The sequence below is a fragment of the Kitasatospora sp. NPDC101183 genome (genome assembly GCF_044767945.1).
In the GTDB taxonomy this organism is placed as follows: Bacteria; Actinomycetota; Actinomycetes; order Streptomycetales; family Streptomycetaceae; genus Kitasatospora.
This window is the reverse complement of record NZ_JBIWOW010000012.1, coordinates 55097-109726: the sequence shown is the minus strand read 5'-3', so window position 1 is coordinate 109726 and position 54630 is coordinate 55097. Positions and strand designations below refer to the sequence as shown.

The 54630-nt window shown below is 72.2% G+C and carries 53 protein-coding genes and 6 tRNA genes (2 of these 59 only partly in view); 30 read left to right on the top strand and 29 right to left on the bottom strand.

Translation table 11 applies throughout. The features are described 5' to 3' along the window. Positions 1-260 carry the 3' portion of an ArsR/SmtB family transcription factor gene (locus ACIRRS_RS18525; protein WP_402971840.1) on the top strand. It extends 79 nt beyond the left edge of the window, so 260 of the gene's 339 nt are visible here — the last part of the coding sequence; the start codon falls outside the window, past its left edge; it ends in the stop codon at positions 258-260. On the opposite strand, the gene ACIRRS_RS18520 is transcribed toward ACIRRS_RS18525, so the two are convergent. The 3 genes from ACIRRS_RS18520 to ACIRRS_RS18510 all read right to left on the bottom strand — a co-directional run bounded on the left by ACIRRS_RS18520 (position 257) and on the right by ACIRRS_RS18510 (position 2563). Continuing rightward, positions 257-982: a hypothetical protein gene (locus ACIRRS_RS18520; protein WP_402971838.1), complete on the bottom strand. Its 726-nt coding sequence runs from the start codon at positions 980-982 to the stop codon at positions 257-259. The genes ACIRRS_RS18525 and ACIRRS_RS18520 overlap by 4 nt on opposite strands. Then, positions 979-1650: an RNA polymerase sigma factor gene (locus ACIRRS_RS18515; protein WP_402971836.1), complete on the bottom strand. Its 672-nt coding sequence runs from the start codon at positions 1648-1650 to the stop codon at positions 979-981. Before ACIRRS_RS18515 ends, ACIRRS_RS18520 begins: the two co-directional genes overlap by 4 nt. Before the next feature lie 145 nt (positions 1651-1795). Then, the gene (locus ACIRRS_RS18510; RefSeq protein ID WP_402971834.1) at positions 1796-2563 is read right to left on the bottom strand and encodes a CDP-alcohol phosphatidyltransferase family protein; all 768 of its coding nucleotides are present in this window, start codon (positions 2561-2563) and stop codon (positions 1796-1798) included. A 289-nt stretch (positions 2564-2852) separates the two neighbouring features. Here ACIRRS_RS18510 and ACIRRS_RS18505 point away from each other — a divergent pair, with 289 nt between their 5' ends. Both ACIRRS_RS18505 and ACIRRS_RS18500 read left to right on the top strand, forming a co-directional pair. After that, positions 2853-3398: an NUDIX domain-containing protein gene (locus ACIRRS_RS18505; RefSeq protein WP_402971832.1), complete on the top strand. Its 546-nt coding sequence runs from the start codon at positions 2853-2855 to the stop codon at positions 3396-3398. Positions 3399-3424: 26 nt separating this feature from the next. Further along, a complete protein-coding gene (locus tag ACIRRS_RS18500; protein WP_402971830.1) occupies positions 3425-4117 on the top strand; it encodes an HAD family hydrolase in 693 nt (230 codons plus the stop codon). Positions 4118-4162: 45 nt separating this feature from the next. On the opposite strand, the gene ACIRRS_RS18495 is transcribed toward ACIRRS_RS18500, so the two are convergent. Both ACIRRS_RS18495 and ACIRRS_RS18490 read right to left on the bottom strand, forming a co-directional pair. Further along, a complete protein-coding gene (locus tag ACIRRS_RS18495; protein WP_402971829.1) occupies positions 4163-4882 on the bottom strand; it encodes a YidC/Oxa1 family membrane protein insertase in 720 nt (239 codons plus the stop codon). Between the two features lie 114 nt (positions 4883-4996). After that, positions 4997-5317, bottom strand: coding sequence for a DUF6412 domain-containing protein (locus ACIRRS_RS18490; RefSeq protein ID WP_402971827.1), 321 nt, complete (start codon positions 5315-5317; stop codon positions 4997-4999). Positions 5318-5444: 127 nt separating this feature from the next. Here ACIRRS_RS18490 and ACIRRS_RS18485 point away from each other — a divergent pair, with 127 nt between their 5' ends. Both ACIRRS_RS18485 and ACIRRS_RS18480 read left to right on the top strand, forming a co-directional pair. Further along, on the top strand, positions 5445-5771 hold the full coding sequence (locus tag ACIRRS_RS18485) for a type II toxin-antitoxin system Phd/YefM family antitoxin (RefSeq protein ID WP_402971825.1): 327 nt from the start codon (positions 5445-5447) through the stop codon (positions 5769-5771). Continuing rightward, a complete protein-coding gene (locus ACIRRS_RS18480) occupies positions 5764-6186 on the top strand; it encodes a type II toxin-antitoxin system VapC family toxin (protein ID WP_402971823.1) in 423 nt (140 codons plus the stop codon). Before ACIRRS_RS18485 ends, ACIRRS_RS18480 begins: the two co-directional genes overlap by 8 nt. On the opposite strand, the gene ACIRRS_RS18475 is transcribed toward ACIRRS_RS18480, so the two are convergent. Both ACIRRS_RS18475 and ACIRRS_RS18470 read right to left on the bottom strand, forming a co-directional pair. Next, a complete protein-coding gene (locus ACIRRS_RS18475; RefSeq protein ID WP_402971821.1) occupies positions 6173-6766 on the bottom strand; it encodes a hypothetical protein in 594 nt (197 codons plus the stop codon). The two genes, ACIRRS_RS18480 and ACIRRS_RS18475, sit on opposite strands and share 14 nt — an antisense overlap. Before the next feature lie 42 nt (positions 6767-6808). Continuing rightward, on the bottom strand, positions 6809-7882 hold the full coding sequence (locus ACIRRS_RS18470) for a Gfo/Idh/MocA family oxidoreductase (RefSeq protein WP_402971820.1): 1074 nt from the start codon (positions 7880-7882) through the stop codon (positions 6809-6811). 183 nt (positions 7883-8065) lie between these two features. Between ACIRRS_RS18470 and ACIRRS_RS18465 the strand changes: the two genes are divergently transcribed. The 4 genes from ACIRRS_RS18465 to ACIRRS_RS18450 all read left to right on the top strand — a co-directional run bounded on the left by ACIRRS_RS18465 (position 8066) and on the right by ACIRRS_RS18450 (position 12074). Further along, entirely contained in the window at positions 8066-8845 is a 780-nt protein-coding gene (locus ACIRRS_RS18465) for an HAD-IIA family hydrolase (protein WP_402971818.1), read from the top strand. A gap of 81 nt (positions 8846-8926) precedes the next feature. Next, entirely contained in the window at positions 8927-10081 is a 1155-nt protein-coding gene (locus tag ACIRRS_RS18460; protein WP_402971816.1) for a low temperature requirement protein A, read from the top strand. A gap of 57 nt (positions 10082-10138) precedes the next feature. Next, positions 10139-10867, top strand: a complete 729-nt coding sequence (locus tag ACIRRS_RS18455; protein WP_402971814.1) for a uracil-DNA glycosylase — start codon at positions 10139-10141, stop codon at positions 10865-10867. 211 nt (positions 10868-11078) lie between these two features. After that, the gene (locus ACIRRS_RS18450) at positions 11079-12074 is read left to right on the top strand and encodes a glycoside hydrolase family 6 protein (protein ID WP_402972075.1); all 996 of its coding nucleotides are present in this window, start codon (positions 11079-11081) and stop codon (positions 12072-12074) included. 18 nt (positions 12075-12092) lie between these two features. Here ACIRRS_RS18450 and ACIRRS_RS18445 read toward each other — a convergent pair whose 3' ends face one another. Together ACIRRS_RS18445 and ACIRRS_RS18440 are read right to left on the bottom strand one after the other, a co-directional pair. Next, positions 12093-14024 carry a galactose oxidase-like domain-containing protein gene (locus ACIRRS_RS18445; protein ID WP_402971812.1) on the bottom strand — a complete coding sequence of 644 codons (1932 nt, stop codon included), beginning with the start codon at positions 14022-14024 and terminating at the stop codon, positions 12093-12095. Further along, complete coding sequence (locus tag ACIRRS_RS18440) at positions 14021-16129, bottom strand: glycosyltransferase family 2 protein (RefSeq protein WP_402971811.1); 2109 nt, start codon at positions 16127-16129, stop codon at positions 14021-14023. The genes ACIRRS_RS18445 and ACIRRS_RS18440 overlap by 4 nt, the downstream gene beginning before the upstream one ends. 275 nt (positions 16130-16404) lie before the next feature. On the opposite strand from ACIRRS_RS18440, the gene ACIRRS_RS18435 reads away from it, so the two are divergent. Continuing rightward, positions 16405-17286 (top strand): alpha/beta hydrolase, encoded by an 882-nt coding sequence (locus ACIRRS_RS18435; protein ID WP_402971809.1) that lies wholly within the window; start codon positions 16405-16407, stop codon positions 17284-17286. A 51-nt stretch (positions 17287-17337) separates the two neighbouring features. On the opposite strand, the gene ACIRRS_RS18430 is transcribed toward ACIRRS_RS18435, so the two are convergent. Together ACIRRS_RS18430 and ACIRRS_RS18425 are read right to left on the bottom strand one after the other, a co-directional pair. After that, positions 17338-18633, bottom strand: coding sequence for a hypothetical protein (locus tag ACIRRS_RS18430; protein ID WP_402971808.1), 1296 nt, complete (start codon positions 18631-18633; stop codon positions 17338-17340). Positions 18634-18984: 351 nt separating this feature from the next. Next, positions 18985-19584 carry a DedA family protein gene (locus ACIRRS_RS18425; RefSeq protein ID WP_402971806.1) on the bottom strand — a complete coding sequence of 200 codons (600 nt, stop codon included), beginning with the start codon at positions 19582-19584 and terminating at the stop codon, positions 18985-18987. A 271-nt stretch (positions 19585-19855) separates the two neighbouring features. Here ACIRRS_RS18425 and ACIRRS_RS18420 point away from each other — a divergent pair, with 271 nt between their 5' ends. Next, positions 19856-20959 carry an LLM class flavin-dependent oxidoreductase gene (locus ACIRRS_RS18420; RefSeq protein WP_402971804.1) on the top strand — a complete coding sequence of 368 codons (1104 nt, stop codon included), beginning with the start codon at positions 19856-19858 and terminating at the stop codon, positions 20957-20959. Positions 20960-20999: 40 nt separating this feature from the next. Here ACIRRS_RS18420 and ACIRRS_RS18415 read toward each other — a convergent pair whose 3' ends face one another. Beyond that, on the bottom strand, positions 21000-22976 hold the full coding sequence (locus ACIRRS_RS18415) for a putative bifunctional diguanylate cyclase/phosphodiesterase (RefSeq protein WP_402971802.1): 1977 nt from the start codon (positions 22974-22976) through the stop codon (positions 21000-21002). Between the two features lie 481 nt (positions 22977-23457). Continuing rightward, on the bottom strand, positions 23458-23883 hold the full coding sequence (locus ACIRRS_RS18410) for an OsmC family protein (RefSeq protein WP_402971801.1): 426 nt from the start codon (positions 23881-23883) through the stop codon (positions 23458-23460). A 225-nt stretch (positions 23884-24108) separates the two neighbouring features. Here ACIRRS_RS18410 and ACIRRS_RS18405 point away from each other — a divergent pair, with 225 nt between their 5' ends. Further along, positions 24109-24444 carry a chorismate mutase gene (locus ACIRRS_RS18405; protein WP_402971799.1) on the top strand — a complete coding sequence of 112 codons (336 nt, stop codon included), beginning with the start codon at positions 24109-24111 and terminating at the stop codon, positions 24442-24444. A gap of 120 nt (positions 24445-24564) precedes the next feature. Continuing rightward, entirely contained in the window at positions 24565-25317 is a 753-nt protein-coding gene (lepB, locus tag ACIRRS_RS18400) for a signal peptidase I (protein WP_402971797.1), read from the top strand. On the opposite strand, the gene ACIRRS_RS18395 is transcribed toward lepB, so the two are convergent. The 4 genes from ACIRRS_RS18395 to ACIRRS_RS18380 all read right to left on the bottom strand — a co-directional run bounded on the left by ACIRRS_RS18395 (position 25284) and on the right by ACIRRS_RS18380 (position 29352). Continuing rightward, positions 25284-26303: an EamA family transporter gene (locus ACIRRS_RS18395; RefSeq protein ID WP_402971795.1), complete on the bottom strand. Its 1020-nt coding sequence runs from the start codon at positions 26301-26303 to the stop codon at positions 25284-25286. The two genes, lepB and ACIRRS_RS18395, sit on opposite strands and share 34 nt — an antisense overlap. Before the next feature lie 103 nt (positions 26304-26406). Next, positions 26407-28827 (bottom strand): transglycosylase domain-containing protein, encoded by a 2421-nt coding sequence (locus tag ACIRRS_RS18390; RefSeq protein ID WP_402971793.1) that lies wholly within the window; start codon positions 28825-28827, stop codon positions 26407-26409. 229 nt (positions 28828-29056) lie between these two features. Continuing rightward, positions 29057-29130 (bottom strand) — tRNA-Lys (locus tag ACIRRS_RS18385). Positions 29131-29278: 148 nt separating this feature from the next. After that, a tRNA-Lys gene (locus tag ACIRRS_RS18380) sits at positions 29279-29352 on the bottom strand. 526 nt (positions 29353-29878) lie between these two features. Here ACIRRS_RS18380 and ACIRRS_RS18375 point away from each other — a divergent pair. Next, positions 29879-31081 carry a low temperature requirement protein A gene (locus ACIRRS_RS18375; RefSeq protein WP_402971791.1) on the top strand — a complete coding sequence of 401 codons (1203 nt, stop codon included), beginning with the start codon at positions 29879-29881 and terminating at the stop codon, positions 31079-31081. On the opposite strand, the gene ACIRRS_RS18370 is transcribed toward ACIRRS_RS18375, so the two are convergent. Next, positions 31078-32100, bottom strand: a complete 1023-nt coding sequence (locus ACIRRS_RS18370; RefSeq protein ID WP_402971789.1) for a LysR family transcriptional regulator — start codon at positions 32098-32100, stop codon at positions 31078-31080. The genes ACIRRS_RS18375 and ACIRRS_RS18370 overlap by 4 nt on opposite strands. A 230-nt stretch (positions 32101-32330) precedes the next feature. Between ACIRRS_RS18370 and snpA (ACIRRS_RS18365) the strand changes: the two genes are divergently transcribed. The 6 genes from snpA (ACIRRS_RS18365) to ACIRRS_RS18340 all read left to right on the top strand — a co-directional run bounded on the left by snpA (ACIRRS_RS18365) (position 32331) and on the right by ACIRRS_RS18340 (position 38760). Continuing rightward, positions 32331-32984 carry a snapalysin gene (gene snpA / locus ACIRRS_RS18365; RefSeq protein ID WP_402971787.1) on the top strand — a complete coding sequence of 218 codons (654 nt, stop codon included), beginning with the start codon at positions 32331-32333 and terminating at the stop codon, positions 32982-32984. A 309-nt stretch (positions 32985-33293) separates the two neighbouring features. Beyond that, complete coding sequence (gene snpA, locus ACIRRS_RS18360; RefSeq protein WP_402971785.1) at positions 33294-33953, top strand: snapalysin; 660 nt, start codon at positions 33294-33296, stop codon at positions 33951-33953. 308 nt (positions 33954-34261) lie between these two features. After that, a complete protein-coding gene (gene snpA / locus ACIRRS_RS18355; RefSeq protein ID WP_402971781.1) occupies positions 34262-34882 on the top strand; it encodes a snapalysin in 621 nt (206 codons plus the stop codon). A 117-nt stretch (positions 34883-34999) separates the two neighbouring features. Continuing rightward, positions 35000-35659, top strand: coding sequence for a pentapeptide repeat-containing protein (locus tag ACIRRS_RS18350; protein WP_402971779.1), 660 nt, complete (start codon positions 35000-35002; stop codon positions 35657-35659). A gap of 186 nt (positions 35660-35845) precedes the next feature. Further along, complete coding sequence (locus tag ACIRRS_RS18345; protein WP_402972073.1) at positions 35846-37921, top strand: phosphocholine-specific phospholipase C; 2076 nt, start codon at positions 35846-35848, stop codon at positions 37919-37921. A 62-nt stretch (positions 37922-37983) separates the two neighbouring features. Continuing rightward, positions 37984-38760, top strand: a complete 777-nt coding sequence (locus ACIRRS_RS18340; RefSeq protein ID WP_402971777.1) for a phosphotransferase — start codon at positions 37984-37986, stop codon at positions 38758-38760. On the opposite strand, the gene ACIRRS_RS18335 is transcribed toward ACIRRS_RS18340, so the two are convergent. Continuing rightward, entirely contained in the window at positions 38720-39169 is a 450-nt protein-coding gene (locus ACIRRS_RS18335; RefSeq protein ID WP_402971775.1) for a carboxymuconolactone decarboxylase family protein, read from the bottom strand. The genes ACIRRS_RS18340 and ACIRRS_RS18335 overlap by 41 nt on opposite strands. Before the next feature lie 82 nt (positions 39170-39251). On the opposite strand from ACIRRS_RS18335, the gene ACIRRS_RS18330 reads away from it, so the two are divergent. Continuing rightward, positions 39252-40130 carry a sigma-70 family RNA polymerase sigma factor gene (locus ACIRRS_RS18330; protein ID WP_402971773.1) on the top strand — a complete coding sequence of 293 codons (879 nt, stop codon included), beginning with the start codon at positions 39252-39254 and terminating at the stop codon, positions 40128-40130. 408 nt (positions 40131-40538) lie between these two features. Here the strand turns inward: ACIRRS_RS18330 and ACIRRS_RS18325 are convergent, their stop codons facing one another. The 3 genes from ACIRRS_RS18325 to ACIRRS_RS18315 all read right to left on the bottom strand — a co-directional run bounded on the left by ACIRRS_RS18325 (position 40539) and on the right by ACIRRS_RS18315 (position 43672). Next, entirely contained in the window at positions 40539-41384 is an 846-nt protein-coding gene (locus ACIRRS_RS18325) for a hypothetical protein (protein WP_402971771.1), read from the bottom strand. A gap of 143 nt (positions 41385-41527) precedes the next feature. Beyond that, complete coding sequence (locus tag ACIRRS_RS18320; protein WP_402971769.1) at positions 41528-42211, bottom strand: RibD family protein; 684 nt, start codon at positions 42209-42211, stop codon at positions 41528-41530. A 45-nt stretch (positions 42212-42256) separates the two neighbouring features. Then, positions 42257-43672 (bottom strand): helix-turn-helix transcriptional regulator, encoded by a 1416-nt coding sequence (locus ACIRRS_RS18315; RefSeq protein ID WP_402971767.1) that lies wholly within the window; start codon positions 43670-43672, stop codon positions 42257-42259. 416 nt (positions 43673-44088) lie between these two features. Between ACIRRS_RS18315 and ACIRRS_RS18310 the strand changes: the two genes are divergently transcribed. The 3 genes from ACIRRS_RS18310 to ACIRRS_RS18300 are packed head-to-tail and all read left to right on the top strand — an operon-like array spanning position 44089 to position 47007. Next, entirely contained in the window at positions 44089-45279 is a 1191-nt protein-coding gene (locus ACIRRS_RS18310) for a cupin domain-containing protein (RefSeq protein WP_402971765.1), read from the top strand. Beyond that, positions 45276-46175, top strand: a complete 900-nt coding sequence (locus ACIRRS_RS18305; RefSeq protein WP_402971763.1) for an aldo/keto reductase — start codon at positions 45276-45278, stop codon at positions 46173-46175. The genes ACIRRS_RS18310 and ACIRRS_RS18305 overlap by 4 nt, the downstream gene beginning before the upstream one ends. Beyond that, entirely contained in the window at positions 46156-47007 is an 852-nt protein-coding gene (locus ACIRRS_RS18300; protein ID WP_402971761.1) for a hypothetical protein, read from the top strand. Before ACIRRS_RS18305 ends, ACIRRS_RS18300 begins: the two co-directional genes overlap by 20 nt. Positions 47008-47272: 265 nt before the next feature. On the opposite strand, the gene ACIRRS_RS18295 is transcribed toward ACIRRS_RS18300, so the two are convergent. Beyond that, entirely contained in the window at positions 47273-47785 is a 513-nt protein-coding gene (locus ACIRRS_RS18295; RefSeq protein ID WP_402971759.1) for a DUF6879 family protein, read from the bottom strand. A gap of 221 nt (positions 47786-48006) precedes the next feature. Then, positions 48007-49191 carry a cytochrome P450 gene (locus ACIRRS_RS18290; protein ID WP_402971757.1) on the bottom strand — a complete coding sequence of 395 codons (1185 nt, stop codon included), beginning with the start codon at positions 49189-49191 and terminating at the stop codon, positions 48007-48009. Between the two features lie 123 nt (positions 49192-49314). On the opposite strand from ACIRRS_RS18290, the gene ACIRRS_RS18285 reads away from it, so the two are divergent. Then, complete coding sequence (locus ACIRRS_RS18285) at positions 49315-50007, top strand: TetR/AcrR family transcriptional regulator (RefSeq protein ID WP_402971755.1); 693 nt, start codon at positions 49315-49317, stop codon at positions 50005-50007. Here the strand turns inward: ACIRRS_RS18285 and ACIRRS_RS18280 are convergent. Genes ACIRRS_RS18280 through ACIRRS_RS18270 form a run of 3 tightly spaced genes read right to left on the bottom strand, consistent with a single transcriptional unit; the run spans position 50004 to position 51778 of the window. After that, the gene (locus ACIRRS_RS18280) at positions 50004-50816 is read right to left on the bottom strand and encodes a transporter substrate-binding domain-containing protein (protein WP_402971753.1); all 813 of its coding nucleotides are present in this window, start codon (positions 50814-50816) and stop codon (positions 50004-50006) included. The genes ACIRRS_RS18285 and ACIRRS_RS18280 overlap by 4 nt on opposite strands. A 59-nt stretch (positions 50817-50875) precedes the next feature. Further along, positions 50876-51391, bottom strand: coding sequence for a hypothetical protein (locus ACIRRS_RS18275; RefSeq protein WP_402971751.1), 516 nt, complete (start codon positions 51389-51391; stop codon positions 50876-50878). A 27-nt stretch (positions 51392-51418) separates the two neighbouring features. Beyond that, the gene (locus ACIRRS_RS18270) at positions 51419-51778 is read right to left on the bottom strand and encodes a hypothetical protein (protein ID WP_402971749.1); all 360 of its coding nucleotides are present in this window, start codon (positions 51776-51778) and stop codon (positions 51419-51421) included. Between the two features lie 183 nt (positions 51779-51961). Between ACIRRS_RS18270 and ACIRRS_RS18265 the strand changes: the two genes are divergently transcribed. The 5 genes from ACIRRS_RS18265 (at position 51962) to ACIRRS_RS18245 (ending at position 53247) form a co-directional block, all read left to right on the top strand. Beyond that, complete coding sequence (locus tag ACIRRS_RS18265; RefSeq protein ID WP_402971747.1) at positions 51962-52591, top strand: hypothetical protein; 630 nt, start codon at positions 51962-51964, stop codon at positions 52589-52591. Positions 52592-52869: 278 nt separating this feature from the next. Continuing rightward, positions 52870-52942, top strand: a tRNA-Gln gene (locus ACIRRS_RS18260). A gap of 11 nt (positions 52943-52953) precedes the next feature. Beyond that, a tRNA-Ser gene (locus tag ACIRRS_RS18255) sits at positions 52954-53038 on the top strand. A 30-nt stretch (positions 53039-53068) separates the two neighbouring features. Continuing rightward, positions 53069-53160, top strand: a tRNA-Ser gene (locus ACIRRS_RS18250). A 4-nt stretch (positions 53161-53164) separates the two neighbouring features. Further along, positions 53165-53247, top strand: a tRNA-Tyr gene (locus tag ACIRRS_RS18245). Between the two features lie 176 nt (positions 53248-53423). Here ACIRRS_RS18245 and ACIRRS_RS18240 read toward each other — a convergent pair. Further along, the gene (locus ACIRRS_RS18240; protein ID WP_402971745.1) at positions 53424-54035 is read right to left on the bottom strand and encodes an RICIN domain-containing protein; all 612 of its coding nucleotides are present in this window, start codon (positions 54033-54035) and stop codon (positions 53424-53426) included. A 37-nt stretch (positions 54036-54072) separates the two neighbouring features. Next, positions 54073-54630, bottom strand: the 3' portion of a protein-coding gene (locus ACIRRS_RS18235; RefSeq protein WP_402971743.1) for a hypothetical protein. 126 nt of this gene lie beyond the right edge of the window; 558 of the gene's 684 nt are visible here — the last part of the coding sequence; its start codon lies off the right edge, out of view — the gene reads right to left on this strand; it ends in the stop codon at positions 54073-54075.

Below are 54630 nucleotides of genomic sequence, written 5' to 3'. Positions count from 1 at the left end.
CGCTCTCCGACCCCACCCGGATGACCATCGTGCGCATCCTGCGCGCCGAGGCCGAGCGCCCCTGCGGCACCTTCCCGGTGGACGTCGCGCCCTCCACCCTCAGCCACCACTTCAAGGTGCTGCGGGAGTCCGGGCTGATCACCCAGCGCGAGGACGCCAACCGGCGGATCTCCGCGCTGCGCGCCGTCGACCTGGAGCACCGCTTCCCCGGGCTGGTCGACAGCATCCTCGCCGCCCACGCCCGGGGCGCCGACAGCTAAAGCGCCGACAGCTGAGGCGTCGGCAACAGGCTCGCCAGCGGGTTGACGTACTCCCTGGACGGCATGCAGGCCGGGCCCGGGCTCTTCATCAGCCCGGACTCCAGCTCCCGCGAGCCGTTCTCCGGGGAGGTCCTGGCCAGCGGCAGGTAGACGAACAACTGCTCGCCGGCCGGTATCGCGGCCGGGCGGGCGGTGAGGACCATCCGGTTCCCGGCCATCTCCATGTGCCAGCCGTCGTCGCTGTCGTGCTGGGCGATCTCCGGCGCCTTGGCCTTGCAGCCCGGCTCTCCGGCGTAGACGCGGGCACGGATGCCGAACGTGTCCAGGTCGCGCTGGAGTTGGCCGGTGTCCACCGGCCTGTACGCCTCCAGGATGGTGAGCCTGACGACGTCCGCCGTGCTCTCCAGGGTGTACGCGGCGTTGCTGACGCTGCCCAGGGTGCGGGGCCCGGCGGCGGGGGCCGGGGCGGTGGAGTCGTCCCCGCCCGCGACCAGGACCCCGGCGACGGCGGCCGCGAGGGCGACGGGCAGGGCGATGCGCAGGGCCAGGCCGCGACGGCGGCGCTGAGGCGCGGCGGTGGTGGTGATGCTGTCCATCAGGTGCTCCTTGAGGAGGAGTTGACGGCTCGCGGGGAGGTCCGGGGTGGCCGGGGCCGGCAGCAGCCGGGCCAGTTCCTCCCGTACGGCCGAGTCCTCGGCCTCGGGGCGGGGGGTGGCGTTCATCGGACCGTCTCCTCGTTCGGCCGGACCGCGAGGACGCGGTCACCCGTTACCTGTCCGCCGCTGTCACGGCGTTGCACCGTCGCTTCCGAAGCCGCCGCCGAGGACGGCCTGACGGACCGCGCCCCGGCCAGCTCCTCGGCCGTCAGCTCGCGCAGCCGGGCGCGGGCGCGCGAGAGCCGGGAGCGGATCGTCCCGACCGGCCGCCCCAGCGCCTCCGCGACGGCGGCGTGGTCCAGGCCCTCCCACACGCACAGCGCGAACACCTCCCGGTCCGCCGGGCGTAGCCGCTCCAGCGCGGCCTTGGCGGCGGCGAGTTCCTCCGCGTCCGCGATCCGCGAGGTCAGCTCTCCCGCGAAGTCCGGCACCTCCTCGCGCGGCGGCAGCGCGGCCAGCGCCCGGTGGTGGCGCCGCGCGGCGCGGCGGGTGTTGCGGATGACGTTCCCGGCGATGCCCAGGAGCCAGGGCAGCAGGCTGTCACCGTCGGGGTCGATCCGGGAGCGCAGCCGCCAGCCCTCCAGGAAGGTCAGCGAGACCACGTCCTCGGCGGCTGTGCTGTCCCCGGTCATCCTCAGGGCGTGCCGGTGGACGGCCCGGGCGTGCTCCTCGAAGAGGGCCCCGAAGGCGTCCGCGTCGCCGGCGCGGATGCGCGCGCGTATCGATGTCTCCACACCCTGTCCTGTCCGCCCGCGCCGGGTCGTTGCGGTGACGCGCGTCACGTCGGCCCTGCCCGACGGGCTCGGACGCGCTCCGGTGGACGCCGACGACCCCGACCGTTCCGCACGGTCGGGGTCGTCACGGCGGGGGAGGAGGAGGTCAGCGCAGCCGGGAGGAGGACAGGATCGACGCCAGGTGCGCCACCACCATCCCCCAGGTGATCACCGCGATCCCGGCCAGCGTCCACCGCGTCACGTCCAGGTTGTGCAGCGCCGCGTCCGCGACGGCCGCCGCCAGGAGGACCAGCGAGGCCTCGATGCCGTTGGTCACCCGGTGGATCTTGAAGATCGAGGCGAGCCGGCGGGCCGTCGCGATGCCCTGCGACCGAGGCTGCGTGGACTCCTCGTCCGCCGGGGCCTGCCCGCTGCGGGCGCGGGCCACGTCCACCAGGTCCGTCGAGGCCTTGAGCAGCACCACGCCCAGCGCGGCCGCCAGGCCCGCCGACACCCACAGCTCCGAGCCGCCGCGCGCCGCCCGTACGCCCGCGCCGATCATCAGCGCGGCGTCCGCGAGGTAGGCGCCCAGCCGGTCCACGTACACCCCGGCCATGCTGAACTGGCGCTTCCAGCGCGCCACTTCGCCGTCCACGCAGTCGAACAGCAGGAACAGCTGGAACAGCACCGCCGCCAGCACCGCGCCCGTCAGGCCCGGGATCAGCAGCGCCGCGCCGCCGCCGACCCCGCACACCACCATCACCCAGGTCAGAGTGTTGGGCGACACCGAGGTGCGCACCAGCTGGCGGGTGGTGCGCAGCGAGATCGCGCGCATGTACAGCCGGCCCGCCCAGTGCTCACCGTTGCGGCTCTGCAACTTGGCCTGCGGCTGGCACACCTCGCGCAGCTCGGCGAGCGCCGGAGCAGCCACCATGACGAACTTCCCTCCACCTGTCCCCGGGCACCCGGGCCCGGACACGCGTCCCCGAACGCGGAACGACCACCGCGATCACCACAGAGGCTACGGCCTCCCGGAGCCCGCCCCGACCAGCGGTCCCGGCCACCCGCGCGGGTGAAAACCGCTGGGCGGCCCGTACGGCGGAAGCTAGGCTGCGCGGGTTCGCCCGTGCCCGATCCACCGGCCCGGCCGACCCGCCCGATCCGTTGGCCCGACCACCCCGCCCGGCCGATGCGGCCCGTGGCGGAACGAGGAGCAACCCGCCGTGCAGAGCCCCCCGTTGGCCCGACTCCTGGACGACCACCGGCCGCAGGGCCCCGTCGAGACCGCCGACCACGCCAGGGCCCTGCCCCTGGTCGGCGCCCCCGACGCCTGGGACCGCGCCACCCCGCTGCACTTCACCGCCTCCGCGCTGATCGTCCACCCGCCGACCCGCCGCGTCCTGCTGCGCTGGCACGTGCGCCAGCAGGCCTGGCTGCAGGTCGGCGGCCACGGCGACCCGGGGGAGAGCCTGCCGCTGGAGATCGCGCTGCGCGAGGGCCGCGAGGAGACCCACCTCACCGACCTGCGGCCGTGGCCCGGGGACGAGCTCGTCCACGTCGTCGTGGTGCCGGTGCCGGCCAACGCCGTCGAACCCGCCCACGAGCACGCCGACCTGCGCTTCCTCCTCGCCACCGACACCCCCGACGAGGCCCGCCCGGAGAACCCGGACGCCCCGCTGGAGTGGCTGACCCTGGAGGAGGCCCGGGAGCGCACCACCGAGGAGAACCTCCGCGAGACCCTCGACCGGGCCGCCCGCCTCCTCGCCTGACTGACCGCCACGACCAAGGACGTTCGATGCACACCGACCAGATCCTCATCTTCGACGCCGACGACACCCTCTGGGAGAACAACGTCCTCTTCGAGCGGGTCACCGACGGCTTCCTGAACTGGGTCGCCACCCCCGACGAGCGCGCCGGCGTCGAGGCCCTGCTCGGCCGGATCGAGGCCGAGAACTCCGCCGCCCACGGCTACGGCACCCCCGTCTTCCGGCAGAGCCTCGCCGACTGCCTGCGCCAACTCCGCGGCGCCGGAGCCGTGGTGACGCAGGCCGAGCTGGCCCGGATCGACGAGCTGCTCACCCCGCTCACCGACCGCGGCGCGATCGAGCTGATCGCCGGAGTCGCCGACACCCTGGACGCCCTCGCCGGGCGGCACCACCTGCTGATCCTCACCAAGGGCGACCAGGAGGAGCAGCAGGCCAAGGTGACGGCGTCGACGATCGACCACCACTTCCGGGGCGTCCACATCGTCGCCGAGAAGTCCGTGGACACCTACCTCCAGCTGACCGCCGAGCTCGACCTCGACCCCGCGCGGACGTGGATGATCGGCAACTCGCCCAAGTCCGACATCGCCCCCGCCCGCAAGGCAGGCCTGCGTACGGTCTTCATCCCGCACGAGCACACCTGGGTGCTGGAGCACGTCGAACTGGGCCCGGACGAGGCGACGCTGCAGCTCGGGGCGTTCCCCGAACTGCTGCGCCACTTCTGACGGTTCGACCCGCCCGACGGGTATCGGACGGGTATCAGACGGGCTTCAGACGGCGAGAGCGGTCGCCGGCACCGGGGCACCCCGGTACAGCCACGCCCGCTCCGCCGTCGACCAGACGCTCGTCGTCAGCAGGTACAGCGCGGCGGCCACCGGCACCAGCAGCGCGAACACCACCGAGCCGAACGACAGGTACGGCATCACCCGGGCGAGCCCCGCCCCCGGCTGCGGCGCCGCCTTCGGGTCCGCGGCGGCGGCAGCGGCCGCCGCCGAGCGCCGGGCCCGGCGGAAGTTGACGAACCCGACCGCCGCCAGCCCCGCCTCCAGCGCGACGAACACCGCGACCTGCCCGGCGCCGTGCGCGCCGCCGGCGTGCAGGCCCAGCGGAACGCCGAACAGGGTGTGGTCCAGCAGGTCGTTCGGGGTGGTGAACAGCCGGTACATCACCGAGAAGAACGGGATCTGCACCAGCATCGGCAGGCACCCGGCCGCAGGGGACACCTGCTCCTTCCGGTACAGCTCGGCCAGCGCCTCCCGGTGCTTCTCCGGGCGGTCCTTGTGCCGGCGGCCCAGCTCGGCGACCTTCGGCGCGAGGGCCGCCCGCGCCTTCTCCCCGCGCGCCGCCGCCCGGGCGAGCGGGTGCAGCGCCAGGCGTACGGCGACGGTGAACAGGACGATCGCGAGCGCGGTCGGCAGGACGTGGGCGAGGGCGTCGACGGCCGCGTGGGCGACGGCGACGGCGGGGTCGAGCACGGCGAGAACGGACATGGTGGAGCGAGCCCTCCGGGGTCTCAGGACGCGAAGACATGACGCGTAGACATGACGCGAAGACATGAGTGGTCGGCGGAGGACGGCCGCGAAGTGGCCTGGGGGAACGGGGGGTTACGCGGCCGCCGGGGCCGCTCCCGGGGCCCTGGGGCGTCGCCGGCCCCGGGCGTCCGGATCGCGCTGGGGGAGGAAGGCCGTACGGAAGGCCCGGCGCCGCAGCACGCCGCTGCGCACCGCCGCGGGTGCCCGCGCGCCCGCGAGCCGGGCACCGGCCAGGGCGGCGGCGGCCGTACCGGCCAGCAGCACGAAGGCGGCCACGGCGGCGACGGAGGCGAGCGCGCCGCCGTCGGCCATCGAGCCGAGAGGGCCGAGCGAGCCGAGGGAGTCCCCCGTGAGGACCCGGAGCAGCCCCAGCAGCATCGCGACGACGCCCATGGCCTGCCCCCTTCCCGTGCCGCGCGGACCCCTGTCGCCCAGCAGGACGATCCTGGGGCCCGCCGGGTTCCCACCCGGTGGTGCGGGGGTGTAGCCACCGGTGCTACACGGGGCTACCTTGAAAACCATGAAGACGATTACCCAGCGGGAGTTCCGGAACAACTCCGCCGCGGTGATGGACCAGGTCGAGGCCGGGGAGACCTTCCACATCACCAGGAACGGGGTCGAGGTCGCGGAGCTGCGGCCGGTGTCCGGGCGGCGCCGGCTCACGGCCGAGGAACTGGTGGCGCGGCACGTGAAGCTGCCGCGCGTGGACTACCAGGAGATGCGCAAGGAGGCCGAGGAGTACTTCGGCCCCGAGGAGCTGGTGGGCGACGAGGGCGACGACCCCTTCGAGCGTCCCCGGCCCGGCCACGCAGGGCAGCCGCGCCCGGACGAGCTGCCGCGTGGCTGAGCGCAGAAGGGCACCCCGACGCCGACCGGCCGGGGTGCTGGACACCTGCGTCTACATCGACCTGGCGCTGCTGCGCCCCTCCGACCTGCCGGCCGTCCCCGAGCTGACCGCGATCACCTTCGCCGAGCTCCAGCAGGGCGTCTCCATGGCCCGCGACCCGGTCAGCCGGGCCGCCCGGCTGGAGGTGCTGGGCGCCGCCATGGCCGACTTCGAGCCGCTGCCCTTCGACGCGGCCGCCGCCGCGCGCTACGGCACGCTGGTCACGCTGACCATCGCCGCGGGGCGCCAGCCCCGGCCGCGCCGGATCGACCTGATGATCGCCGCCGTCGCCTCCGCGCACGGGCTGCCGCTCTACACCCGCAACGTGGGGGACTTCCGGGGCCTGTCCTCGGCGGTGGAGATCATCGGGGTGTGAGGGGTGTGAGGAGCGCGAGCCTGCCCGTACGCTCCACCTCCCCGGCCAGCGCCGCCGCCCGCCGCAGGGCCGTGTCCCGCCGCCGGGTGCGCAGCACCACGACGTTGCCGCGCCCCTTGCCCCGGTCGTCCCCCGCGGCCGCCGCGACGGCCCAGCAGGGGCGGCCGATCAGCCGCAGGAAGGACCAGCGGATCCCGAAGTTCAGGCCCAGGAACGCGGCGATCGGGAGGAGCAGCAGGACCCCCTCGCCGTCCGGCATCACGCCGTCCAGCGGGTCGTAGACCTTCAGCGGCCTGCGGGCGGCCCGGAACCGGCCGAGCCAGATCACCGCGATCCGCACCTGCTCGCCGTCCGGCGTGGCGACCTCCAGGTAACGCAGGCGGCTGCCGCGCTTTCCCGTCGCCCACGCCTGCCGCTCCTGGGCGTTGAGGCTGACCAGGGCCTCCTCGGCCACTTCGGCCCGGCGCTGCTCCATCGCCGCGTCGAAGGCCCGCTCGCGTTCCTTCTGCGCGATGGACCAGGCCCGCTCGCGCTCCTGCCGCTCCTCGGCGCCGACCTGCCGCCCCCCGGGTGTGCTCATGCGGTCATCGTAGCCCGCAACGTAAAGGCAGGGTAAAGAACGTCAGGTCAGCCGTACCGTCGTCCCCGTCGCCGCCGAGGCGCGGGCGGCCTCCAGGACGGTCAGCGCGGCCACGGCGTCGTACGGGTCCACGGGCGCAGGGGTGCCCGGGACGGTGAGGGCGGCGGCGATCCCGGCGTAGAAGGCCGGGTAGTCGCCCGGGTCGGTGGGCAGGGAGATCGCCGACTCGTCCGTCCCCAGCGTCCCGTACCGCTCCGGCCGGTCCGCGCCCCACGGGCGGCCGCCGCCGGGGCGCAGGCCCGACCGCAGGTCGGCCTCCTGCGGGTCCATGCCCGACTTGACGTACCCGGCGGTGTCGCCGAGCACCCGCAGCCGGGGGCCGGCCAGCGGCGTGAGGGCGCTGGTCCACAGGTGGGAGCGGGTGCCCGAGGCGTGGGTGAGGGCGAGGAAGGCGTCGTCGTCGACCACCGCGCCGTCGCGGCGCACGTCGATCTCGGCGTACACCGTCTCGACCGGCCCGAACAGGGTCAGCGTCTGGTCGACGAGGTGGCTGCCCAGGTCGTACAGGGTGCCCCCGGCCTCCGCCGGGTCGGCCAGCTCCCGCCAGCCCGGCTTGGGCTTGGGGCGGAACCGCTCGAACCGGGACTCGAACCGGTGCACCCGGCCCAGCGCGCCGCCGCGCACCAGGCGGCTCGCGGTGAGGAAGTCCCCGTCCCAACGCCGGTTCTGGAACACGGACAGCAGCACGCCGCGCGAGTCCGCCAGCCGGCACAGCTCCAGCGCCTCGGCGGCCGTCCCCGCCAGCGGCTTGTCCACCACGGTGGCCAGCCCGGCCCGCAGCGCCGCCCCCGCCAGCGGCGCGTGGGTGCGGTTCGGCGAGGCGACGACCACCAGGTCCAGCGCCTCCGGATCGGCCAGCAGCCGCTCGGGCGTGTCCACCGCCCGCGCGCCGGGGTGCTCCCGGGCCAACTGCTCCCGCCGCTGCGGGTTGGCGGTGACCACGGCCTCCAGCCGCATCCCCGGCGTGCCCGCGATCAGCGGCGCGTGGAAGGCGGACCCGGCCAGGCCGTACCCGATCAGACCGACCCGCAGCGCCCGCGAGGATTCATCGCTCATGCCGCCCACCCAACCACACCGCGCGCGGCCGCACCCCGCCCGGTTGCTCCCGCTTTGGCCCCCGTCCGTTGAGCCCGGCGTCCGCCGGGCGATACGTCCTGTCCTCGTCGGAGTGCGCCGATTAGGCTGGGCCGCGTCAGGGCCCCCCACGCAAGACGCTGCAACACTTCGGGAGACACGCACGTGGCAGACCGCAAGCCCATCGAGTCCTGGCTGACCGACATGGACGGGGTCCTCATCCACGAGGGCACGCCGATTCCCGGGGCGGAGGAGTTCCTGCGCAGGCTGCGGGAGTCCGGCAAGCCGTTCCTGGTGCTCACCAACAACTCCATCTACACCCCGCGCGACCTCAGCGCCCGCCTGGCCGGCATGGGCCTGGAGGTGCCGGAGGAGTGCATCTGGACCTCCGCCCTGGCCACCGCGAAGTTCCTCAAGGGCCAGCGCCCCGGCGGCACCGCGTACGTCATCGGCGAGGCCGGCCTCACCACCGCGCTGTACCAGGCCGGTTACGTGCTGACCGACAACAACCCCGACTACGTCGTGCTCGGCGAGACCCGGACGTACTCGTTCGAGGCGCTCACCAAGGCGATCCGCCTGATCAACCAGGGCGCCCGGTTCATCTGCACCAACCCGGACGAGACCGGCCCCTCCACCGAGGGTGTGCTGCCGGCCACCGGCTCCGTCGCGGCGCTGATCACCAAGGCGACGGGCGTCGAGCCGTACTTCGTCGGCAAGCCCAACCCGCTGATGATGCGCGAGGCGCTGAACTCCGCCGGGGCCCACTCCGAGTCCGCCGTGATGATCGGCGACCGGATGGACACCGACATCGTCGCGGGCATGGAGGCCGGGATGGAGACCATCCTGGTGCTCACCGGCCTGACCGCCGCCGAGGACGTCGAGCGGTTCCCGTACCGGCCGACCCGGGTGGTCGCGTCGATCGCGGACCTGGTCGAGCTGATCTAGGTGCTTTTTGTGGGCCCCGTCCCGGCCGTGGAGCCGGGGCGGGGCCCTTCGCGGGTCCATGGACGGGGGAGGAACGGGCGGATGGGCACGACGGGGGAAGAGGCGCGGGAGAAGCGGGTCACCTGGGCCGAGCTGTACTTCGACCTGGTCTTCGTCTTCGCGATCACGCAGGTCTCCGCGCTGCTGCACCACCACCACGACGCGCTCGGGCTGGCGCGGGCCCTGGTGGTCTTCGTCCCCGTGTACTGGTGCTGGGTCGGCACCACCGTGCAGGCCAACATCCGCGACGTGGACAACCTGCGGGACCGCCTGGGCATCCTGCTCGTCGGCCTGGCCGGCCTGTTCATGGCCCTGGCCGTCCCCGGCGCCTGGGCCGGGCGCGGCCTGCTGCTCGGCCTCGCGTACTGGCTGGCGCGGGTGGTGCTGCTGCTCCTGCTGGTCCGCGTCCCGGGCGTGTGGCAGGGGCCGTACGGGGCCGGGGTGCTGGTCAGCGGGCCGCTGCTGGTCATCGGCGGGCTGCTGCCGGACGGCCCGCGGCTGGCGCTGTGGGCGGCGGCCGCACTGTGCGACCTCTCGGCGCCGCTGGTGTTCCGGCGCAGGCTCGCCGCGGTGGCCTACCACCCGACGCACATGCCGGAGCGGTTCGCGCTGTTCCTGCTGGTGGCGATCGGGGAGTCCATCGTCGGCATCGGTGGCACGGCGGCCGAATCCCGGCTGGACGCGGCCGAACTCGCCGCCGTGGCCGCCGCGTTCACCATCTCGGCCGGGCTCTGGTGGCAGTACTTCGTCTACGCCTCCGACGCGATGCGCCACGCCGTCGAGGTCGCCGACTCGCGCCGGGACGTCATCCGGCGGATCTTCCAGTACGGCCACCTGGCGCTGGCCGCCGGGGTGATCGGGGTGGCCGTCGGCTTCGGCGAGACCGTCGCCGAGCCCTGGCACGAGCTCGGGCCCGGCGCGGTGGCGCTGCTGTACGGGGGCTGCGCGCTCTACCTGCTGACCTTCGGCTACACGCGCTGGATGATGTTCCGCAAGGTCGCCACGACCAGGCTGGGCACGGCCGCCGTGGTGCTGGCCCTCGCGCCCGCGATGGTGCGGCTGCCCGCCCTGGTGGTGCTGACCACGCTCGCGGTGGTGCTGGTGGGGCTCAACGTGCTGGAGCACCTTCGGGTTTCGCGTGCGGCGCCCGAGGAGAACTCCAGGACTCCGGAGCGGGCTGTCGGTGGGTCTGTGTAGCGTTCGGGGTGCAAGAGGGCGTGCGGCGCAACAGCCGCGGTGTGGAAGGTGGATGTCGTGACGGAGACGGTCCAGGCGAGCGCGGTCGAGGCCGGCGAGGGCGGCGGGCTGGAACTGCCCGAGTCCTGGCGCGAGGTGCTGGGCGAGGAGACGGCGAAGCCGTACTTCGCCGAGCTGGCGGCCTTCGTGGCCGCCCAGCGCGCGGAGCACCAGGTGTTCCCGCCGAGCGGCCAGGAGTTCAGCGCGCTGGAGGCCACGCCGTACGAGAAGGTGCGGGTGCTCGTCCTCGGCCAGGACCCGTACCACGACGACGGCCAGGCCCACGGCATGAGCTTCTCGGTGCTCCCCGGCACCAAGACGCCGCCCTCGCTGCGCAACATCTTCAAGGAGCTGGACGCCGACCTCGGCATCCCGGCCCCCGACAACGGGTACCTGATGCACTGGGCCGAGCAGGGCGTGCTGCTGCTCAACGCGGTGCTCACCGTCCGCGCGCACGAGGCCAACTCGCACAAGGCCAAGGGCTGGGAGAAGTTCACCGACGCGGTGATCAAGGCCGTGAGCGCCCGCGAGGAGCCGGTGGTCTTCGTGCTGTGGGGCAACTACGCCAAGAAGAAGCTCCCGCTGATCGACACCGAGAAGCACGTGGTCGTGCAGGGCGCGCACCCGTCGCCGCTGTCCGCGAAGCTGTTCTTCGGCAGCCGCCCGTTCTCGCAGATCAACACGGCGCTGGACGGCTTCGGTGCCGAGGCGATCGACTGGCGGATCCCGGACGTCAAGCAGGGCTGAGCCGGCACGACGGCCGTGGGGGGGCGGAGCGTTCCGCCCCCCCACGGCCACGCGCCGTTCACCGGTCGGGCCGTGCGGCCGTCGGCGCGTGTGCTTAGCTGGTCCCCGGCCGGCGGGCGGTACCGCCGGTCCTGGGGAGGGGCAACACGTGCGCCGGGTGGGAACGTTGCGGTGGTCTGCGGGGCCGGTCCTGACGGGGCTTCTCGCGGGGCTGCTCGTGGGATGCGACTCCGGAGGCGGCCCCAAGGGGGCCCCGGCCGTCGAGGCCGTGCCCCCGGTGGCGGGGACGGGGTCCGCCGCACCGGCCGGGGGCCTGCCCCAACTGCCGGGCCAGACCTTCTTCGTGTCCGACCGCACCAACGCCGCCCGCCAGATGGGCGCGCTGCGCACCCAGGGCCGTGCGGCGGAGGCCGACGAGCTGGCCAGGATCGCCGCCCAGCCCTCCTCGCAGTGGCTCGGAGAGCGGGGCGCCGCGCAGATCGCCGAGCAGGTCGGCCGCAGCGCCACGGAGGCGAACCGGACGGCCGTCTTCGTCGCGTACAACATCCCGCACCGCGACTGCGGCCTCTACTCCGCCGGCGGGGCCGCCGACGCGGCCGCCTACCGGGCCTGGATCACCGAGGTTGCGCAGGCCCTGGGGGACCGCCGGGCCTGGGTGGTGCTGGAGCCGGACGCCGTCGCCCACACCCTGGACGGCTGCGGGGTCAAGGGAGACGTGGCCGCCGAGCGCTACGGCCTCCTCGCCTTCGCCGTCCAGGAGTTGAAGAAGCGTCCGAACGTCCGGGTCTACCTGGACGCGGGCAACCCCGGCTGGGTGCAGGACCCGGGCGAGCTGGCCGGCGCCCTGCGCAAGTCCGGCATCGCCTTGGCGGACGGCTTCGCCGTGAACGTCTCCAACTTCTACGACACCGACCGCGACGCCGCCTACGGCGCCCGGCTCTCCGCCGCCCTGGACGGCAAGCACTTCGTCGTCGACACCAGCCGCAACGGCAACGGCTCGGGGGGCTCCGACGCCTGGTGCAACCCGCCCGGGCGGGCGCTGGGCGCCGCGCCGACCGCCGACACCGGGCGGCCCGGGGTCGACGCCTACCTGTGGATCAAGAACCCGGGGGAGTCCGACGGCGAGTGCGGCCGGGGCGAGCCCGGGGCGGGCGAGTTCTGGCTGCCGTACGCCCTCGGGCTCGTCCGAGCGGCGCGGCAGGGCTAGGCGTGGGCTAGGCGTGGGCTAGGCGGTCACTTCCACCCAGCGGGCCACCGACGGCGTCCCGGCGCCGTCCGCGAGGAAGAGCATGTACCAGCCGGGCGGCAGCAGGTTGGGGTTCTTCGGCAGCGCGAGCGAGACGCTGCCCGGGCCGCGCCCGGTGACGTCCAGCGCCACCGAGCGCTGCTCGACGTCGGTGACGTGGGTGACCGAACTCGGCCGGATCAGCTTGGCGGTGGCCACCGCGCCCGGCCGGGAGGTGGCGACCTCGATCGTGGAGCCGAGCTTCGCCGCCTCCGGGGCGGCTCCGATCTCGGGCCGGTCCCCGCGGTACAGGTACGGCGGGGTGTAGATCTCGATGCGCTGCTCGAAGCCGCCCGGCTGGGTCTCGGCCTTGTCGGCGAACAGCGGGTTGGAGCCGAGCACCGCGACCCGGCCGTCCGGCAGCAGCAGCGCCTCGGAGTGGTAGTCGCGGCCCACGGTCGGCTCGGCGGCCTTGGTGAAGGTGCCGGAGTCGGGGTGGTACACCTGCGCCCTGAGCAGGTCGCTGTCCCCCCGGCCCCGGTAGCCGCTGGAGCCGCCGGTGGTGAACACGGTGTCGTCCGGCAGGATCACGCTGTTGAGGTAGCGGGTGCCGCCGGCCGGGAGGTCCGGGCCGGGTACGAAGGCGGGCTTCGGCGCGGTGAGGTCGACGATGTCGGTGCGGGCGGTGGACTGCGGGGACTCCCCGACGCCCCCGCCGCCGAGCACCATCACCTTCTGCGCCTGCGCGGGCGGCAGCAGCACCGAGGCGGAGGTCTCGGTCAGCCCGGGGTCGCGCAGGCCGGGGACGCGCTGGAAGCCGTTGGTGGCCAGGTCCCACACGCCCGGGTCGCGGCCCTTGTCGGCGGGGCCGTAGCCCGCGTTGGAGCCGGAGTAGAAGAGCTTGCCGCTCGCCGTCAGGAAGATCGCCGGGTAGGTCGGGAAGTAGCGGTCGGGGCCCTTGGACCAGGACTTGGACTTCGGGTCGTAGACCTCGTTGTCGTTGCCGTTGAGGATCTCCCCGGTGTCGTCCAGGCCCGAGACGGTGACGACGCGGCCGTCGCCGAGCCCGGTGAGCGTCGGGTACCAGCGGGCGTGCGCCATGTCGGTGACCTGCTCGTACAGCTCCGTGTCCGGGTTGAACTCGAAGGCCGCGCGGATGCCCTGGTAGTCCTGCTTGTCCAGGGTCAGCTTGGCGCTCTGCCCGTAGAGGTTGTGGGCGTCGGCGCCGTTCAGACCCTTGATCCGGTACTGCGCGGGGGAGGTGGAGACCCAGTCGCGGCCCTCGCCGGAGGCCTCGACGAAGACGTGCTGCTCCCCGGCGGTGACCACGGTCTGCTTCCCCGCGCCGGCCTTGGTGGCGGCGGGGACGGTCACCGGGGCGGTGGAGACGTACTCGCGCCCGTTCGGGGCGACGAAGACGGTGCCCTTGTCGAAGGTCCGGGCGGCGTCGGGGCTCTCGTTGCGGACCCGCATCACGCCGCCGGCCCTCTTCACCGCGCCGTCCAGCTTCTCGTACCGGGCGGTGCCGCCGGCGACCAGCACCCGGCCGTCCGGGAGGGAGGCGTGGCCGCCGCAGAACATGTCGGCGGGGGTGGGGATCAGCTTGTACGTGTTCTTCGCCGGGTCCCAGAGCAGGCTCTTGAAGGTGCCCGCGTCGAACTGCTTCTCGTCGTTGCCCGAACCGGCGACGATCAGCACCTTGCCGGTGTGCAGCAGCGTCGCGTGGACGGCGTTGACCCGGAACTTCGCGGGCAGCGAGAGGGTCTGCCAGTGCCCGAACTCCGCCTTGTACTCGGGGCGGTTGATCACGTACTGGTGGTACCGCTCGTTCGCGAAGCCGAGCACGGCCGGGGCGTTCATCCCGGCGACGGTCAGGGCGACGGTGCTGCCGAGGGCGAAGCGCCTCGTCCGTCCGGCTTTGTGGATCTTCACGTGGTGGAGTCCCCTCGGGAGACGAGCTCGGCGGACGGGTGGGCTGACGGGTCGCCGGACGGGTCGCCGGACGGGTCGCCGGACGGGTCGCCGTCCTCGGCGCGGACGAGCCGCAGCGGCACGGTCGGCGAGTCGAGCGCCTCGTGCGCCGGCGCCCGCCCCTGCGGCGGTACGGCGTGCCGGGGCCCGCGCTTCTCCAGCAGGACGCGCGGCGCCTCCGGGCCGCTGGTGAACGCGAGGTTCGAGGTCGGCCGGGTGCGGCGGCGCCGGACGGCGTCGGCGGCCGTCACCAGCACGGGCAGGACGGTCAGCGCGAGGGCGATGCAGGCCCAGGTGCGCATCGCGACGTGGTCGTAGCCGGTGAAGAAGGAGGCGGTGAAGGCCCCGCCGAACACCAGCGCCCAGAACAGGTGGTAGCGGAAGGCGCCCGGCCGGTCGGCGCTGGCCGAGCGGCCCTTGGGCGTCACCACGAACCCGCCGCGCCGGCGCACCAGGGCCTGGAGCAGCGAGGCCGCGTAGACGGGCCCGCACAGCGCCGACATCGCCATGCCCGCCACCCCGGAGGAGCCGGCCGGCTCGTGCGGGCTGACGTTGTGCTTGCGGTTCCAGGTGTAGAGCAGCAGCTGGAGCACGGCGGCATCGCTGTAGAGCATCATCCAGATCTCCGAGGAGACGTGGACGCCGGAGGCTCCGAAGCCCAGGTAGAGCACGCTGGAGACGCCGCCGAGCAGCCAGGTGAGCGCGGCCATCGGGTAGAAGCCCACCATCAGCGAGTAGTTGAGCAGCCGGCCCGGCGAGAGCCGCCACATCACCCGCCAGTAGCGGGTCAGCAGGGTCTCGTAGGTGCCGCGGCTCCAGCGCAGCTGCTGGGAGAAGAAGTCCGTCCAGGAGGACGGGCCCTCGCCGACGGCGAGCACGTCCGGGGTGTACACCGACTTCCAGCGCTCGCCCGTCTCCGCGTTGCGGCTGCGGTGGAACTCCAGGCCGGTGGCCATGTCCTCGGTGATGGAGTCGGACAGGCCGCCGATCGCCTGGAGGGCGCTGATCCGGACGGCGTTGTTGGTGCCGACGAACATCGGTGCGCCGTAGCGGTTCCCGGCGCGCTGGACGAGCGCGTGGAAGAGGTACTGCTGGCTCTCGGAGAACTTGGTGACGGCCGAGCCGGAGCTGCTGTAGTTCCCGTACACCTGGGGGCCGACCACGAAGGCCACGTCGGGGTCGCGGAAGTAGCCGAGCATGCGCTCGCAGAAGTCCGGCAGCGGCACGTGGTCGGTGTCCACGGAGACCCAGAAGTCGTAGTCGTCGCCGTGCGCCTGGAGCCAGGCGTTGTAGTTGCCGTGCTTGGTCCTCGCCCGGAAGCGGCCCTTGGGCAGGTTCCAGTGCGGGCGGTCGGCGCGGGTGAAGTGGCGCACGCCCAGGTCGGCGCAGAGGGAGCGCATTGCAGGATCGTTTCCCTCGTCCAACAGCCAGACGTCGTACGGTCCTTCGTGGCGTACCGCCCGGGCGGCGGCCAGGGTGGCCCGGACCATCTCCGGGGGCTCCTTGCCGGGCACGCAGGTGGTGAGGAAGGCGACCCGGGTGCCGCGCTCGGGCGTCACCGGGATCGGGTCGCGGGCGGCGAGGGTGGCGTGGACGTTGGAGACGACGTTGACCAGGCGGAACACCTCGACCAGGGCGATGATCCCGATCATCACCTTGTCGCCCAGCAGGACGAGGGAGTTGCTCTCGTCGGGGCGCACCGGCCAGTGCTCCGGCAGCATCAGCCAGACCAGCAGGACGGTCTCCACCAGGGGCGCGGCCAGCAGCAGCAGGGCGGCGCGCAGGCGGTGCGGCTCGTGGCGCAGCAGGCTGCGGTAGCGCACCCGGTAGGGCTCGGCCGGGCGGACGGCCGTGTGTGCTCCCGGGTCCGGCCGGTAGACGCCTCCGCCGAGGCCGTCGTGGTCGTCCGGCTCGTCGGGATCGTGCGCGGGGCCGGCGAGGCGGCTGAAGTGGGCGTAGTCGTACGGGGCTTCGGGCTCGGTGGCCAGGTCCTCGTCGTACGTCCTTCCGGTGTTCCCCTCGTGGGCCGTTCCGACGTCCCCTCGTCGTGAGAACGGCAAGGTCATGGTTGCTCCCCCCGGAGTCGGCGGCTTCAACTCTCATGGAACACAAGGGCGATCGCAAGCATGAGGAGGAATGATCACCACTCGAGCGTGAAGATACTATGATTCTTGGCCAGGGTGGCGAGCTCGGGTGATACCGGCGCGAATACGCCGGGCGGCATATCGCCGGGCTCTATATTCCCTTGGGCTGTTATGTAGTTCGGACACATGTCGCAGCTTCCACCGCACACCTACGGTTCCGGCATTCCCGCCGAAAGACCCACCGGAGGTACCCCCGCGTGAGCCCGCACCCCGAGGAGTTCACCGTCCCCGTCCCCGGCGGCGACCTCGCCGCCCTGCGCTGGCCCGCCGCCGCCGAGGGGGCGCCGGTCGTGGTGGCGGTGCACGGCATCACCGCCAACGGCCTGTCCTGGTTCGAGGTCGCCCGCCGCCTCGCCGGGCGGGTCACCCTGGTCGCCCCCGACCTGCGCGGCCGCGCCGCCAGCCGTACGGTCCCCGGGCCCTACGGCCTGGCGCGGCACGCCGAGGACGTGGCCGCGCTGATCACCGCCCTCGGCGCCGGGCCCGTCACCGTCGTCGGCCACTCCATGGGCGCCTGGGTCACGGCGCTGGCGGCCGTGCGCCACCCCGCGCTCGTACGCCGGGTGCTGCTGGTGGACGGTGCGCTGTCCTTCCCGCTGCCCGAGGGAGTCGGCGAGGAGGACGCCCTGGCCGCCGTGCTCGGCCCCGCCCTGGCCCGGCTGTCGACCACCTTCCCCGACCGTGCCGCGTACCGGGAGTTCTGGCTCCGCCACCCGGCCTTCGGCCCGGCGTGGACGGAGGAGATCGACGCCTACACCCAGCGCGATCTCGTCGGCGAGGAACCGGAGTTGCGCTCCTCCTGCGTGCCGGAGGCCGTCCGGGTGGACGGCGCCCAGGTCCTGCTCGACGCGGAGGCGGCCGCCGCCGTCCACCGGCTGCCCTGCCCGGCCGAACTCCTCTGGGCGGAACGCGGACTGCTCGACGAGCCGCAGGGCCTGTACGACCCCGGGCGGATCGCCCTCGCCGGGCTGGACACGGCCCGGGTGCCCGCCTCGCCGGTCGCGGGCAGCAACCACTACTCGATCCTGTGGGGCGAGGCCGGCGCCGACCGGATCGTGTGCGGGCTGCTGGCCGGGTGAACGAACGGGCCCCGAACGGCAACTGCCGTCCGGGGCCCGGGAGTCCGCAGGTCAGCTCGTGGGCGTGGCCGCCGCGCCCGCCGAGCCGAGGAAGGCGTCCCAGCCCCCGCCCGGCGCCTGGCCGACGTTGAGCGAGCGGAGCTTGCGCAGGGTGGACTGGTCCTGCACCTCCAGCCACTCGACCAGCTGCTTGAAGGAGACCAGCCGGACCTCGGGCTTGCCCGCGATCTGCTTGAGCGCCTCCTCGACGGCGTCCATGTAGATGCCGCCGTTCCACTGCTCGAAGTGGTTGCCGACGAAGAACGGCGCCCGGTTGCTGTTGTACGCCCGCTCGAAGCCCGCCACGTACGCGTTGGTGGCCTCGGTGCGCCAGGCGCCGTACGAGTTCGGGTCGCCCTTGGTGCTGCCCTTGGACTGGTTGGCGAGGATGTTGTAGTCCATCGACAGCACCTGGAAGGCGTGCCCGGGGAACGGGATGGACTGCAGCGGGAAGTCCCAGACCTTGCCGTCCTGCACCTTCTGCGGCCATATCTGGAGACCGCCCGGCGAGCTCGCGTCGTACTTCCAGCCCAGCTTGGCGATGGTCGGCAGCAGCGCCTTCTGCCCCTCCAGGCAGGGGGTGCGGCCGCCGATCAGCTCCTTCTTGTAGTCGAAGGGCAGCGGATCGACGTCGGTGAAGCCCGTGTTGGTCTTCCACTGGGTGACGAAGCCGATGGCCTGGTCGATCTCGCTCTGCCAGTCCTCCGGCGTCCACATGTTGACGCCGTTGTGGTCCGAACGCGTCGAGCAGAAGTGCCCGTTGAAGTGCGTGCCGATCTCGTGCCCGGCCACCCAGGCCTGGCTGATCAGCTTCAGGGTGCTCTTGACCGCGCCGTCCGAGAGGTACGGGATGTCGGAGGCGCCGACGGAGTGCTTCGGCGGGTGGTAGAGCTCGGACTTGCCCTTCGGCAGCGCGTAGATGCCGGAGAGGAAGAAGGTCATCGTGGCCTTGTGCTCCTCCGCGAGCTTGAGGAAGCGCGGGAACTGGCCGTCGTCGGTGCCGCCCGCGCCGTCCCACGAGAAGACCACGAACTGCGGTGGGCGCTCGCCCGGCTTGAGCTTCTCGGGCTTGGGCTGGTTCGGCTGCGGACCGGTGTCCGCGGTGGACCCGTCACCGATCGGGGTGCCCTTGGGCACGACCGCCTTGGTCGGGTCGCCGGTGGTGTTCTGCGCGGTGCCGCCGTCGCCGCCCGCGCCGGGGGTGGAGCCCTTGGAACCCGACCCGCCGCTGGAGCAGGCCGTGACCGCGCCGAGGGCGGCGGTCGCGGCGGTCGCACTGAGCACCGTCCTGCGCGAGATGCTGGTCATGGTCTCCCCTGGAGCCCGACGCCGGTGGTGAGGGTGGCCGAGGGCCGTACCGGTCAAATCGGGCAATTGATGAATTTTCCGCCGTAAGCATGTCATGCGGCCGCAGCCGCGACCAAGGCCGTCGGCTCCGACAACAGTCACCACGTGCGGCGGGCCCGGTCCGGCTGCGGGAACCGTCGCTCTGTTGCGGTGCTGTGACGCTTCGCTCGCCGGGCCGTCAGGGCAGTACCGTACCGCCGGTCGGAACGAATCGGTCGGAGTTCGTCAGCGCCCGGTATCCTCCGTCGCCCGTCCGGGCAGCGGAGTTGCCCGCACGGGCAGGCGTCGGTGAGGGCGTGGGTGCGGGGGCGCTCAGAGCGCGGCGAGCCGCCGGTTGCGCCGGATGATGCGCGCGATCGCCGTGCTGACGGCCGTCGCCGCCGCGCAGGACACGCCCAGGCTCAGCCAGGCCGTGTTGAACCAGTGGCTGTTCAGCCAGCCCAGCGTCACGATGTACGCGGCCCAGACCAGCGCCGCCAGCGCCGACCAGTGCAGGAACCGGTGCGGGTGGTGGGTCGTGGAGTGGCCGATCGCCACGTCCAGCACCGTCCGCCCCGCCGGGACGAACCGCGCGACCACGACCATCGCGGCCGCCGCGCCGTGCGGCCGGTCCACCAGGGCCCGCTGCACCCGCGCCACGCTGTCCGCCAGCTTCGGCCGCCGGGCCAGTCTTCGCTGCAGGACGGGCGCGCCCCTGCGGGCGAGGTGGAGCAGCAGCAGGTCGCCCAGGAACGACGCCACCGCCACACCCAGGCCGAGCAGTATCGGGGCGCCCTCGATCGGGGCCGTCTTGAGCACGGCCAGGATCACCAGGGTCCCGCTCGGGATGAACGGGAGCAGGGCGTCCCCGAGCACCGCGCACAGGGCCAGGGCGCAGATCCACGAGGAGCCGATCGCCGTCAGGAATTCCAAGGCCGGCCTCCCTTCACGTCGCCCGGGGAGCAGAAGGCTCCAAGGTCCACGCTAGCGCTTCGACTTTTCATGCCATGAAGCACCCCGGGTTCCCGGGGCCCGAACCGGCCCTCCTCCGCCCGCTCCCGAGCCGCTCCCGAGCCGTGCCCGGGCGGATTCCGAGCCTCCGGGGGCGGGGCGCGGGAACAGCGGGCCCGCGGCCGTGGTTGACCCCCGCGGCGAGGAGGGGCAGGCGACCGGCCGCCCCGAGCACAGCCGGAAGGACGACGGCATGACGGACGGAACGACCACCGGGGACCAGCAGCGGCAGCCGAGCACGCCGGAGCCCGCGGCGGCGGTCAGAGGGACCGCCCGGGGCACGGCCCCCGCCCCGCTCTCGATCCTCGACCTCGCCACCGTCGGCGTCGGCCTCACCCCCGCCGAGGCCCTGGCCGCCACCACCGAACTGGCCCGGCGGGCCGAGGCCTGGGGCTACCACCGCTTCTGGGTGGCCGAACACCACGGCATGCCCGGCGTGGCCAGCTCCAACCCGGCCGTCCTGCTCGCCCACCTCGGCGCCCACACCTCGACCATCCGGCTCGGCTCGGGCGGCGTCATGCTGCCCAACCACGCCCCGCTGACCATCGCCGAGCAGTTCGGCCTGCTGGAGGCCCTCCACCCCGGCCGGATCGACCTCGGGCTCGGCCGCGCCCCCGGCACCGACCCGGCCACCGCCCGGGCACTGCGCCGGGGCCTCGGCGAGGGCGCGGACGACTTCCCGAGGCTGCTCGCGGAGCTGACCCACTTCCTCGACGGGGACTTCCCCGACGGCCACCCGTACGCCCGGCTCACCGCCGTCCCCCGGGGCGAGGGCCGCCCGCCGGTCTGGCTGCTCGGCTCCTCCGGCTTCAGCGCCCAGCTGGCCGGGCGCCTCGGCCTGCCCTTCGCCTTCGCCCACCACTTCAGCAGCGCCAACACCCTCCCCGCGCTGGACCTCTACCGCTCCTCGTTCCGCCCCTCCGAGGTGCTCTCCGAGCCGTACGCGCTGATCGGCGTGACGGCCGTCGCCTCCGACGACGAGGCCGCGGCCCGCCGCCTCGCCCGCTCCGCCGCCCTCGGGATGCTCCGCCTCCGCCGCGGCAACCCCGGCCCCATCCCCACCCCGCAGGAGGCCGAGGACTACCCGTACAGCCCGGCCGAGGCGGAGTTCATCGACAGCTGGCTGGAGAACGTCGTCCTCGGCTCAGCAGGCGAGGTCGCCGACGGCCTGGAGGCCCTCCGCAAGCGCACCGGCGTCGACGAGCTGATGGTCACCTCCCACATCCACGGCCACGAGGCCCGCCTCCGCTCCTACGGCCTCATCGCCGAGGCCTACGGCCTCCCGACCACCGCCTGACGGCCGCAGCCCGGGCCCGGGCCGGCGCCGTCGGCCCGGGCTACGGGGCGGTCGGGGCGGCGGGGGCGGTGGGGCGGGATTCGCGGAGTATGGCGGCGACGTGCTCGGCCTCGCCGGGGCGGGCGAAGTACCAGCCCTGGGCGGTGTCGCAGCCGGTGAGGCGGAGGCGTTCGGCCTGGGCGGCGCTCTCGATGCCCTCGGCGGTGACGGTCAGGCCGAGGGTGTGGGCCAGCTGCACCATGGCGCCGACGATCTGCTCGTCGGCGTCGCTGCGCCGGGTTCCGGACTCGGGGCGGGGCGCCGGGGCGGGGTCGCGGAAGCCCTGGATGAAGGTGCCGTCGAGCTTGAGCACGTGCACCGGCAACCGGGAGAGGTACGCCAGGTTGGAGTAGCCGGTGCCGAAGTCGTCGATGGCGATCCGCACGCCCATGTCCGCGAGCGCCTGGAGGGCCTGCGAGGGCCGCCCGCCGGGGCCGAGCAGGGCGCTCTCGGTGATCTCCAGCTGGAGCAGCCGGGCCGGCAGGCCGGTGCTCTCCAGCGCCCGGGCGACGTCGGCGACCACGTCGGAGTCCCAGATCTGCCGCGCGGCCAGGTTGACGCTGACGAAGGTCTCGGTGTCGGGGAACTCGCTGAGCCACTGCCGCGCCTGGCGGCAGGACTCCTCCAGGACCCACTTCCCGAGCGGGACGATCGCGCCGGACTCCTCCGCGAGCGGGATGAAGCGGTCGGGGGAGAGCGTTCCGTAGCGGGGGTGGCGCCAGCGGACGAGGGCCTCGGCGCCGTGCACCGTCCCGTCCGCGAGGCCGACCAGCGGCTGGTACTCGATGGTGAACTCGCCGCGCTCCAGGGCCGGGCGCAGGGCGGTGGCCAGGCGCTGGCGGGTCAGCTGGTGGGCGCCGCGGTCGGGGTCGTACAGCGTCCAGCGGGCGCGGCCGTCGGCCTTGGACCAGTACAGGGTGGCGTCGGCGTCCTTGACCAGGTCGGTCGGGGTGGTCTCGTGGACGGACCGCTCGACCACGCCCACGCTGGCGGTGATCACCAGCCGGTGCCCGGCGACGTCGAAGGGGCGCTCCAGCGCCTCCAGGATGCGGGCGGCCAGTGCGGTGAGCTGCTCGCTGCCCGCGCTGTCGGCGACGAGGACGGCGAACTCGTCGCCGCCCATCCGGGCGACCAGGTGGGCGCCGGGCCCGGAGAGGCCGTGCTGGAGCCGGGCGGCGACGGCGATCAGCAACTGGTCGCCGATGTGGTGGCCGAGGGTCTCGTTGATCGCGGCGAAGCCGTCGAGGTCGAGGTAGCAGACGCCGACGCGGCGCCCGTCCTCCTCCGCCGGGGCGAGCCCGTCGGCGGTGAGGCAGGCGGCGTCGAGGCGTTCGAAGAAGGAGGTGCGGTTGGGCAGCCGGGTCAGCGGGTCGTGCAGGGCCTGGTACTCCAGGCGGTCGCCGAGGCGGCGCTGCTCGGTGATGTCCTCGACCAGGGCGAGGGTGTAGAGCGGCTCGCCCTCGCCGTCGCGGATGAGGGAGACGGTGACCTTGCTCCAGATGAGGTGGCCCTCGCGGTGCCGGAGCTGCTTCTCCACGCGGAACCGTTCCCGCCCGCCGTCGGCGAGTTCGGCGAAGAGCCGGTTCGGCAGGCCCTCGGGGTCGATGATCCGGTGGAGGTGGGTGCCGACGAGGTCGGCGACGCTGCGGCCGATGAGGGCGGCGAGCGCCGGGTTGACCTCGATGATCCGGTCGTCGGGCCCGATCAGGGCCATCCCGATGCCGGCGTTGCAGAAGGCGGTGCGGAACCGGGACTCGCTGGCCCGCAGGGCGTCCAGCGGCCGGCCGGCGCCGGTCAGCGGGGCGGAGCAGGTGGGGCAGAGCGGCTGCTCCTGGTCGTCCAGGGTGCCGCAGGCCGTGCCCGCTGGGTGGGCGGCGGGGGGTTCCAGGACCGGCGCGCCGAGGTGGCGGCGGTGCGGCGACTCCTCGTGCCGCACGCCCGGGTGGTGTGCGTCGGCCCCCTCGTTCTGGCCCGGCACGGCATGCTCCCGTCCGCTGCTGACGCTTGACGCTGGTCAGTCCGGCGGACGGGGACCCCGGCGGCCGGCTCCGCGCCCTGTCGCGGTCCTCGGGGTCGGTCCGGTGCGGGGCGCCCGTCGTGGGGCGCTGTCGCGCGGGGGAGCCGTGTGAGGAACAGGGCACTGCGGCCGATCATAGGCCGCGACGGCAACGCGCGGTGACCGCCGCCAGGGTGATTCGACCGCCTTGGGATCATGTGTCCCGATACGTTCGGACGCCCCCGGTGCACATCACATGACGTGCGCCGGGGGCGCGTGCGCCGATCCCGCGCCCCCGGGGCGCTGGTCGTGCGCCGGGAACGATCTGAAAGGGACGCCAAATGCGCCCCCAACGGTCCGTGCTCAGTCGGAATCTGACGCGAATGAACCGGAATCGATCAGGAACGGTCGTGAGTGGCCGTGCGGCGGCACGCCCGACCGGCCCCGACCGCTCTCCGGCCGGTCAGGCCAGGCTGGCCGTCAGCGTGATCGTGGTACCGGTCAGGGCCTGGCTGACCGGGCAGTTGGCCTTGGCGTCCTCGGCGGCCTTGACGAACCCGGCCTCGTCGAGCCCGGGCACCTGGCCGATGACGGTCAGGTGGATGCCCGTGATGCCCGTGCCGGGCTGGAAGGTCACGTCGGCCCGGGTGTTGAGCTTGGTGGGCGGGGAGCCGGCGCCCGTCAGGCCGTGGGAGAGGGCCATCGAGAAGCAGGCGGAGTGCGCGGCGGCGATGAGCTCCTCCGGGCTGGTCCTGCCGTTCGGCTGCTCGGCGCGGGCGGGCCAGGAGACGGGGTACTCGCCGATCCCGGACGAGTCGAAGGTGACCAGCCCGTTGCCGTGGAGCAGGTCGCCTTCCCAGTCGGTGTGGGCGGTGCGGGTGGTTGCCACGATCGGTACCTCCAGGACTGAGGGACTGCAGAGTCGTCACTTCCGGTCAAACGCGCCCAGCCTACGGGCCGGGACCCCAACGGCGGCGGTCCGCAGGCGTGTCCGGATGGTGGACGGATTCCGCGACGGCCGGGGCCCGGCGCGGGCGCCCTGTTAGATTGGCGCGGGCCCGAGCCCGGCCGCCGTACGGCCGGGCGCCCACCCCAGACACCGGGAGCCTCCCCGATGACGGACCACTCCACGACCCCCGCCACCGGCGCGACCGAGGGGATCGACGACGCCGTTCGGGCGGAGCTGACCAGCCTGCGCGAGAGCATCGACAACATCGACGCCGCGGTGGTCCACATGCTCGCCGAGCGCTTCAAGGCGACCCAGCGGGTGGGCCGGCTCAAGGCCGAGCACAAGCTGCCGCCGGCCGACCCGGCGCGCGAGCGGGACCAGATCAAGCGGCTGCGGGAGCTGGCGGCCGGGGCGAAGCTGGACCCGGTCTTCGCCGAGAAGTTCCTGAACTTCATCATCGCCGAGGTGATCCGCCACCACGAGGCCATCGCCCGGGCCTGAGAACCGGCAGGGCGCGTGACCGGGCCCGGAGTGTCGGGCCCGGGTAAACGCCCGATTTCGTGACGCTCCGGGGTTGGCGTAGCGTGCAGTCTTCCCGGCCGGAGAGGTGGAGCAGCGACGATGGCGGTGAACCTGCCCGAGGCGACCGGCGAGTCCGAGCGCGAGCCCGCCCCCGGCGGACGGGCCGAGGCCCGCCGCCGCGGCCGCGGGAAGGCCCGCCGGGCCGGGCGCAAGCAGCGTCCGTGGTGGATCGAGCTGCCGGTGATGGTGGTGGTCGGTCTCGCGGTCGCGCTGGTGATCAAGACCTGCCTGTTCCAGGTGTTCACCATCCCGTCCGGCTCGATGGAGAACACCCTGCGCGTGGGCGACCGCGTGGGCGTGAACAAGCTGGCCCCGCTGACCGGCTGGGAGCCGGAGCCGGGGCAGCCGGTGGTGTTCAAGGACCCGGGCGGCTGGCTGCCGCCGCAGCCGGCCGACTCCAACCCCGTCACCGGCGCCGCGACCTCGGTGCTGAGCTTCGTCGGGCTGGTGCCGCCGAAGGACGACAACTACCTGGTCAAGCGGGTCATCGCGACCGGCGGCCACACCGTGCAGTGCACCGGCACCACGCTGACCGTGGACGGGAAGAAGGTCGACGAGCCGTACCTGCACCCCGGGGACGACTCCTGCGCGGGCCTGGACTTCGGGCCGGTGACGGTGCCCGCCGGGTACATCTGGGTCGAGGGCGACCACCGCAGCGACTCCGCCGACTCCCGCTACCACCGGCAGGGCCCGGGCGGCGGGGCCGTTCCGGTGGACAACGTGGTCGGGCCGGTGTCGGCCGTGGTGTGGCCGATCGGTCACTTCGACTGGTTCGGATGGGTCGGCCGCTGACCGTCGGCCCCGGCGGCCGCCCTCTCCAGGGGTTCCACGGGAGCGATCTCCTGCGCCGGCTTGCTCGCCTGCGCCGCGACGGCCCCGGCGAGGACGAGCAGGCCGCCCGCGATCTGCGGCGGCCCGAGGTGCTCACCCAGCAGGACCCAGGCCAGGACGGTGGCGACCACGGCCTCCAGGTTGGCCACCACCCCGGCGACCGGCGGTGAGAGGTACCCGACGGAGACCACGCCGGTCAGATAGGCGAGCACCGTCGCGATCAGCACCATCCAGGCCGCCGGGATCAGCGCGGGCAGGGAGTGCCCGTTCATCACCACCGAGCCGCCGAGCGGGCTCCAGTCGGCCTGCCAGGGCCGGGTGAAGGCGGTGAGCACCACCGCGCCGATCAGCAGCCCGAAGGCGCTGACGGCCAGCGGGTCGACCGGGCGCTCGCCCCGGCGGCCGGCGTCGGCGAGCACGAAGTAGCCGACCTGGCAGCAGGCCGCGCCCAGGGCGAAGAGCACGCCGATCGCGTCGAAGCCCAGGCCGTTCCACACCTCGACCACGCAGGCCAGGCCGGTCACGGCCACGCCCGCGCCGACGGCGGCGCCCCGGCTGATCGGGCGGCGCTGGACGAACTTGACGTAGCCGATGAGCAGCGGCGGCCCGAGGTACTCGATGAGCAGGGCGACGCCGACGGGGATGCGGGAGATCGCCGCGAAGTAGCAGGCCTGGACGCCGGCCACCGCGAGCAGCCCGAAGCCGAGCAGCAGGCCGGGGCGGCGCAGGACGGCGTCCCGGTGCCGGTAGGCGACGGGCAGCAGCGCCACGGCGGCGCCGGTGACCCGCAGCCACACCACGTGCAGGGGGGAGAGCCCGGCCTCGATCAGGGGTTTGGCGGCGGTGCCGGAGCCGCCGAAGGCGACGGCGGAGACCAGGGCGAGGCCGAGTCCGAGGGTCCGGCCGGAGGGGCGGCGGGAGGGTGAGGAGGCCGTTGAGCTGTGCACCGACGCATTCTGACAGTCGTACCGGTACGTCGGTAAGGTGCCATTCCGGTATTCGGTCCTGCTGCGGACTGTCCGCAGTGGAGTGCTCACCCGCCCGCCGGGATCACCCGCCCGCGACCGTCCCGGCTCCCGCTCCGGCGCCCGTACCGGCACCGGCTCCCGTTCCGGAACCGGTGCCCGAGCCGCCGCCCGTGCCCGTACCCGTGCCGGCGTCGGTCCCGCCCGTGGACGGGCTGGTCGGCTTGGGCACCGGCTGGTCGGTCGACGGCGCGGACGGGGACGGCTTGGTCGGCCTCGTCGGGCGGGTCGGCTGCGTGGTGGGCTGGGTGCTCTGGCCCGAGGAGGCGCCGCCGCCGGAGGAGGTGCCCGAGGAGTCGCCCGGGGTCGCGCCGCCCGTCGTGCCGGGGGTGCCGGTGGACGGGGCGCTGCTCGGGGTGCTCGGCGCCGTCGGCTGGTCGGTGGCGCCCGCGTCGCCGGCGCTGCTCGCCGGGGTCGGGAAGTCGCTCACCGGCTGGCCCTTGAGCGCCGCCTTCATGTAGCTCGTCCAGATCTGCGCCGGGAACTGGCCGCCCGCCGCGCCGTCGATCCCGCCGATGCCGCTGAGCGAGACCTGGGCGCCGGTGGCCGGGTCCTGGCCGAACAGGGCGACGGAGGTGACCAGCTCGGGGGTGTAGCCGACGAACCAGACGGACTTCTGGTCGTCGGTGGTGCCGGTCTTGCCCGCCACCGGGCGGCCCAGCGCCTTCGCGCGCCAGCCGGTGCCGCCCGGGTCGCTCACCACGCCCTGGAGCATCGAGGTGACCTGGTTCGCGGTGTCCGCGCTGATCGCCTGGGTGGTCTTGCGCGCGGGCAGCTGCACGGCCTCGCCCTCGCGGTCCACCGAGGCGACCAGCCACGGCGTGACCTGCTTGCCGCCGTTGTCCAGCGTGGCGTACACGCCGGCCACGTCGAGCACGCTCGGGGTGGCCGCGCCCAGCGGGATGGACGGCACAGGGTCGAGGCCCGGGGTGTTGGAGGGCAGGCCCAGCGCGATGCCGGTGTCCTTGACCTTCTGCAGCCCGGTGTCCTGCGCGAGCTGGGCGAAGGCCGAGTTGACCGACCAGTCGGTGGCCTGCTGGAGGCTGATCTGGCCGTAGCTCTTGTCGCCCTCGTTCGGCGGCGCGTACGGGGTGCCCTTGCCGCCGCGGACCTTGCGGCCGCTGGTGCCGTCGTAGACCGTGCGCGGGGTGATCGTGCGGCCGTCCTGGGTCTGGGCGTTGTTCTCGAAGGCGGCGGCCAGGGCGATCGCCTTGAAGGTCGAGCCGGCCTGGTAGTCGCGCCGGGTCGCGTTGTCCACGTAGTGCTTGACGTAGTCGACGCCGCCGTACAGGGCGACGACCGCGCCGGTCTTCGGGTCGACGGAGACGGCGCCGGCCTGGGCGGCCGCGTCCTTCTTGCGCTTGTCCGGGTTCAGGGTGTCGTGCAGCTGCGCCTGGACGGAGTCCTGGAGGGCCTGCTGGCGGTTCGGGTCGATGCTCAGCTTGATCGTGTAGCCGCCCTTGGCGAGCTCGGTCTCGTTGATGACCCCGCTCGCGGTGAGGTACTGGGTGGCCGCGTCGACCAGGTAGCCGGCCTGGCCGGACAGGCCCGGGTTGGGCTGCGGGTCCTTGACCTCGGGGAAGACGGTCCTGGCGCGCTCGTCGGCGGGCAGCCAGCCCTCCTTGACCATGCCGTCCATCACGTAGTTCCAGCGGTTGACGGCGTTCTGCTTGCCCGCCGGGGTGGCGGTGGCGACGTCGTAGGCGCTGGGGGCGTTCAGCAGGGTGGCCAAGTAGGCGCCCTGGGCGGCGTTGAGGGCGGAGGCGTCCACGCCGAAGTACGCCTGAGAGGCGGCCTGGATGCCGTACGCGCCGCGGCCGTAGTACGAGGTGTTGAGGTACCCGGCGAGGATCTCGTCCTTGCTCTCGGTGGCGTCCACCTTGATCGCGATGAACAGCTCCTTCACCTTGCGGGTGACGGACTGCTTCTGGTTGAGGTACGTGTTCTTCACGTACTGCTGGGTGATCGTGGAGCCGCCCTGGGTGCCCTCGCCCTTGGCGGTGTTGAGGGCCGCGCGGGCCAGGCCCTGGAGGTTGACGGCGCCCTCGTTGTAGAAGTTGCGGTCCTCGGCGGCCAGGGCGGCGTGCTGGGCGGCGGGGGAGACCTTGTCCAGGCCGACGTTCTGCCGGTTGGTCTGGCCGGTGCGGGTGATCACCGAACCGTCCGAGTAGAGCCAGGTGTTGCTCTGGGCGACGGCGGTGGCGTGCGCGTCCGGGACCTTGACCAGGGCGACGCCCAGCGCGAACAGGCCGACGCCGAGCAGGATCGACGCGGCGAAGCCGAGCAGGGTCATCCGCCAGGTGGGGATCAGCCGACGCCAGCCGGTGCGCTTCGGGCGGCGCGGCTTCTTGCCGCCGCCGGCGGGCGCCGACGGCCGCTTGAGCCGCTTGACGGGCCTGAGGTTCAGCGACGGCGTGCGACGGCCGCCCTCGGCGTTTCGTGACAAAGCGCGGCCTTTCCTGCGGGCGGACCTGGCCGGCCTGCACGGGCGGGGGGAATGGATGGGGACCTTTGTCCCGGTTCCGGTGTACTGCCCAGGACGACCGAAGGGGGCCGGTCGGCTCCGTCGAAACGGGAATCGAGACCGACATCACACGCAATCGCACGCAAATCGGGCGTCGGAGGGCAAAAAATCAGGGAGCCTCTCGCTGTGCGAGAGACTCCCCAACTGTCTGTGCGCCGCCAGGGACTCGAACCCCGGACCCGCTGATTAAGAGTCAGCTGCTCTAACCAACTGAGCTAGCGGCGCCTGCTGACCCGGAGAACAATACACGGTCCCCGGAGGTGTTTCGAATCGGGGTGCTCCTGACCTGCGGGAGTGCCCCGCGTGCGGGGCGCGGGCGGGCCCGGAAACGCCTCAGGCCGCCCACCGGAGTGGACGGCCTGAGAACTGTCTGTGCGCCGCCAGGGACTCGAACCCCGGACCCGCTGATTAAGAGTCAGCTGCTCTAACCAACTGAGCTAGCGGCGCTTGCTGACGTCGGAGACTCTACAGGTCGCCCGGCCGATCCGCCGAATCGTATTCGGGCGGGCACACAGGGTGAGGCGCTGGCGAGCAGCGCGGTGATCACGAGGCCGATGGGGTGGGCACGGGAAGGTCGGCTCCGCCGCCCCCGCTGTACCGCCACCAGCCTTGACCTTCCGCGTTGCCCGCAGGCCGCCCGTCTCGTGGGGCCCCGCAGGGCCCGCGTCCGCTTCCAACCGGGGACGAATGTAGCGGGGCGTCCGCGCCGCTCGCGCGGCAGCACGCGGGGCGCGCCCGGAAACCCGCCGTGGTGTCACCCGGTTCGCGCACCGGGGCGTCAACTACGGCTGACGGCAAGGGAGAAAAGGGGCATACGTGACCATCTATGTCTGGAATGACCGGAATTGACCGTGCTCGGTCGGGCGCGCGCGGGCGTACCGCGCCGGTGCGTGCGCCGGGCCCGCGCCGCTGCCAGGATGCGTCCCGTCCGCATCCCCTGCGCATCCCCTCCGAACCCCGTGGAGCAGCACCGATGGCCAGCGAACCCGCCGCCGAGGCACCGCACCCGCACCACGTCGACCCGCGCCCGGTGCGCCGGATGGCCCCGCGCGACCGGGCCGAGCCGCACCGGGTGTCCACCCCGCTGGAACTGTTCTTCGACCTCTGCTTCGTGGTCGCCGTCGGCCAGGCCGGGCGCGAGCTCGCCCACTCCCTCGCGGCCGGGCACTACGGGGAGGGCCTGCGCGGTTTCGTCCTGGCCTTCTTCGCGATCTGGTGGGCCTGGATGAACTTCACCTGGTTCGCCTCCGCGTACGACGTCGACGACGTGCCGTACCGGATCACCACGCTGGTGCAGATCGCGGGCGCGCTGATCCTGGCCGCCGGGGTGCCGCGGCTGTTCGCCACCCAGGACCTGGTGCTGGCGATCACCGGGTACGTGGTGATGCGCCTGGCGATGGTGACCCAGTGGCTGCGCGCGGCGGCGAGCGAGCGGGGCGAGGCGCGGCGGGTCGCGCTGCGGTACGCGGTCGGGATCGCCGTGTGCCAGGTCGGCTGGGTGGTGGTGCTGCTGCTACCCGACGGCGCCCGGCCGTACGTCATCCCGGTCGGGGTGCTGTGCGAGGTGGCCGTGCCGGTGGTCGCCGAGCTGCGCATGCAGACGGCCTGGCACCCGCACCACATCGCCGAGCGGTACGGGCTGTTCACGCTGATCGTCCTCGGCGAGACGGTGGCCGCGGCGACGGTGGCGGTGCAGTCGGCGGTGGACGAGCACGAGGAGGTCGGCCGGCTGGTGCCGGTGGCGGTCGGCGGGCTGCTGATCTGCTTCGCGGCCTGGTGGATCTACTTCGCCCGGCCCGTCCACGCGCACCTGCGCTCCAACCGGCAGGCGTTCGCCTGGGGGTACGGCCACTACGTGGTGTTCGGCGCGGCGGCGGCGATCGGCACCGGGCTGGAGGTGGCCGTCGAGTCGGCCGTGCACAAGGCGGGGATCTCCGAGCGGGCCGCCGCCGCGACCGTCACCGTGCCCACCGCGGTGTACCTGCTCACGGTCTGGTTCCTGCACTCCCGGCACACCAAGACCGGGGTGCTCGCGCAGTCGATCGCGCCCGCCGGGGCCGTCCTGGTGCTGGCCTGTACGGCGCTGGGCGGCTCGGCGGTGCTGGCGGCGGGGCTGGTCTGCGCGCTGATGGTCACGGCGGGGCTGGTGGTGCACAGCCGGGAGGCGGCTGCCTAAGCGGGCGCGCGCTCCAGCAGCACCGGTTCGTGCCGCGCCAGCCAGGCGAGGTACGCCGGGTTGACCTTGGCCAGGTCCAGGTAGGCGGCGCGCAGGTCGCAGTAGAGCGCCTCCAGGGCGGTGGCGCTCAGGGCGCGGGGCCGCCAGGTGAACAGCAGCCGGACGGCCAGCGGGTCCCCGTGGACGGGGCGGACGACGGTGCCCGGGCCGGGCAGGGAGGTCGGCTGGCAGGGGCGGACGGCCTCACCGGAGGCGACCAGCTCGGCGGCGGTGGCGTTGTCCCGCACCTGCACCACCCGGGGGTTGAGGCCGGCCTCGCTGAAGACCCGGCGCATCGCCGCGTACTCGTGGTCGGCGGTCGGGTCCACCATCCAGGTGTCCTCGGCGAGGTCGGCGAGGTGCACGACGGGGCGCGCGGCGGCCGGGTGCCCGGCGGCGAGCGCGACGAACTGCGGCTCGCGGGCCATCAGCACGCGGTGCTCGGCGTCCGGCGGCACGCGCAGCGGGAAACCCTCGCTCTCGTAGACGAAGGCCACGTCCAGCTGGTCGGCGGCGACCATCCGCAGCAGCGCGCTCGCGGAGACGTCCACGTGGATGGTGGTGTCGGTGTCGGGCAGCCGGTCGTGCACCCGGCGCAGCCAGGCCGCGACCGCGCGGCTGCCGACGCTGCCGATGCGCAGCCGTCGCTGGCGCCCGGGGCCCGTGGCCTCCCGGGCCTCCTGGCGGGCGGCGGCCACCAGCGCCGCCATCTCGGCGATCACCGGGCGGGCCCGGGAGAGCACGGAGTGGCCGAGCGCGGTGGGGCGGCTCCCGGTCTGCTCGCGGGTGAACAGCGTTCCGCCGATGGCCCGTTCGATGCGGTGGAGCTGGGTGGTGAGGGAGGGCTGGGTCATGCCGAGCTGGAGCGCGGCCTTGCGGAGGCTGCCGGTGTCGGCGATCGCGCACAGCACCCGGAGGTGTCTCACGTCGAGCTCCACGCCCGGAGCATAGACTCCACCGACCCGCCTCGCCAAGGACATGACAGCCAATCAACGCAGCGCGACTTCGCTGCACGGCGGATTCCCACCGGTATGCGGCCGGGCTATCGCCGGTTGGCATCATCCGCGACGGCCCCCGACGGGCGGAAGCTCTGGGGCAACCAACCGTCCCGGCGCCGCCGGGGCGGCCCCCACCGCGCGCCGCCGCCCGGGCCCCGGCCCCCACCGGCACCGGGCCGGCAGGCGCGCCGCGAACTACGGAGCCCCCCAGGATGAAGCGATCCGTGCTGTCCGCAACCCTCGGCCTGACCCTCGCCGGCGCGCTCGTCGCCCTGCCGGTCGCGGCCGCCTCCGCCGCTCCCACGGCCTCGTCCGGCTACGCAGCAGACGCCAACTCCGGTGCGACGTACGCCGGTTCCGCCGAGGAGGCGGCGAACAACCAGGCGTTCTACCAGGCGGTGATGGCCTCCGCGAAGGCCAAGCAGGCCGCCGATCCGGGCCTGGCCACCGTGACCGTCACCTACGACACCAGCGGCGCCCCCTCCTTCACCAGTCAGATCGCCCAGGCCGCGCAGATATGGAACGGCTCGGTGCACAACGTCCAGCTCCAGGAGGCCGTCGGCGGCACCGGGGACTTCTCGTACACCGAGGGGGACGACAGCCGCGGCTCGTACGCCAGCACCGACGGGCACGGGCACGGCTACATCTTCATCGACCACCAGCAGGCCCAGGAGTACTACTCGCTGCGGATCGTCGCCCATGAGACGGGCCACGTGCTCGGCCTGCCCGACGACTACTCCGGCCCGTGCAGCGAACTGATGTCGGGACACGGCCCGGGGACGTCCTGCACCAACGCGTACCCGGACGCCAACGAGAGCGGCCAGGTCGACTACCTGTGGGCCAACGGCGTGGACCAGGTCAACTAGCAAGGGAGGCGGGCCGCGTGGCGGGCCGGCCGGCCGGAAACGGTCGGCCCGCCACGCGGTTACTTCCCCGCCGGGGAGCCTAGCCGCCGCCCGAACGGAATACCAGGGGCACGGTTGGGTCAAGGCTCCTTAAAGCTGGCCGGAATCCCGCTGGACGCGCGGGTATTGAGCCGCCTTATCGCGACTTGGCATCATCCGCCCGCCCGCCGGCCTGCCCGAAGCTCTGGGAGCACCCACCCACTCACCCGGCGCCACCCCACCGGCCCACCCCCAACTGGCCGAGGCGCCACAGGAATTCGGAGCCCCCACATGAAGCGATCAGTGCTGTCCGCAGCCCTCGGTCTCGCCCTCGCCGCCGGTCTGGCGGCCCTGCCCGCCGGCGCCGCCTCGGCCGCGCCCGCCGCATCCGCCCAGGGCTACACGCCCTCGGTCAACTCGGCGACCGCGTACGCCGGTTCGTCCGCCGAGGCGGCGAACAACCAGGCCTTCTTCCAGGCCGTGATGGCCTCCGCGAAGGCCCACCAGGCCGCGAACCCGTGGCTGCTGACCGTCACCGTCACCTACGACACCAGCGGCGCCCCGTCCTTCACCGGGCAGATCGCCAACGCCGCGCAGATCTGGAACAGCTCGGTGCGCAACGTCCAGCTCCAGGAGTCCAGCGGCACCGGCGACTTCTCCTACACCGAGGGCAACGACAGCCGCGGCTCGTACGCCAGCACCGACGGCCACGGGCACGGCTACGTCTTCCTCGACTACCAGCAGAACCAGCAGTACGACTCGCTGCGCGTCACCGCGCACGAGACCGGCCACGTCCTCGGCCTGCCCGACGACTACTCCGGCCCGTGCAGCGAGCTGATGTCCGGCGGCGGCCCCGGCCCGTCCTGCACCAACCCGTACCCCGACAGCAACGAGCGCAGCCAGGTCGACTACCTGTGGGCCAACGGCGTGGACGAGACCAACCAGCGCTGACAGCAGGGGAGTTCCAGCGCAGCGGGCCGGCCGGCCGGAATCGGCCGGCCCGCCGCTCGGTTACTTCCCCGCCGGGGAGCCTAGCCGCCGCCCGAACGGAATGCCAGGGGCACGGTTGGGTCAAGGCCGATTAAAGACGAATCAAATCGCAGGGCGGGCAAGGGTATTGGCCGGGGCTATCGCGACTTGCCATCATCCGCTCGCCCGCCGGCCTGCCCCACGCTCTGGGGACACCCCCCGTTCGCCAGGCGCCACCCCAACCGGCCGACCCCAACAGGCCGAGGCGCCACAGGAATCGGAGCCCCCACATGAAGCGATCCATGCTGTCCGCCACCCTCGGCCTGGCCCTCGCCGCCGGAATGGCGATCCTGCCCGCAGGCACCGCCGCGGCCGCCGCACCCGCCCCCTCTGCCGGCTACACCGCGACGACGTACGCGGGCTCGGCCGCCGAGACGGCCGACAACCAGGCGTTCTTCCAGGCCGTGATGGCCTCCGCCAAGGCCAAGCAGGCCGCCAACCCGGGCCTGGCCACCGTCACCGTCACGTACGACGCCAGCTCGGCGCCCACCTTCCGCAACCAGATCGCCCAGGCCGCGCAGATCTGGAACGGCTCGGTGGCCAACGTCCGCCTCCAGTCCGGCTCGGCCGCCGACTTCCGCTACTACGAGGGCAACGACAGCCGCGGCTCGTACGCCAGCACCGACGGCCACGGGCGCGGCTACATCTTCCTCGACTACCAGCAGAACCGGCAGTACAACTCCGTCCGGGTCACCGCGCACGAGACCGGCCACGTCCTCGGCCTGCCGGACCACTACTCCGGCCCGTGCAGCGAGCTGATGTCCGGCGGCGGCCCCGGCACCTCCTGCACCAACCCGTACCCGAACAGCGCGGAGCGCAGCCGGGTGAACTCCCTCTGGGCGCGCGGCTGAGCCGAGCCCGAGTGATCCCGACAGCGCCCCGGAGCAACGCCGCTCCGGGGCGTTGTCGGCGGCACGTGCGAGCATGCGGACGACAGGACCGTCCGCCCCCGAACGCAAGGTGCCGCCATGTCCCGCCCCGTCCCCGAGCAGCTCGCCGACCTGCCGTACGCCGACCTCCTGCAGCCCCACACCGGGCCGCTGCGCAGCGACGCGCGCTACGACACCGTGCACTTCGAGGGCGGTGAGCACACCGACGAGTCGGGCGCCGGCGCGGCCTTCCTGGAGTGCGCCTTCACCGGCGTCGCGTTCAGCGGCGTCAAGCTGCGCCAGGCCCGGTTCAACGAGGTCTGGGTGCAGGCCGGCCGCTGGGTCGCCTGCGACCTGAGCGACAGCGAGTGGCAGGACGGCGCCTTCCTCGGCGGCGTGCTGGCCGGGATCTCCGCGTACGGGTCGGCGGTGCGCCGGGTGGTGTTCCGCGGCTGCAAGCTGGAGGCCGTCAACCTGCGCGCGGCCGTCCTGCGGGACGTCGTGTTCGAGGACTGCCTGCTGCGCGACGTGGACTTCGGCGAGGCCAAGCTGACCGGGGTGTCCTTCCCCGGCTCGACGCTGGAGGAGGTCCGGCTGCGCGGGGCCCAGCTCAGCAAGGTCGACCTGCGCGGCGCCGCCCGCCTCGGCCTGGCCGACGGCCACCAGGGGCTGCGCGGGGCGGTCATCAGCTCCACCCAACTCCTGGAGCTGGCACCGCAGTTCGCCCACGCCCTCGGCATCGAGGTCAAGGACCGCTGACCCCGTCCTTCTGCTCCCCCTCCGCTCCGTGTTCAGCCCGGCGTCGCTCGGTGACGGCCGGGCGAACAGTCCGCCAACCCTGCCGCGGGCATCTGGTGGCCCGCGGAGGCCGCGGTGGAGACTGCTGCGCGATCCAAGCCCCGACTTGTGTACACAACATCGCCAGTGAAGGGACGGACTGGGCTGATGGCCGAGTTGAGTCGTAGGAAGTTCGTCACGCTGTCCGGCGCCGCCGCGGCAGGCCTCGCGATCGCCGGAACCGGCGCCGCGGGGGCCGCCCCCGGCGCCGCCGCGACCGCCTCCACCACCGCGCTCACCACCACCGGGACCATCACCGACGTGCAGCACGTGGTGATCCTGATGCAGGAGAACCGCAGCTTCGACCACTACTTCGGCACCCTGAGCGGCGTGCGCGGCTTCGCCGACCGCAGCGCCATCCAGATCGCCGGCGGCTACAGCGTCTTCAACCAGCCCAACGGCCTGCTGGCCCGCCAGTACCCGTGGCAGTTCAGCCAGACCAAGCCCGCCGGCGGCGCCGACCCCGAGCGCCTCGCCCAGTGCAACGGCGACCTCTCCCACGGCTGGAGCGACCAGCACAAGGCGTGGAACGGCGGCAAGATGGACTCCTGGGTCGCCGCCAAGGGCAACGTGCGCACCCTCGGCTTCCTCACCCGCCAGGACATCCCGTTCCACTACGCGCTCGCCGAGAACTGGACGATCTGCGACGCGTACCACTGCTCGGTGCTCAGCGCGACCGGCCCCAACCGCACCTACCACTGGTCCGGCCAGATCGACCCGGCCGGCACGGCGGGCGGCCCCGCGTACGACGGCGGCGACGAGAAGGGCCTGCGCTGGCAGACGTACGCCGAGGCGCTGGAGACGGCGGGCGTGAGCTGGAAGGTCTACCAGAACGCCTCCGACAACTACGGCGACAACGCGCTCGCCTACTTCAGCCAGTTCGCGAACGCCCCGGCGGGCAGCGCGCTCGCCGTCAAGGGCATGGGCTCCGTCCCGAAGGTCACCGGCCGCACCCCGGACGACATCGTCGCCGCCATCAAGGCCGACGTCCTCGCCGGCACCCTGCCGCAGGTCTCCTGGATCGTCCCCGACCAGGGCTCCTCCGAGCACCCGTACGCCACCCCGCAGGACGGCGCGCACTTCGTCCACAACGTGGTCGACGCGCTCAACGCGGACCCGAACGTCTTCAACTCCTCGGTGCTGTTCATCAACTACGACGAGAACGACGGCTTCTTCGACCACGTCCCGCCGCCGGCGGCCCCGGCCGGGACGCCCGGCGAGTTCGTCAACGGCACCAACATCGGCCTCGGCTTCCGCGTCCCGATGATCGCCGTCTCGCCCTGGACGCGCGGCGGCTGGGTCAACTCCGAGACGCACGACCACACCTCGGTGCTGCGGTTCCTGGAGACCTGGACGGCCGCCCTCGGCACGCCGGCCGCCTGCACGAACATCAGCGACTGGCGGCGGCGCGTCTGCGGCGACCTCACCGGCATGTTCGACTTCGCCAACCCGGTCTACGGGCTGCCCGCCCTCCCCGACACCTCGCAGACCATCGGCCTCTCCGCCTGCGGCCCGCTGCCCAACCCGGCGCCCGTCAACAACCAGCTCCCCGTGCAGGAGTCCGGCACCCGGCCCGCCCGTGCGGTGCCGTACCAGCCGAACGCCAACCTGGACCACCTGGAGTTCGGCTCGGCCGGGGTGATGAAGGTCTGGATCGCGATGGACAACGGCGGCGCGGCGGCCGCCAAGTCCGCCCACTTCGCCGCCTACGCCAACGCCTACCGCAGCGGCGGGCCCTGGCAGTACACGGTGGACCCGGGCGGCAGCACCAGCGACTTCTTCAACTGCGGCACCGGCTTCGGCGGCGGCCCGTACGACCTCACCGTGGTCGGCCCCAACCGCTTCCTGCGCCGCTTCAAGGGCGACGCGACGAAGTCGGGCAAGAACGCCTCGGTGACGGCGACGTACGCCGTCGAGCCGGGCACCGGCAAGCTCGCGGTCTACTTCAAGCTCGCCAACTCCGGCACGTCGGCGGTGACGTTCACCATCGCCTCCAACAACTACCGTACGGACGGCCCCTGGACGTACCAGGTCCCGGCCGGCGGCAGCGCCGGCGACTTCTTCAACGCCGTCGCCTACACCAACGGCTGGTACGACTTCACCGTCACGGTGAGCGGCGACACCAGCTGGTCCCAGCGCTTCACCGGCCACCTGGAAACGGGCACGGCCAGCATCACCGGCTGAGTGTTCCTCCGGGCCCGGTCACTCGCTCGCCAGGGCGGGTGACCGGGCCTTTAATTTCCTTCATGAGCAACGGAATCGAGATCGTCGTCGCCCACCACGAGCGCGCGACCCTGCGCGTCGGCGACCTGTTCCTGAAGGTGGACACCGACCGGGAGCGGGCCGGGGTCGAGGCCGGGGCGCTGGTACTGGCGCCCGTGCCGACGCCCCGGGTGGTGTGGCACGAGCCGCCCGTGCTCGCCGTCGCCGCCGTACCGGGGGTGGCGCTCGGCAACTACGGCGAGCCGTCCGCCGGTTCGGCCGCCGACTGGGCTGCGGCCGGTGCCGCCGTACGGCGCCTGCACGAGGCGCCGCTGCCGCCCTGGCCCGGGCGCGGGCCGGAGGAGCTGGCGGCGCGGCTGGAGGAGGAGTGCGCCTGGCTCCTCGCGAACGGCGTCCTGCCCGCCGACCTGGTGACGGTCAACCGCCGGGCGGCCGAGACCGTACTCAGGCCCTGGACCCCGGTGTTCGCGCACGGGGACCTGCAGCCCGCGCACGTGTTCGTCGACGGCGGCGAGGTCACCGGCGTCATCGACTGGTCGGAGGCGGGCCGGGGCCCCGGGCTGTACGACCTCGCCGTCCTCACCCTCGGGCACCCGGAGCACCTCGGGGACGTCCTGGCCGGGTACGGGGCCGGCGTGGACGTCGAGGCCGTCCGGGGGTGGTGGTCCTACCGCGCCCTGATCGCCGTCCGCTGGCTGGTCGAGCACGGCTACGACCCGGCCGCGCCCGGCTGCGAGCTCGACGTCCTGCGGGCCCGCCTCACCAGGTCTTGCCGGCCTGCTCCCGGGTCGTGTGGTTGATCCGGTTGAACATGTTCGTCAGCCCGATCTCCAGGACGATCGCGCTCAGCTGCGCCTCGGTGAAGTGGTCCGCGGCCGCGTCCCAGACCGGGTCGGTCACCCCGGGGGCGTTGTCCTGGATGCGGGTCGCGGCCTCCGCCAGCGCGAACGCGGCCCGCTCCTCGTCCGTGAAGAACGGTGTCTCGCGCCACGTGGCGACGCTGTGCAGCCGCTCGTCCGTCTCGCCGGCCTTCTTCGCGGACGCGATCGCGGAGTAGGCGCACGGGGCGCAGCTGTTGATCTGGCTGACGCGCAGGTGGATCATCGAGAGCAGTCGCGGGTCGACGCCGCCCGCCTGAACTGCCTTGAGCAGCTGCCCGATTCCGGCGAACACCTCGGGGCTGCCGACGCTCTTCATACGCGGTTCCATTGGTCTGCTCCTCCGTCGGTTACGTGAACCCGCTCGGGTTCGTCATCACCCATGACGGAGCAGCCCCGAGGAAGGTAACACCATGCGCGAGAACAGCCCCGCGGACCCGACGGCCGAGGCGTTCGAGGCCCAGCGCGACCGGTTGCGCGCGGTCGCCTTCCGCATGCTCGGCTCGCACGCCGACGCCGAGGACGCCGTCCAGGAGGCGTGGCTGCGGCTCTCCCGCCAGGACGCGGAGGGCATCGACAACCTCGCCGGCTGGCTGACCACGGTCGTCGGCCGGATCAGCCTCGACGTGCTGCGCTCGCGCCAGTCCCGTCCCGAGGCCTCCCTCGACACCGGCCTGTCCGAGCTGGTGGTGACCCTCGACGACGGCCCGGCGCCGGAGGAGGACGCGGTGCTCGCCGACTCCGTCGGGCTGGCGCTGCTGGTCGTCCTCGACTCGCTGCGGCCGGGCGAGCGGCTGGCGTTCGTGCTGCACGACCTGTTCGCGGTGCCCTTCGACGAGATCGGCACGATCCTCGGCAAGTCCGCCGACGCCACCAAGATGCTCGCCAGCCGCGCCCGTAAGAAGGTGCGGGGCACAGAGCGGCCGACCGCCGTCTCCCGGGAGCAGCGCGAGGTCGTCCAGGCGTTCCTGGCCGCTGCCCGGGGCGGAGACTTCGAGGGGCTGCTCCGCGTGCTCGACCCGGACGTGAAGCTGACCGCCGACACCCCGGGCGGCGTGACCGTCACCCTCGGCGCCACCAAGGTCGCCACCGGCGCCAAGCTGGGCGCCGCCGCGGCCGGGGTGGGCCTCCCGGTGATCGTCAACGGCCTGCCCGGCATCGTCTCCTGGAACGAGGACGGCACCCCGCGCTCCGTCATCGCCTTCACCGTCACGGGCGGCCGCATCACCGCCATCACCGCCGTCGTCGACCCGGCCAAGCTCGCCCTGGCCGACCTTCCCGACCCGGCCTGACCCCCTGCCGCGCAGGAAGTCGGCGAGGCCGACTTCCTGCGCGGGGGACGGTTCGGTGCATGGCCGTTGAGCTGGTAATCTTCTCTTCGTCGCGAGGGACATGAACCCTCGTCAGGCGTCAGCGGTGCTACCAGAGCACGTCCTACTTTCAGTAGGAAGAGTCCGTGCAACCCGGGCCTGGCGCTCCACGTACGGATGAGGTCCGGTGCCCCTCGGGGCGCCGGGCCTCATCCGCGTTCCCGGGCTGAACACCCGCGCATCATCCGCTGCGTTGATCAGTTCTACCGCCGTTCCCCACCATCCACCCCCCACCCGCCTACCGGCGGGTGCCCGCCCCGCCCTCACCGCGCGCCGCCGGGCCAGGCGGCGCGCGGCTTGCGGAGCAGGCCGGTGTGGCGGGGGTGTGCTTCAGGCAGTGAGATGTGTGGGTCGGCTGCCGGTGAGCGCGGTGCGCAGGGCGGTTCGGGCTCGGGCGGCTCCTGTGGTTGTGACGTCTGCCCGTTGGCCGGTGGTGGGGGTTCGGGGTGTCAGGCCGGCGCAGGGGCGGCAGATGCCCGGGCGAGGCACGGGGTCGTGGCACTTGGCGCACTCGGAGTAGGCCGCTGACACCGGTGCGTCCTGGGCAGGAGGCATTTTGTGCTGCAGGCGGTGGCGGAGCACGGCAGCCGCCGAGTGCATGGGGACGGGCAGGCCCGGCAGCAGCGCGTGGGCGAGGTCGGCGGAGGTGCTGCCGAGTGCCAGCCACTGGGCGACCAGGGGTGCCAACTTCCGTGCCTCGGCCTCGCCGAGGCGCAGTCGGGGTTCGGGCCGGATCACCCGGAGCAGGGTGGCCACCGCTTCGCGCTCGGACTGCGAAGGCGGGGGGAGGGTGGGTTCTTGCTCCCGGTTCTTTACCCCAGACCCGACAGCACCACCGGCAGCCCCTCCACCGGAGGCCGGAGGGGTGACACCCGGTGGCCCGAGCTGCGGGGTGTCGTAGACGTGGGTCTCGGTGACGATCCTGCCGTCCGGGAGTCGGACCTTCTCCACGCGGTAGTACCCGGCCTCGGTCAGCTCCTTGAGCGCCTTGCGGATCGCCCCGCGCCCCTGCGGGCTGGTGTCGGCCATGTGTCGTCCGTCCTCGCGCCAGCCGTCGGGGCGGGAGAGGAGGTCGGCGAGCAGGCCGCGGGCGGTGTAGGACAGCCGCCGGAACTGGAGCATGCAGTTGGGCAGCACGGTGAAGTCGCGCACGCGGGCGCTACGATGGACACGCATGGGGAGTTGATCGCTCCTGGTGCCGGACCCCGGAGCGTTGCTGCGCTGCCGGGGTCGCCTTTTAGTGGTTCGATTGCGGAACGTACCACCAAGATTGACACGTCGTCAGGCGCTCTCGCGACGATGCCCCGTAAGAGTGAAGATCAGGCCGAGGCCTCCTTGGGCGCGTAGCGCAGCAGCACCACATCGCCCACCGTCTCCGCCCCCAGCAGCTGCATCCGACGGGTGCTGCCGCCGGGGAACTCGGCGGGGTGGACGAAGCGCGGTGCACCGGCTTCGCCCACCAGCAGCGGCGCCACGGCCAAGTGGATCTCGTCAGCCAGCCCTTGCGCGAGGAACTGGGTGTGGATCTGCCCGCCGCCCTCGACCATCAGACGCTTCACGCCTCGCGTGGCCAGGTCCTCGAGCATGACGCCGAAGTCGGCCGTGTCCCCGGTGCTGACGACGTCGGCCAGGCCGTCGAGGCGGTCGCGCAGCTTCAGCGCGCCAGCGTCGGTCGTGTAGACGACCTTCCTGTCGCCGAAGTGCCAGAACTTGAGGTCGCGATCCAGATCGCCGCTACCGGTGACGGTGACCTTCAACGGGTACTCCGGCTTCCCCGCCGCCACCCGGTCGGCCCGCCGCTTGTCGCTGTTGACCAGCAGCCGAGGGTTGTCGCTCCGCAGCGTGTTGCCCCCGATCAGGATGGCGTCCGACTCGGCCCGCACCTGGTCCACCCGGTCGAAGTCGGCCGCGTTCGATAGCAGCAGCCGCTGGGACGAGGTGTCGTCGATGTACCCGTCGATGGACGTGGCAACGCTCAGCAGGACGTAGGGGCGTTCGGCCATGATGGTTCCGTTCTTTGCGGGAGCGGTGTCGTGCTTCTGAGGAGATCACACTTCATGGAGCATGACGCTGTCGAGCGCCTGGCGAAACTGCCTGACCTCGGCCACGGCGGCCCATCGCTGCAACTGGCCGTCAAGCATCGCCAGTTCGCCGAAGATTCGGCCTGAGCCAGTGGCCACCGCCACTGACAGAGCTTCAGTTGCCGTGGTGGCGGCCTTCTCAGGGCCGATGGCACGCAGTTGGGCTCCGGCCGATCGGGCGAGGTAGACGCCGCGGTCACGACGGAACGAGGCCGGCAAGGCTCGGATGGACTGGTCGAACCCGCTCACCGCCGCCTCGTACTGGCCGAGGACCGACAACGAGCGCGCCCGCTGCGCTTCGACGTAGGCGGCTTCCAGCCAGCGGCCACGGGTGACCGGTGCGTCCTTGGCGTCGGCTACCAATTCCAGTGCCTTGTCGTACGCCCGCTGGCAGGTCAACTCGTCACCCCTGAGCGCGTAACCGTGGGCCTCGTAGACCAAGGCCAGGGCGATCAGCCGACTCCCCGGTGCGGCGATCCGTCTGGCGGACTCAGCCAGGTCGACAGCGTCGAGTGACTTCTTCATGTCGCCCGCCAGCTGTGCTTTGCGGGCGGTGATGTAGACGGTCAGGTCGTGGTCACCGGCGGCGTTGGACCAATCGAGTGCCTGGTCGGCCCAGGACAGCGCCGCCCTCTGGTCACCGCTGTCCTGGTACAGCCAGCTGCAGAACTCCGCGTACTCGGCCTGGACCTTCATGAGGTCGAGCCGGTCACGACCGAGGGCGTCATGGCACAACTGCTGGATCAGGCGCAGGTGGTCCTGGGCGCTGGCAATGACGTCGCGCGGTCCCAGCACGTTGTCGCATTCGACCAGGGACCTGCGCATCCGGCGCAGGTTCTCGACCGGGTGCAGGTCGGGCGACAGCAGCGGCTTGCTCGTGGACACGCCCGCTGTCCCCGTGATCAGCGTCGTGCCGGCCGCGGCGGCGGCCGAGCGGAGTAGGGTGCGGCGCGGCATGGTCACGAAGATGATCCTCCCGTCAGATGTGCGGCAGCCAACTCTGATCTCGCCGCCCATCAGGGCCATGGACGAGCCGGCTGCGGAAGCTTCCTGTCCCAGATAGCCAGGGCCGGGCTGCTTGATGGCAGCGTCTCCGAGAGCGGGCAACCGTGTTGGGAGACTCGGTTCTTCCTCTCCTGAAATCGGTGTCGATGCGGTGGCGGCTGCCGGGGCATCTGACGTGGAGAAGAGCATCCTCAGCTCGGTGGTGCTGATCTTCAGGAGCCGGGCCAGCTTCACCCACATCCACGGCTGCGGCTCACCCTGGCCGCGCTCCCACCGCACCACCGTGGAGCGGTGGACTCCCAGTGCTTCGGCCAGGGTCTCCTGGGTGTGTCCGGCATCCTTGCGCCGCCGAGCGAGTCGTTCCCGCTTGACCGCCATCGGCTCCCGCCTTCTGCTGCGCCATCTTGTCCGCCCTGACAACGCGCCAGGTCGCATCCCGGTATGCGTCTTGGATGCGACATCGATGCGCCAATTCTGCTCTGGTGACCGCTCGGTGGAGGCGGTTCCGTAGACATCTGCCGGACCGAGACGGTCCGGCGGTGAGTGCTGGACGGACGTCCTGTCCGTCCCAGGCCAGTACCTCGCCACCCAAGCCCTCCCACCGGAGTTCCGGTGGGAGCGTCCAAACAGAAGGGAAGGATCATGGACCACAACAGCACCTCAGAGGGTCCGGCCGCTGAGAGCGGCCTCCTCGTTGCGGCGCGGAGGATCGCCGCTGCGCGGGCTCGTACCGAGCAGCCGTCCGATGTCAGCGGCGGCCGTTCCGACGGCAACGACTGATCCGGCCGCCCACGATGCGTGATGCTGCTTCGTGGGCGGCGCGTCTGGGCGGGGACTCGTTCCTCGCCCAGACGTTCAACCGCTCCTACGCCGTCATCCCCGGACAGGCCACCGATGTCGCCGGCCTGCTCTCCTGGGACGACCTCAACACCATCCTCAGCACGCAGCGGCTGGAGCCCCCGCGGCTGCGACTGTCGCTGGACGGCGAGATGGTGCCGCCGCACAGGTACGCGCTGCCGGTGACCACCCGCCGCTCGATGACGTGGCACCGCGTCCAGCCGGCCGAGCTCCATGCCCGCTTGGCGGAAGGCGCTTCGCTCGTTCTGGACTCCATCGACGAGATTCACCCAGCTGTCGGGGTGGCGGCCGAGGAACTGGAGCGCTTCCTCGGAACGCCGGTTCAGGTCAACGCCTACGCCTCGTGGACCGCGAAGGAAGGCTTCGGCATCCACTGGGACGATCACGACGTGGTGGTCGTGCAGATCCACGGAGCCAAGCGCTGGCAGCTCTACGGCCCCACCCGTGAAGCTCCGACGTTCCGAGACGTCGAAAGCCCGGACGCCCCCGAGGGCGAACCGATCGCAGACATCGTGCTGAAGACCGGCGACGTGCTCTACCTGCCGCGCGGCTGGTGGCATGCGGTTTCGGCCGACCAGGGGTCGGAATCGCTGCACCTCACCTTCGGCCTGGTTGCCAACACCGGAGCCGATCTCCTGACCTGGGTGGTCGACCAACTGCGGTCCCGTACCGCCCTGCGCCTGGACGTGCCGCGGTTCGCCTCGCCGCAGGAGCAGGCCACCTATGTGGAGAACCTGCGAGGCGAGGTGCTGTCGGAGCTGACCGAACCCGACCTGGTCAGCAGGTGGGCCGAGTCGATGGGCACGACGCACCACGGTCGTGCGGTCACGTCGTTGCCGTACATCGCGGGCCTCCCACCCAGGGCCGAGGTGGCAGTGCGCCTGACCACGCCCCGGGCGAAGCTGACGGAGAACGAGCCCAAGGGCATCGTGACCCTGGCGGCGGCGGGGACGGAGTGGGACTTCGCCGGCCAGGCCACCCCACTGCTCCGGATGCTGCTCACCGGGGAGTCGGCCACGCTGGGGGTACTGGCCGATGTCGCCGGCTTGGAGGTCAAGGACGCGGCCGCCCTGGTGTCGGTACTGGTCGAGGGCCAAGCGGCTGCCGTCACCAGGACTGTACTGTGACGGCCGTGTTGGGCCTGGGGACGTACCGGGTGCGCGTCGTTGCTCAAGCGGCGCGCACCGCCCTCAGGGCGGGCGCTGTCTGGGTCGATACCGCCCCGAACTACGCAGATGGCTTCGCTCACCAGCAACTGGCCCAGGTGGTAGGGGATTTCGCAGGCGCTGGCATCTCCACGAAGACCGGTTTCCATACGGCGGCTCAGGGGCGAGCCGCCGTTGCCGCCGGCGTCCTGACCGCCGACGAGGCGACGTGTGGCCACAGCCTCGCGCCGACCTTCGTCCGGTGGCAGACGGAGCGCACGCTGCGGGAGCTGGGCCGAGCGGACCTGATGTTCGTCCACAATCCCGAGCAGGTCAGCCGAGACCACGCCCAAGTGCACTCCGAACTACGGGAAGCCTTCGCGGTTCTGGAGGAGTTCGCCCAGGCCGGCCGGATCGGCGGGTACGGCGTAGCCACGTGGTCGGGCCTGGCCTCGGGTGCGTTCACGGTGCCCGGTCTGCTCGGCCTCGCCCGGGAGGCGGCCGGCTCGGTCTCGCACCACTTCAGGGGCCTCCAGTTGCCGGTCAGCCTGGTCATGGCCGACGCCATCGATGGGGCACTCGGTGGGGGCGGGCCTCTCGTCCAGGCACAAGACGCCGGTGTCGTCACCTTCGCCTCCGCGCCGTTGCACGGCGGCGAGTTGCCCGGCTTGATGACTCCCGAACTGGTCGAGCTGATTCGTCCTGGCCTGTCGGCCCCGGCGGCTGCGCTCCTGGCGGCTGCGTCGTGTCCTGGCTTGGATGTGGTCCTCGTGTCGGCCAGCACTCCGGAACACTGGGACGATGCGGCCCAAGCCGTGTCGGTCCCCCTCGCACCTGATCGCTTGAGGAGCGTCCTTGATGAACTCGCCGCCGGATGAGGTGACCAGGACCCGCATCGAGGCCGCTCACCGCACCGCAGCCCTGCGCCTGGGGCTGGTCTGTACCGGCCCCGCAGCCTGGGGTTTCCAGGGCCGAACGATGGGGCGACGAGCTGGAGACCTGTGGCTGCGGGTGAACCTCACGACCAGGGCCAACGCGCAGCGTAGGCCGGGCGAGGGTACTGTCGGCGCGTCCACCCTGGTTCCGGAGGACGTCCCCCGACCGCGGCTGCACGACCTGCTCGACTGGCGGGAGGACGAGCACGTCTACCAGGCCGAGGTCACCGACTACGTGCCCCACCCGGTCATCTCGCCGGATCGGGCCGACCTCGCCCACGACCCCGACTTACCGGATGAATGGTGGAGCCACCTACGCCAGGCACTGAGTCGGCTCGGCCAGGCACAAGGCGTCCGAACCACTATCCGGCCCGAGTGGATCGAGCGGGCGTTCCCACAGTTCCTCGGCATTCCCGCGCCGGAGAAGGTCGAGAGAGCTACCGGTCATGCCGACCTGCACTGGGGCAACCTGACGGCGCCGCTCACCTTGCTCGACTGGGAGCGCTGGGGACTGGTGCCCGTCGGCTACGACCCCGGTCTGCTCCATGCCAACAGTCTGCTCGTCCCCAGGGTGGCCAGCCGGCTCCGGTCGGAGTTCGCGGAGGTGCTGGGGAGTCCCGCCGGCCGGATCGGAGAGCTGGTCGCCCTGGCTGAGATGCTGCAGGCCGTCGCCCGAGGCTGGTACCGCGAGCTGGCCCCCCTGCTGGCCGATCGCGCAGCCGAGCTGACCGGCGTTCGGCCGCCCACCAGCGCGAACCCTGTACTCACCGGGTGACCGTACCTACATGATGCGGCCCCCGAAAACTCGGGGGTCCGCGTCAGCGACGTCGATACGACCCTTGCACCCGTTCTCGTCGTCCGAGAGGAGCAGAGCACGGACAAGGTGGATGCCGTTGCGAGGGTGAGCCTCGCGGAGATCCCCGAGTGCGTGCCGTACGGGCTGTTCGAACCGGTGCGGGAGTACGTGGACCACGCTCGGCAGCTGATCAAGCCAGACACCCCTGGCTGCCCGTCTCGACGGGCAGCCAGGGCCCGTGCAGTCATTGGCTCAGGTACTCCTCGAAGGGCACCGATTCGGCGATGGCGATGCGCTGGTACTCGATGAACCGGCCGACGTCGCCGTCGAAGACGGTGCGGTCGATCTGGGTGCCGTCGGGGAGATAGTTCATGAGCACCACCTCGCGCTTGTCGAACATCCAGAAGTCGGGCACGCCGGCGAGGGGGTTGGGCCGGTCGGTGACGTCCATGATCCGGATGTCCTCGCCTGCCCAGGCGTGCGGCAGGTAGTACATGAACTCGTAGCGCAGGTACTCGGAGAGCGGGCGCGTGACGACGTGCACGCGCCCCTTGCTCTTGCCCTCGCGGCGGACGCGCTTGAGGTCGTCGGTGTAGTCGTTGGAGTGGGTGTGCGGGTCGATCCGCACACCTGCCCGGAAGGCTCGCAACTCCTCGATCTCCTGCGGCACGTTGTAGGCGGGGAGGGTTTCGAGGCGCCACGCCTCCGAAGTGAACTCCCGGAATCTGGCCTGCCAGGCCTCGCCGTCCACGCGCACGGGCTGCCTCCCACATCACGCTCTCGGGGATCTCGACGAGCTCATCGCCACGCGGCGGCGTGAAGGCGTCGGAAAGGTCCGCGCGGCCCGTCGGGCCGCCGATGACGACGCTAGAGAGCTGCCCGATGCCCTGTCTATGACAGCAGGGTGTATTCCTGCGTTGGACTAAGGATCATGGTCGAGGCCGCACAGCACGCCCCGGCGGCGTATGGGGAGACGGGTCACCCCAGGTGCACCGGCAGGTCCGCGAGTCCCCGCAGCAGTGTGCTCGTCCGCCAGGTCAGCAGTGACGGGTCCGTGGCGAAGTCGATGTCCGTGTGACGTTCGAGGAGTCGGCGCAGCGCGATGGTGGTTTCCGCGCGGGCGAGTGGGGCGCCGAGGCAGTGGTGGAGTCCGTGGCCGAAGGCCAGGTGGGTCGGGCCCTGGCGGCGGATGTCGAAGCGGTCGGGCGCGGGGAAGGGGTGCGGGTCGCGGGACGCGGCGGCGAGGGAGACCAGGACGGCGTCGCCCGTCGCGATCGGGGTTCCGGCGAGGTCCAGTGGTTCGGCCGCGAATCGGAAGGTGGAGGCGTGGACCGGGGTGTTGTACCGCAGTGATTCCTCCACGGCGTGGGCGACGAGTGCGGGATCGGCGCGCAGCAGGGCGAGTTGGGCCGGATGGGCGAGCAGGCTGTGCACGGTGGCGGAGATCAGGTTGACGGTCGTCTCGTGGCCGGCGACGAGGAGCAGGAACACCATCCCGAGGAGTTCCTCGGGAGTGAGGCTCCCCGCCTCGGCCGTCGCCAGGTCGGCGAGCAGGGTGCCGTCCGGACTCTGGGCCTTCCTGCCGAGCAGGTCGGTGATGTAGGCGGCCAGTTCCGCCGAGGCCGCTGCTGCCGCCTCCGGCGAGGACGGCAGGACCAGTTCGTTCGACCAGGTGTGGAACGGGGCCCGGTCCGTCTCCGGTACGCCCAGGAGTGCGCAGATCACCGAGACGGGCAGCGGGAGCGCGTACCGGTGCACCAGGTCGACGGTTTCCCGTTCCGGCAGCGTGGCGAGCAGATCGTCGGCGATGGCTTCGATCTGTGTGTACAGGGAGGTGATGCGGGCGGGAGAGAAGTGGCCCGCGACCAGTTGGCGTAGGCGGGTGTGCTGCGGCGGGTCGCTCTGGAGCATGTTGCGGCCGACGGCGTGGCCGCCGTCCGTGTGCCAGGACGAGGAGTGCGTGATGTCGTTGCGCAACCGGGGGTCGGTGAGGGCCTGTCGTGCCGCGTCCCGGGTCACGACGAGCCAGCAGTCTCCGCTCTCCGGTACGTGGACGCGGTGGACGGGGCCCTTCGCGCGCAGTTGCTCGTAGAGGGGGAAGGGGTCGGCCGCCAGGTCGTGCCCCTCGGGGGCCAGTTCCTGCAAGGTGGGCGCCTGCTTCACGGGGGTCTCCGGTCGTCTGGGGCGGCAAGAAGTGGGGAGCAGTCCCCACTTTCCGTCGAGACGATAGCATTCGGAACGGGGAGTGCTCCCCGCTTTCGGTCGAGAGGTACGACGGAGGACGAGATGACCACCGGCGAACAGGGCACGCCGCCCCCGTCGCGGCGCGATGCGCGGCGCAACCGGGAACTGCTCGTCGAAGCGGCCCGCGAGGTGTTCGGCGAGCAGGGGCTCGAAGCGCCGCTCGACGTCATCGCCCGGAGGGCCGGCGTCGGGAACGCGACGCTCTACCGCCACTTCCCCAACCGTGCCGCCATCGTCGACGCGGTGTTCCGCGATCCGCTGGCCGACACGATGGCGATCGGCGAACGGGCCCGTACGGCTCCGGACGCCTGGGCGGCGTTGACGGGCTACCTGGACGCGGTCTTCACCGTCCTGGCCGCCGATCGCGGCACCAACGACCTGATGACCACGCGCATCCAGGGCGTCGAGTCCCTGGACTCCGTCCACGCGCACAACCGCCGCACGCTGGAGTCGCTGCTGGAACGCGGGCAGGCGGAGGGCAGCCTCCGCTCCGACGTCACCGTGGAGGACGTCCTGTTCACGCTGGCCGCTCTCGGCCGTACGGTCCCGGCGCTGACGGAGGCGGCGTCGGCCGAAGCCTGGCGCCGCCCCCTCGCCCTCCTCCTCGACGGCCTGCGCGCCGCGCCGGCCGTTTCGTCGCTGCCCGAACCCGCCCTCACCACCATCCAACTCCAGGCCGTGCTGGGCGAGTTGGGCGCACAGCGCAGTGCCGGCCAGCGGGCGGGCAAGCCCTAGCCGGGGAGGTGCTTGCAGGACATGGCGTCGATGTCGGAGCGTTGGGGGCGGTAGAGGTCGGGGTTGCCCGCGACCTTGAGGGAGGCGTCGAAGGCCTCGGTCCAGGCGGGGCTGGAGATGTAGTCCTTGAGGAAGTCGCGGATGCGGATGCAGTCGTCGAGGCGTTCCTTCTTGATGCCGATGCCGTAGGCATTGGGGACGCCGATGGTGACTTCGGGGACGACGACCATCTCGGGGTTCTCCTTCTGCAGCCCATAGAGGATCAGCTGGTCGGTGGAGAGGGCGGCGGCCCGGCCGGCTCGGAGCTCGGTGAGGCAGGCCTGGGCGTCGGTGAGGTGCTGGACGAGGTATCCCTTGACGGGGGCCTGGAGGTCCAGTTCCTCCTCCGAGGTGGTGCCGCTCCAGGTGCAGACGGTCTTGCGGGCGAGGTCGTCGAGGCTGTGGAGCCAGGCCGGATCGCCGGCGCGGACCAGGAAGCCCTGGTACGTCATCGCGTACGGGCCCGCGAAGTAGACCTTGTTCGTCCGGTCGGTCGTGATCGAGTAGGTGGCGATCACCAGGTCCTCGGCGCCGGTGGTCAGCACCGACTCGCGCTGTTTGGACACCACGTCGCTGAAGTGGGCGCCGGAGCCGGATTTGCCGAGGGTCTTGACCAGTTGCTCGCCGACGCTCACGTCGAATCCGGACCATCCGTGGGTGGCCGTCTCCGTGCTGGTCCCGGGCTGGTTGTTCTTCGTGCCGATCCGGACGGCGTCCTGCTTGAAGATCGACGTGTCGCTGCCGCTGTCGCACCCGGGGAGCAGCAGCATCGCGAACAGGGTGCCGGCGAGGCCGGCTCTACTAGCGCCCCGCAACGGGACTCCTTTGCTCAGAGAGTGCCGACGGACTCGTCGGTGAGGGTCGCGTTGGCGACGGTCACGTTCATCTCGCAGCCGGGGTCAACGGTGAGCGTCACGGTGAACGGCCCGGGCATGCCGCTGGGGAGCAGGACGGGCGTCGGCTGGTTGTGGGAGACCGTCCTCGCGGCTCCCGTCCCGGAGGCGAGGGCGACGGTGGCGGTCGCGTGCTGCTGGCAGACCGGATCGTGGGCCCGGGTGCCCATCAGGCTCAGGGAGAGGAGGAGGAACCTGCGGGACTCGGTGGTGTCGAACCTGAGGGTGAGGGTCTCGTGGTTCTTCGTGGGGCGGGGGCCCGCCCACTGCTCTTTCCCGGTCAGTTGGACGTCACCGTGGTGGGCCTGCTGGTACGCGTAGTACGAGATTGCACCGCCGGCCAGAAGTGCCAGCAGGAGAACGATCCATATCCACTTGGGAGGGCTGAAGAAGTTGTTGATGACCTTCCCGAGATTGTCACCGCCGAATGCGGTGCCCTTCCCGAGGTGCAAGGTAGGCCCCACCGGACACCCGCCCGACTATGCGAAGTTGTTGGTGATGTTCCCGTGGTTGTCGCCGCCGAACGCGACTCCCTTTTCGACGTGGATGGTCGTCGTCCGCCTGGACAGTTCCAGGTGGAACCGGTCGAGGTCCGCGCGGAGCGTCCCGTCCTGGTCCTCCGCCAGGGCCGTCAGGATCAGGTTCCGCACCTCCTGCTGGGCCTGCTCCGGCTGGGCCTCCTGCGGGAGTTCGGCGTTCCCGCGCTCGCGCCAGCGCTGCATCAGCCGCCGGATCTGGGAGGCGGAGCTCTCGGCGGCGCCCCTGCCCACTTCGGTGGCGGCACCGGTGGCGATCCAGGTGAACACCGGAACCAACTCGTTCAGGATCTGGCTGTCCATCAGATCCCTTTCTGATCAAGGTGGTTGATAGTCACGGTCTTCTTACCACAGGCCGTCTGGGGGTGGAAGTCGCATTTGCGGGAGATGCCGGTGGGGGGAGGGCCTTTGTGGGAAGGCGGCCGGACGGGAGGAAGGGCCGGGCCGGGGGATTCCTGGCGCGCCGGCCCTGGTAGACAGTGACCGGTGGGTATCCAGGAGCGTGAACGCAAGATGTACCGGCCGCTGCGGCGGGCCGGCCTTGAGGTGATTCCGGACGCCGTGCCGGACGGCACGATGCCGATCGTCTTCGGATACCGTCGCGAGGACATTGTCGGTGGCTTCTCCCACCGGTACGAAACGCCACGGCTCGTCGAGCGTCTCAACGAGGACTGGTACGACCTGGCGGTCTCCTCGGGCCTTTTCGACGACCGGCGGCGCGAGTTCCTCGTCCAGCTTCCTCGCGGCACCCACACGCACCGAGCCGTCCTGAGCGGGCAGGACCGACGCCGTGGGGAGGCCTGGACCCGGGTCCGGCTCCTGGACCGCTGGGACATCATGGGCCGGGGTGCGGCATCGGCGTTCCTCGGCGTACGTGCGGGCCACCCGGGCTTCGGCATGATGGCGCTCGACGGCAGCGTGTACGTCGGCTGCTCGACTGGCGAGGTCGGTGTCGACGTCGTCGCGGTGGCCCACCCGGGCCGCTCGGAGAACATCCTGCAGTACCTGGAGTGGTACGCGAGTTGGGACTATCCCCGCGCCGACAAGGAGTCGCAGAGGCGGGTCGCCGTCTGGCTCGCGGGCCGCGCCCGCGGCGCCCGCAGCAGTTCCGGCTGATTCGGTCTCACCCTGTCCGCCCACTGCCAGTGCGGGGCCGATCCGAAATGCGGTTGCCCGGTCCGGCCGGGGTGCCGCAGAGTAGGCGCACCAGCCCGGCACCGCCGCCACGGAGAGGAACGCACGACATGAGCAGCTACCAGTCGTATCAGCGTTCTTCGAGTTCTCAGCAGAGCCAGGGGTATCCCTTCCAGCGGTAGACCGGCACCGTCACGTGCCGAGCCGCCCGAAGGGAAAGAACCCTTCCGGGCGGCTTCCGCGTTTTCGCCGCCCCGTAGTGCCGGATGGTGCAACTGGCAGCACGCCCGACTCTGGATCGGGAAGTTCGAGGTTCGAATCCTCGTCCGGCAGCGCAGCAACCCGGAGGGTTGGCCGAGTGGTAAGGCAGCGGCTTGCTAAGCCGTAGTCGGGTGGAAGCCCGCGCGCGTTCGATCCGCGCACTCTCCGCGCAGTACAAGGCAGTTCAATGCAGTTCATGGAGGAGCCAGCCGACAGGTGGCGCCGGCCTCGGTCTCGAAAACCGTTGGGGTGCGCGAGCATCCGTGTGGGTTCGACCCCCACTTCCTCCGCCGAGGGCGAGCTGGGCATGGGAGAGCCCAAGGGTCTGTAACACCCCCGCTTCGGCTGTGCCGGTTCGACTCCGGCCTCGCCCACCACGTACTCGGCGCGGAGGACCTCGCCGAGCTGCGCGTCTGACGGGATGTCGTTCTCACCGGGCAGGTGCACTCCCACGTTCGTGTCGATCAGGCGCAGGACCCACGACCTTCTCGAACGGGAAGCGCACCTGCCGTCGTCTCGGCCCGCCTCCTCAGCCGCTACCCGCGGATTCGGGTCAGATCGCCGTGAAGGTGAGGGCCGTGGCGCGGTTCGCGTACTGGGCGACGTGCGAGCCGTTGCCGGCGAAGTCGCCCTGGATCGCCAGCCACAGCTTGCTGTGCTGGACCTGGAGCATCAGCTTGCCGGAGCCCGGGTCGTGGGAGATCCAGAACCTCTGGTTGTCGCCGATCTGGCCGTCGCAGTGGTCGACGGAGAACCAGTGTCCCTCCGCCATGTAGCTGTGCCAGAGAGTGATGCAGTTGTTGTCCGCCTTGGACCTGAAGATGTAGTCGGATTGCGCCGGGTTGTTGTCCGAACGGCAGGCCTCCCACTGCTGGGTGGGCGCTTCTGTCCACGGGCGCTGGTAGATCGCCTTGTTGTCGGAGGCCTGGTCGTACTCCAGCACCATGTTCGGTGTGGGCGTGTTCATCCGCAGGTAGTACCCGTCACATATCCACCCGTTCCAGTTCCACTCGGTCAGGCGCTGGGTGCCGGCGGTCGCGGGGCTCGCCGCCACGGCGGCCGTCACCAGGAGGATCGTGGTGGCGAGGGCGATCCTGAGGGCCGTCCCGGCCGGGCGCAGGAAGCGCCGGGCGGACCGGCGGATGCGGGGTGATGTGCCCGTCATGGTGTTCTCCTCTGTCCGTTCGCGCTTCATCGGATGATCAGCACCCCAACCGCGTCTGGGCGACGCGGCGCAGGGTGGCGGCGGGCTCCGGCACGGTGCAGACGACCGTGCCGATCTCGGGCGTCTCGAAGGTGGTGAACGTGCCGACGCCCTCCCTGAGCGCGTTGATCCACACGCCGGTGTTCGGGCCGGTCTCGGCGCACAGGTACTTCACCCAGGAGCCCTGCACCCTGCGGGTTCCGCGGTAGAGGCCGTAGTAGCCGGGCTTGTTGAAGTTCCAGGTGGAGGTGATCTGGGAGGTCGTCGTGCTCGACGTGGTGTTCTGGACGGAGAATCCGACCTTGGCCTGCACCTTGACGAAGAGCGGGGCGACGTTGACCGTGATCTCGGCGCTGCGGTTGACCGTGGTCGTGACCGAGTCGACCTGGGTCAGGGACTCGGTGCGCTGGCCGGTCGTCCCGTCGGCGACGTTCACCGCCAGGAAGTCGGTGACCACGGGGTCGACCTGGAAGGCGGTGACCTCGATCCAGACCGGATCGGTGGCCGGGTTGCAGGTGGTCGTCGGGGGCCTCCCGATCGGGGTGGCGTCGGCCGC

Bases quoted from the DNA above. Each gene is read 5' to 3' on its own strand.
- ACIRRS_RS18520 (WP_402971838.1), bottom strand. From the start codon at position 982: ATGAACGCCACCCCCCGCCCCGAGGCCGAGGACTCGGCCGTACGGGAG.
- ACIRRS_RS18510 (WP_402971834.1), bottom strand. From the start codon at position 2,563: ATGGTGGCTGCTCCGGCGCTCGCCGAGCTGCGCGAGGTGTGCCAGCCG.
- ACIRRS_RS18500 (WP_402971830.1), top strand. From the start codon at position 3,425: ATGCACACCGACCAGATCCTCATCTTCGACGCCGACGACACCCTCTGG.
- ACIRRS_RS18495 (WP_402971829.1), bottom strand. From the start codon at position 4,882: ATGTCCGTTCTCGCCGTGCTCGACCCCGCCGTCGCCGTCGCCCACGCG.
- ACIRRS_RS18490 (WP_402971827.1), bottom strand. From the start codon at position 5,317: ATGGGCGTCGTCGCGATGCTGCTGGGGCTGCTCCGGGTCCTCACGGGG.
- ACIRRS_RS18485 (WP_402971825.1), top strand. From the start codon at position 5,445: ATGAAGACGATTACCCAGCGGGAGTTCCGGAACAACTCCGCCGCGGTG.
- ACIRRS_RS18475 (WP_402971821.1), bottom strand. From the start codon at position 6,766: ATGAGCACACCCGGGGGGCGGCAGGTCGGCGCCGAGGAGCGGCAGGAG.
- ACIRRS_RS18470 (WP_402971820.1), bottom strand. From the start codon at position 7,882: ATGAGCGATGAATCCTCGCGGGCGCTGCGGGTCGGTCTGATCGGGTAC.
- ACIRRS_RS18460 (WP_402971816.1), top strand. From the start codon at position 8,927: ATGGGCACGACGGGGGAAGAGGCGCGGGAGAAGCGGGTCACCTGGGCC.
- ACIRRS_RS18440 (WP_402971811.1), bottom strand. From the start codon at position 16,129: ATGACCTTGCCGTTCTCACGACGAGGGGACGTCGGAACGGCCCACGAG.
- ACIRRS_RS18430 (WP_402971808.1), bottom strand. From the start codon at position 18,633: ATGACCAGCATCTCGCGCAGGACGGTGCTCAGTGCGACCGCCGCGACC.
- ACIRRS_RS18420 (WP_402971804.1), top strand. From the start codon at position 19,856: ATGACGGACGGAACGACCACCGGGGACCAGCAGCGGCAGCCGAGCACG.
- ACIRRS_RS18405 (WP_402971799.1), top strand. From the start codon at position 24,109: ATGACGGACCACTCCACGACCCCCGCCACCGGCGCGACCGAGGGGATC.
- lepB (WP_402971797.1), top strand. From the start codon at position 24,565: ATGGCGGTGAACCTGCCCGAGGCGACCGGCGAGTCCGAGCGCGAGCCC.
- ACIRRS_RS18375 (WP_402971791.1), top strand. From the start codon at position 29,879: ATGGCCAGCGAACCCGCCGCCGAGGCACCGCACCCGCACCACGTCGAC.
- ACIRRS_RS18370 (WP_402971789.1), bottom strand. From the start codon at position 32,100: ATGTCCTTGGCGAGGCGGGTCGGTGGAGTCTATGCTCCGGGCGTGGAG.
- snpA (WP_402971787.1), top strand. From the start codon at position 32,331: ATGAAGCGATCCGTGCTGTCCGCAACCCTCGGCCTGACCCTCGCCGGC.
- snpA (WP_402971785.1), top strand. From the start codon at position 33,294: ATGAAGCGATCAGTGCTGTCCGCAGCCCTCGGTCTCGCCCTCGCCGCC.
- snpA (WP_402971781.1), top strand. From the start codon at position 34,262: ATGAAGCGATCCATGCTGTCCGCCACCCTCGGCCTGGCCCTCGCCGCC.
- ACIRRS_RS18350 (WP_402971779.1), top strand. From the start codon at position 35,000: ATGTCCCGCCCCGTCCCCGAGCAGCTCGCCGACCTGCCGTACGCCGAC.
- ACIRRS_RS18345 (WP_402972073.1), top strand. From the start codon at position 35,846: ATGGCCGAGTTGAGTCGTAGGAAGTTCGTCACGCTGTCCGGCGCCGCC.
- ACIRRS_RS18340 (WP_402971777.1), top strand. From the start codon at position 37,984: ATGAGCAACGGAATCGAGATCGTCGTCGCCCACCACGAGCGCGCGACC.
- ACIRRS_RS18335 (WP_402971775.1), bottom strand. From the start codon at position 39,169: ATGGAACCGCGTATGAAGAGCGTCGGCAGCCCCGAGGTGTTCGCCGGA.
- ACIRRS_RS18330 (WP_402971773.1), top strand. From the start codon at position 39,252: ATGCGCGAGAACAGCCCCGCGGACCCGACGGCCGAGGCGTTCGAGGCC.
- ACIRRS_RS18325 (WP_402971771.1), bottom strand. From the start codon at position 41,384: ATGCGTGTCCATCGTAGCGCCCGCGTGCGCGACTTCACCGTGCTGCCC.
- ACIRRS_RS18320 (WP_402971769.1), bottom strand. From the start codon at position 42,211: ATGGCCGAACGCCCCTACGTCCTGCTGAGCGTTGCCACGTCCATCGAC.
- ACIRRS_RS18315 (WP_402971767.1), bottom strand. From the start codon at position 43,672: ATGGCGGTCAAGCGGGAACGACTCGCTCGGCGGCGCAAGGATGCCGGA.
- ACIRRS_RS18310 (WP_402971765.1), top strand. From the start codon at position 44,089: ATGCGTGATGCTGCTTCGTGGGCGGCGCGTCTGGGCGGGGACTCGTTC.
- ACIRRS_RS18300 (WP_402971761.1), top strand. From the start codon at position 46,156: ATGAACTCGCCGCCGGATGAGGTGACCAGGACCCGCATCGAGGCCGCT.
- ACIRRS_RS18285 (WP_402971755.1), top strand. From the start codon at position 49,315: ATGACCACCGGCGAACAGGGCACGCCGCCCCCGTCGCGGCGCGATGCG.
- ACIRRS_RS18280 (WP_402971753.1), bottom strand. From the start codon at position 50,816: ATGCTGCTGCTCCCCGGGTGCGACAGCGGCAGCGACACGTCGATCTTC.
- ACIRRS_RS18270 (WP_402971749.1), bottom strand. From the start codon at position 51,778: ATGGACAGCCAGATCCTGAACGAGTTGGTTCCGGTGTTCACCTGGATC.
- ACIRRS_RS18240 (WP_402971745.1), bottom strand. From the start codon at position 54,035: ATGACGGGCACATCACCCCGCATCCGCCGGTCCGCCCGGCGCTTCCTG.